General features: G+C 72.7%; 46 protein-coding genes (1 of these 46 only partly in view). 21 read left to right on the top strand and 25 right to left on the bottom strand.

All coding sequences use genetic code 11. The features are described from left to right. Window positions 1-134 precede the first annotated feature (134 nt). Window positions 135-1,217, bottom strand: coding sequence for a C45 family autoproteolytic acyltransferase/hydolase (locus tag ACWEVS_RS34580; RefSeq protein WP_452554871.1), 1,083 nt, complete (start codon window positions 1,215-1,217; stop codon window positions 135-137). Window positions 1,218-1,403: 186 nt separating this feature from the next. Continuing rightward, window positions 1,404-2,324 (bottom strand): hypothetical protein, encoded by a 921-nt coding sequence (locus tag ACWEVS_RS34575; RefSeq protein WP_452554869.1) that lies wholly within the window; start codon window positions 2,322-2,324, stop codon window positions 1,404-1,406. Window positions 2,325-2,500: 176 nt separating this feature from the next. Here ACWEVS_RS34575 and ACWEVS_RS34570 point away from each other — a divergent pair, with 176 nt between their 5' ends. After that, the gene (locus tag ACWEVS_RS34570; RefSeq protein WP_452417422.1) at window positions 2,501-3,595 is read left to right on the top strand and encodes a WD40/YVTN/BNR-like repeat-containing protein; all 1,095 of its coding nucleotides are present in this window, start codon (window positions 2,501-2,503) and stop codon (window positions 3,593-3,595) included. A gap of 112 nt (window positions 3,596-3,707) precedes the next feature. On the opposite strand, the gene galE is transcribed toward ACWEVS_RS34570, so the two are convergent. From galE to ACWEVS_RS34550, 4 genes are all read right to left on the bottom strand, one after another. Then, on the bottom strand, window positions 3,708-4,685 hold the full coding sequence (gene galE, locus ACWEVS_RS34565; protein ID WP_449925169.1) for a UDP-glucose 4-epimerase GalE: 978 nt from the start codon (window positions 4,683-4,685) through the stop codon (window positions 3,708-3,710). Beyond that, window positions 4,682-5,404, bottom strand: a complete 723-nt coding sequence (thyX, locus tag ACWEVS_RS34560; protein ID WP_452417418.1) for an FAD-dependent thymidylate synthase — start codon at window positions 5,402-5,404, stop codon at window positions 4,682-4,684. The genes galE and thyX overlap by 4 nt, the downstream gene beginning before the upstream one ends. A gap of 94 nt (window positions 5,405-5,498) precedes the next feature. Further along, a complete protein-coding gene (locus tag ACWEVS_RS34555; RefSeq protein ID WP_452554867.1) occupies window positions 5,499-6,479 on the bottom strand; it encodes an asparaginase in 981 nt (326 codons plus the stop codon). Further along, a complete protein-coding gene (locus ACWEVS_RS34550) occupies window positions 6,476-7,912 on the bottom strand; it encodes a purine-cytosine permease family protein (RefSeq protein ID WP_452554865.1) in 1,437 nt (478 codons plus the stop codon). Before ACWEVS_RS34550 ends, ACWEVS_RS34555 begins: the two co-directional genes overlap by 4 nt. A gap of 103 nt (window positions 7,913-8,015) precedes the next feature. Between ACWEVS_RS34550 and ACWEVS_RS34545 the strand changes: the two genes are divergently transcribed. Then, a complete protein-coding gene (locus ACWEVS_RS34545) occupies window positions 8,016-9,575 on the top strand; it encodes a PucR family transcriptional regulator (protein ID WP_452554863.1) in 1,560 nt (519 codons plus the stop codon). 5 nt (window positions 9,576-9,580) lie between these two features. Here ACWEVS_RS34545 and ACWEVS_RS34540 read toward each other — a convergent pair whose 3' ends face one another. From ACWEVS_RS34540 to ACWEVS_RS34515, 6 genes are all read right to left on the bottom strand, one after another. Further along, window positions 9,581-10,453, bottom strand: a complete 873-nt coding sequence (locus ACWEVS_RS34540; protein ID WP_452554861.1) for a polysaccharide deacetylase family protein — start codon at window positions 10,451-10,453, stop codon at window positions 9,581-9,583. A 22-nt stretch (window positions 10,454-10,475) separates the two neighbouring features. Continuing rightward, window positions 10,476-11,594 carry an oxidoreductase gene (locus tag ACWEVS_RS34535; protein WP_452554859.1) on the bottom strand — a complete coding sequence of 373 codons (1,119 nt, stop codon included), beginning with the start codon at window positions 11,592-11,594 and terminating at the stop codon, window positions 10,476-10,478. Between the two features lie 7 nt (window positions 11,595-11,601). Further along, a complete protein-coding gene (locus ACWEVS_RS34530; protein ID WP_452417410.1) occupies window positions 11,602-12,261 on the bottom strand; it encodes a DUF1989 domain-containing protein in 660 nt (219 codons plus the stop codon). Window positions 12,262-12,348: 87 nt separating this feature from the next. After that, entirely contained in the window at window positions 12,349-13,494 is a 1,146-nt protein-coding gene (locus tag ACWEVS_RS34525; RefSeq protein ID WP_354906887.1) for an amidohydrolase family protein, read from the bottom strand. Between the two features lie 157 nt (window positions 13,495-13,651). Further along, the gene (locus ACWEVS_RS34520; RefSeq protein ID WP_452554857.1) at window positions 13,652-15,793 is read right to left on the bottom strand and encodes an anthranilate synthase component I; all 2,142 of its coding nucleotides are present in this window, start codon (window positions 15,791-15,793) and stop codon (window positions 13,652-13,654) included. 246 nt (window positions 15,794-16,039) lie between these two features. Continuing rightward, the gene (locus tag ACWEVS_RS34515) at window positions 16,040-16,807 is read right to left on the bottom strand and encodes an SGNH/GDSL hydrolase family protein (RefSeq protein ID WP_449925188.1); all 768 of its coding nucleotides are present in this window, start codon (window positions 16,805-16,807) and stop codon (window positions 16,040-16,042) included. A gap of 112 nt (window positions 16,808-16,919) precedes the next feature. Here ACWEVS_RS34515 and ACWEVS_RS34510 point away from each other — a divergent pair, with 112 nt between their 5' ends. Then, the gene (locus tag ACWEVS_RS34510; RefSeq protein WP_452554855.1) at window positions 16,920-18,491 is read left to right on the top strand and encodes a CocE/NonD family hydrolase; all 1,572 of its coding nucleotides are present in this window, start codon (window positions 16,920-16,922) and stop codon (window positions 18,489-18,491) included. A 64-nt stretch (window positions 18,492-18,555) separates the two neighbouring features. Then, window positions 18,556-19,536, top strand: a complete 981-nt coding sequence (locus ACWEVS_RS34505) for a helix-turn-helix transcriptional regulator (RefSeq protein ID WP_452417402.1) — start codon at window positions 18,556-18,558, stop codon at window positions 19,534-19,536. Window positions 19,537-19,561: 25 nt separating this feature from the next. On the opposite strand, the gene ACWEVS_RS34500 is transcribed toward ACWEVS_RS34505, so the two are convergent. Then, the gene (locus ACWEVS_RS34500; protein WP_452554853.1) at window positions 19,562-20,464 is read right to left on the bottom strand and encodes an SDR family oxidoreductase; all 903 of its coding nucleotides are present in this window, start codon (window positions 20,462-20,464) and stop codon (window positions 19,562-19,564) included. 77 nt (window positions 20,465-20,541) lie between these two features. On the opposite strand from ACWEVS_RS34500, the gene ACWEVS_RS34495 reads away from it, so the two are divergent. The 4 genes from ACWEVS_RS34495 to mctP all read left to right on the top strand — a co-directional run bounded on the left by ACWEVS_RS34495 (window position 20,542) and on the right by mctP (window position 23,808). Then, the gene (locus ACWEVS_RS34495) at window positions 20,542-21,090 is read left to right on the top strand and encodes a VOC family protein (protein WP_449925193.1); all 549 of its coding nucleotides are present in this window, start codon (window positions 20,542-20,544) and stop codon (window positions 21,088-21,090) included. After that, window positions 21,090-21,740 carry a carboxymuconolactone decarboxylase family protein gene (locus ACWEVS_RS34490; protein WP_449925195.1) on the top strand — a complete coding sequence of 217 codons (651 nt, stop codon included), beginning with the start codon at window positions 21,090-21,092 and terminating at the stop codon, window positions 21,738-21,740. The genes ACWEVS_RS34495 and ACWEVS_RS34490 overlap by 1 nt, the downstream gene beginning before the upstream one ends. A 245-nt stretch (window positions 21,741-21,985) precedes the next feature. After that, on the top strand, window positions 21,986-22,195 hold the full coding sequence (locus ACWEVS_RS34485) for a DUF3311 domain-containing protein (RefSeq protein ID WP_354906895.1): 210 nt from the start codon (window positions 21,986-21,988) through the stop codon (window positions 22,193-22,195). Then, window positions 22,192-23,808 carry a monocarboxylate uptake permease MctP gene (gene mctP, locus ACWEVS_RS34480; RefSeq protein WP_449925198.1) on the top strand — a complete coding sequence of 539 codons (1,617 nt, stop codon included), beginning with the start codon at window positions 22,192-22,194 and terminating at the stop codon, window positions 23,806-23,808. Before ACWEVS_RS34485 ends, mctP begins: the two co-directional genes overlap by 4 nt. A 114-nt stretch (window positions 23,809-23,922) precedes the next feature. Here mctP and ACWEVS_RS34475 read toward each other — a convergent pair whose 3' ends face one another. Then, a complete protein-coding gene (locus ACWEVS_RS34475) occupies window positions 23,923-24,531 on the bottom strand; it encodes a TetR/AcrR family transcriptional regulator (RefSeq protein WP_452554850.1) in 609 nt (202 codons plus the stop codon). A gap of 100 nt (window positions 24,532-24,631) precedes the next feature. Between ACWEVS_RS34475 and ACWEVS_RS34470 the strand changes: the two genes are divergently transcribed. The 6 genes from ACWEVS_RS34470 (at window position 24,632) to ACWEVS_RS34445 (ending at window position 31,699) form a co-directional block, all read left to right on the top strand. Beyond that, window positions 24,632-25,303 (top strand): class I SAM-dependent methyltransferase, encoded by a 672-nt coding sequence (locus tag ACWEVS_RS34470; RefSeq protein ID WP_452417399.1) that lies wholly within the window; start codon window positions 24,632-24,634, stop codon window positions 25,301-25,303. A gap of 240 nt (window positions 25,304-25,543) precedes the next feature. Then, complete coding sequence (locus tag ACWEVS_RS34465) at window positions 25,544-27,007, top strand: protein kinase domain-containing protein (RefSeq protein ID WP_452554848.1); 1,464 nt, start codon at window positions 25,544-25,546, stop codon at window positions 27,005-27,007. Window positions 27,008-27,010: 3 nt separating this feature from the next. After that, window positions 27,011-27,799, top strand: coding sequence for a hypothetical protein (locus tag ACWEVS_RS34460; protein ID WP_452554846.1), 789 nt, complete (start codon window positions 27,011-27,013; stop codon window positions 27,797-27,799). 77 nt (window positions 27,800-27,876) lie between these two features. Further along, window positions 27,877-28,971: a hypothetical protein gene (locus ACWEVS_RS34455; protein WP_354906901.1), complete on the top strand. Its 1,095-nt coding sequence runs from the start codon at window positions 27,877-27,879 to the stop codon at window positions 28,969-28,971. Next, on the top strand, window positions 28,968-30,416 hold the full coding sequence (locus ACWEVS_RS34450) for a hypothetical protein (protein WP_452554844.1): 1,449 nt from the start codon (window positions 28,968-28,970) through the stop codon (window positions 30,414-30,416). The genes ACWEVS_RS34455 and ACWEVS_RS34450 overlap by 4 nt, the downstream gene beginning before the upstream one ends. Beyond that, a complete protein-coding gene (locus ACWEVS_RS34445; protein ID WP_354906903.1) occupies window positions 30,413-31,699 on the top strand; it encodes an AAA family ATPase in 1,287 nt (428 codons plus the stop codon). Before ACWEVS_RS34450 ends, ACWEVS_RS34445 begins: the two co-directional genes overlap by 4 nt. A gap of 237 nt (window positions 31,700-31,936) precedes the next feature. On the opposite strand, the gene ACWEVS_RS34440 is transcribed toward ACWEVS_RS34445, so the two are convergent. Then, entirely contained in the window at window positions 31,937-32,869 is a 933-nt protein-coding gene (locus ACWEVS_RS34440; RefSeq protein WP_449925219.1) for a GNAT family N-acetyltransferase, read from the bottom strand. Window positions 32,870-33,040: 171 nt separating this feature from the next. Beyond that, on the bottom strand, window positions 33,041-34,246 hold the full coding sequence (locus ACWEVS_RS34435) for an FAD-dependent monooxygenase (RefSeq protein WP_354906905.1): 1,206 nt from the start codon (window positions 34,244-34,246) through the stop codon (window positions 33,041-33,043). An 84-nt stretch (window positions 34,247-34,330) separates the two neighbouring features. Between ACWEVS_RS34435 and ACWEVS_RS34430 the strand changes: the two genes are divergently transcribed. Continuing rightward, window positions 34,331-35,029: a TetR/AcrR family transcriptional regulator gene (locus ACWEVS_RS34430; protein WP_452554842.1), complete on the top strand. Its 699-nt coding sequence runs from the start codon at window positions 34,331-34,333 to the stop codon at window positions 35,027-35,029. Between the two features lie 280 nt (window positions 35,030-35,309). After that, entirely contained in the window at window positions 35,310-35,834 is a 525-nt protein-coding gene (locus ACWEVS_RS34425) for an N-acetyltransferase family protein (protein WP_449925228.1), read from the top strand. A 273-nt stretch (window positions 35,835-36,107) separates the two neighbouring features. Here the strand turns inward: ACWEVS_RS34425 and ACWEVS_RS34420 are convergent, their stop codons facing one another. Further along, entirely contained in the window at window positions 36,108-37,664 is a 1,557-nt protein-coding gene (locus ACWEVS_RS34420; RefSeq protein WP_449925231.1) for an MDR family MFS transporter, read from the bottom strand. A gap of 100 nt (window positions 37,665-37,764) precedes the next feature. On the opposite strand from ACWEVS_RS34420, the gene ACWEVS_RS34415 reads away from it, so the two are divergent. The 3 genes from ACWEVS_RS34415 to ACWEVS_RS34405 are packed head-to-tail and all read left to right on the top strand — an operon-like array spanning window position 37,765 to window position 39,038. Next, a complete protein-coding gene (locus ACWEVS_RS34415) occupies window positions 37,765-38,322 on the top strand; it encodes a TetR/AcrR family transcriptional regulator (protein WP_449925234.1) in 558 nt (185 codons plus the stop codon). Between the two features lie 29 nt (window positions 38,323-38,351). Further along, on the top strand, window positions 38,352-38,600 hold the full coding sequence (locus ACWEVS_RS34410) for a hypothetical protein (RefSeq protein ID WP_354906910.1): 249 nt from the start codon (window positions 38,352-38,354) through the stop codon (window positions 38,598-38,600). Between the two features lie 60 nt (window positions 38,601-38,660). Further along, on the top strand, window positions 38,661-39,038 hold the full coding sequence (locus tag ACWEVS_RS34405) for an ATP-binding protein (protein WP_452554839.1): 378 nt from the start codon (window positions 38,661-38,663) through the stop codon (window positions 39,036-39,038). On the opposite strand, the gene ACWEVS_RS34400 is transcribed toward ACWEVS_RS34405, so the two are convergent. The 3 genes from ACWEVS_RS34400 to ACWEVS_RS34390 all read right to left on the bottom strand — a co-directional run bounded on the left by ACWEVS_RS34400 (window position 38,977) and on the right by ACWEVS_RS34390 (window position 41,770). Next, the gene (locus tag ACWEVS_RS34400) at window positions 38,977-39,177 is read right to left on the bottom strand and encodes a hypothetical protein (protein ID WP_449925242.1); all 201 of its coding nucleotides are present in this window, start codon (window positions 39,175-39,177) and stop codon (window positions 38,977-38,979) included. The genes ACWEVS_RS34405 and ACWEVS_RS34400 overlap by 62 nt on opposite strands. Before the next feature lie 88 nt (window positions 39,178-39,265). Further along, window positions 39,266-40,204, bottom strand: a complete 939-nt coding sequence (locus ACWEVS_RS34395) for a Ppx/GppA phosphatase family protein (RefSeq protein ID WP_452417387.1) — start codon at window positions 40,202-40,204, stop codon at window positions 39,266-39,268. A gap of 9 nt (window positions 40,205-40,213) precedes the next feature. After that, window positions 40,214-41,770 carry a hypothetical protein gene (locus ACWEVS_RS34390; protein ID WP_452554837.1) on the bottom strand — a complete coding sequence of 519 codons (1,557 nt, stop codon included), beginning with the start codon at window positions 41,768-41,770 and terminating at the stop codon, window positions 40,214-40,216. A gap of 100 nt (window positions 41,771-41,870) precedes the next feature. Here ACWEVS_RS34390 and murG point away from each other — a divergent pair, with 100 nt between their 5' ends. Further along, window positions 41,871-43,004 carry an undecaprenyldiphospho-muramoylpentapeptide beta-N-acetylglucosaminyltransferase gene (gene murG, locus ACWEVS_RS34385; RefSeq protein ID WP_354906915.1) on the top strand — a complete coding sequence of 378 codons (1,134 nt, stop codon included), beginning with the start codon at window positions 41,871-41,873 and terminating at the stop codon, window positions 43,002-43,004. Here the strand turns inward: murG and ACWEVS_RS34380 are convergent. From ACWEVS_RS34380 to ACWEVS_RS34370, 3 genes are read right to left on the bottom strand one after another with little or no spacing between them, the layout of a single operon-like run. Then, window positions 42,989-43,888, bottom strand: a complete 900-nt coding sequence (locus ACWEVS_RS34380) for a hypothetical protein (protein WP_452417383.1) — start codon at window positions 43,886-43,888, stop codon at window positions 42,989-42,991. The two genes, murG and ACWEVS_RS34380, sit on opposite strands and share 16 nt — an antisense overlap. A 53-nt stretch (window positions 43,889-43,941) precedes the next feature. Then, on the bottom strand, window positions 43,942-44,895 hold the full coding sequence (locus tag ACWEVS_RS34375) for an inositol-3-phosphate synthase (protein ID WP_452554835.1): 954 nt from the start codon (window positions 44,893-44,895) through the stop codon (window positions 43,942-43,944). Beyond that, window positions 44,892-45,848, bottom strand: a complete 957-nt coding sequence (locus ACWEVS_RS34370; protein ID WP_354906918.1) for a helix-turn-helix transcriptional regulator — start codon at window positions 45,846-45,848, stop codon at window positions 44,892-44,894. Before ACWEVS_RS34370 ends, ACWEVS_RS34375 begins: the two co-directional genes overlap by 4 nt. 80 nt (window positions 45,849-45,928) lie before the next feature. Here ACWEVS_RS34370 and ACWEVS_RS34365 point away from each other — a divergent pair, with 80 nt between their 5' ends. Further along, window positions 45,929-46,783 (top strand): DUF2268 domain-containing protein, encoded by an 855-nt coding sequence (locus tag ACWEVS_RS34365; protein WP_449925259.1) that lies wholly within the window; start codon window positions 45,929-45,931, stop codon window positions 46,781-46,783. Here the strand turns inward: ACWEVS_RS34365 and ACWEVS_RS34360 are convergent. Both ACWEVS_RS34360 and ACWEVS_RS34355 read right to left on the bottom strand, forming a co-directional pair. Next, a complete protein-coding gene (locus tag ACWEVS_RS34360; RefSeq protein ID WP_354906920.1) occupies window positions 46,760-47,401 on the bottom strand; it encodes a response regulator transcription factor in 642 nt (213 codons plus the stop codon). The two genes, ACWEVS_RS34365 and ACWEVS_RS34360, sit on opposite strands and share 24 nt — an antisense overlap. Continuing rightward, on the bottom strand, window positions 47,398-47,572 hold the 3' portion of the coding sequence (locus ACWEVS_RS34355; RefSeq protein WP_452554833.1) for a sensor histidine kinase. Its footprint extends 1,016 nt past the window's final position; the window shows 175 of its 1,191 coding nt (coding positions 1,017-1,191); its start codon lies beyond the right edge, outside the window; the stop codon is at window positions 47,398-47,400. The genes ACWEVS_RS34360 and ACWEVS_RS34355 overlap by 4 nt, the downstream gene beginning before the upstream one ends.

Here is a 47,572-nt window from a genome sequence, read left to right as displayed (position 1 = left end):
CAGCACGTCAGGGCGGGGCCGCCGGGGCAGCACGTCAGGGCGGGGCCGCCGGGGCAGCACGTCAGGGCGGGGCCGCCGGGGCGGCACGTCAGGGCGGGGCCGCCGGGTGGCGGTCCTGGCGGCGCGGCGCGGTGTCAGAGCGGGGTCGCGGTGAGTGCCGTCCACGCCGGTGGCCGTGCCGTGCACGGGCCGCCGTCGTGCACCAGGATCCGCCGGTCCGCCGGTTCGATCGCCACCGTGGCCAGCGTCGCCCACCGGGTGCCGAGCGCGCCCCCGGCCGGCGCGTGGCAGCACACCTCCGCGCCGTCGCCGGGATGGGCGGTGAGCAGGGTGGCCAGGTCACCGGGGCCGTCCAGGCCGGGACGGCCCCGCACCCGGGCGCCGAGCAGGCGCAGCCGGTCGTGGGTGTCCGGGTCCAGCCGCCCGCGCAACTCCCCCGCGGCGAGCGCGGGATCCAGGAAGTGGTTGGTGCGCACCAGCCAGCCGTCGCCGTCCGGCTCGACCACCCTGGCGCCGGCCGGGCTCAGCTCGACGGAGGCCGCACGGCCGGCGGTCACGACGGTCATCACGGTGGAGGCGGAGACCGGGGCGTCGCGCAGCATGGCGACCGCCTCCTCGAACGAGCCGGCGCCGCCGAGCACCCGGCGGGCGGCCAGGTGGACGGGCACGCCGCCCGCCCCGTCGTCGGTGTGGCCGAGGATGTTGAACAGCAGCCCCACGCCGGCCTCGTTGACGCCGATCTTCGCCAGGATGCCGTGCTCGGTGATCCCGGCGAACGCCCACGTGTCGCCGCGCACCCACTGGATGTGCCACATGGCGGCCAGTTCCTCGTGCCAGTCCCAGCACTGGCCGCCGGCCGTCCGGGAGGCGGCGTGGACCACCGTGGAACACTCTCCCGCGCGCGGCCCGCCCGCCGCGGCGAGGATCTCGGTGCGCGCGTTGAGCGCGGCGACGGTCCAGAGCGGCACGCCCGCGCCCTCGGCCACGCCCTCCATCTCCTCGACGAGCTCCGGCGCCCAGGCGCGGGTCGCGGCGACCGTCCCCAGGGCGAGCGCGGGGACGTCGAGCGGCACGCCGCCGGCCGCGGCGGTGGCCGCGAAGAGCTCCTCGTAGGCGCGCCACGCCCGCGCGATCTCGTCGCGGGTGCGGCGGCCCCGGTCGTGGCCGCGCTGCCGGGGACGGGTTCCCGTCACCTGGATCTCCATGCGCCTGCTCAAAGCCCGCACCTCCGTACCGATCGCGACCTGGCGCCGCGTCAGGAAAGCGTAGACCGCCCCTCCCCCGGCGGATCCGGCGGGCGGACCGCTCAGGAACCGGTCAGGGCCGGTCTGGAGCGGGCGGGCCGACCAGGCAGGCGCGGGCCGACCTGGCGGGCGCGGGCCGGTCAGGTGAGGGCGGGCCGGTCAGGTGAGGGCGGCGTGCAGCTGTTCGTAGGTGGGCGCCAGCTCGCGCAGTCCGGCCGCGAGCGCAGCGTCGTCGCCCGCCACGAGGGGCCGTTGCAGGCCGCCCACGATGCGCGCCTGCCGCGCGGCGACGGCGGCGCCGTCCGGCAGGTCCAGGACGCGCAGACAGTGCGCCAGGTCGTTGAGCCGGCGGGCGCCCACCCGGACGGCGAACGCCTCGAGCAGGTCCCTGACCTGCGGGTCGAGCCCCTCCTCCACCAGCTCAGCGGCGCGTTCGGCGGCGGCGGCCTGCCCCAGCGTGCCGGGTTCGACGGCCACGTCCGACCGGCCCGCCAGCCAGGCCAGCGACACCGGCAGCGAGCGCCGCAACGCCTGCTCCGGCTCCACCCGTGCCCGCCGGACGAACCCGGACCGCATCGCGAACGGCCGCGGCAGATAGCTGACGAGCTCGCCGCGCCAGGCGGCCACGAAGTCCTGGGTCGGCAGCGTGGCGTAGGGGTATCCCTGGGGATCGTGCAGCAGCACGGAGTCGTCGTCCGCCTCCAGCACGACCACGTAGTGGTCGGCCGCGACCGCCTCGCCGGAGCCGGGCTGGTACAGCAGCAGCCCCAGCTCCAGCGGGCCCGCCAGGACCGGGCCGTGCTCGCAGCCGGCCCGCAGGCGCGCCACGGCCTCGGCGGCCGTGCCGCCGTCGCCGCGCTCGCACGTCCAACCCAGCAGTTCGATCGCGGTGTCGAGGCCCTGGTCGGGATCCCAGCCGAAGGGGTCGAACAGCGGCAGGCGGCCGCCGATCAGCTGCATGCCGTACGGCGAGCCGGTCAGGACCTCGATGACCGAGGCGGGTGGCGCCTTGGCGCCCAGGATCATGGCCAGCGAGTTGGCGTAGCAGTACGGCCCGGAGCCCACGTAGGTGATCGACATGGCCGGGAGCCTGTGGCCTGACATCGTGTGAGGGTCAACCGGGCTCTCCCCTTGCCGGGACATATCCCCCCGACCCGGGACACAGGCTCCGCACGCCCGGCCGTGCATGCGGCGCTGCCCGGAGATTGTCGGCGCCACGTGGCACGATGGCCAGCAAGCCAACATGGGAGACCATCATGAGCGACGCACTACTCGCCGTCGGCACCCGCAAGGGGCTCTTCCTCGCCCGGTCCCGCGGCGGCGGCCCCTTCGAGGTCGAACCGATCCAGTTCTCCACGGTCGGGGTCCACGCGGTCGCGATCGACACCAGGGGTGAGCGGCCGAGGCTGCTGGCCGGCATCGAGTACGGCCACTTCGGCCCTTCGGTGATGTACTCCGATGATCTCGGCGCGAGCTGGCAGGAGGCGGACAAGCCGCCCATCGCCTTCCCCGAGAGCACGGGCGCCACCCTGGAGCGGGTCTGGCAGTTGCTGCCCTCGCCGTCCGAGCCCGGCGTGGTCTGGGCGGGGGTCGAGCCAGGGGCGCTGTTCCGCTCCGAGGACGGCGGCATCACCTACTCCCTGGTCGAGGGGCTGTGGGAGCATCCGCACCGGGCACGCTGGCAGCCGGGGGGCGGCGGCCTGTGCCTGCACACCATCCTCAGCCACCCCACCGACCCGAAGATCATGGGCGTGGCGATCTCGAGCGGCGGTTTCTACCGCACGAGCGACGGCGGCCAGTCGTGGGAGGCGGCCAACCGGGGGATCAGGGCGCCGTTCCTGCCCGAGGGGCAGCAGTATCCCGAGTTCGGGCAGTGCGTGCACAAGGTGGGCTTCCACCCGGCCCGGCCCGAGCGGCTGTTCCTGCAGCACCACTTCGGCGTCTACCGCAGCGACGACTTCGGCGGGTCGTGGACCGACATCGGCTCCTCGCTGCCCTCCGACTTCGGCTTCCCCGTCGTCGTGCACCCGGGCAGGCCCGACACGCTCTACGTCCTTCCGCTGCACGCCGATCTCGACCGCACCCCGGTCGGCCACCGCTACCAGGTCTTCCGCAGCGACGACGCGGGGGCCAGCTGGCAGGCCCACGGCAAGGGCCTGCCCGAGGGCCCGGTCTACGCCTCGGTCCTGCGCGACGCCATGACGGCCGCCGCGCTCGACGGCGGCAGGGCGGGCATCTTCTTCGGCACCCGCGACGGCTCTGTCTACGCCTCGCGCGACGACGGCGACACCTGGGAGGAGGTGGCCGCCCACCTGCCCGACGTGCTGACCGTGCGGGCGGCCGTGCTGTAGCTGGGCGGGAGCCGGCGGCCGTGCTGTAGCTGCGCCGGAGCCGGCGGCCGGGCTCCAGCCGTCCGGAACCGCCTCCAGCCGTACGTGGCCGGGCCCGCCGGCTGGAGCCGTACTAGCCCAGGATCTCCTCGCGGATCCGCGCCCACTCGAGCGAGTGCGCGATGCCCTCGGCGACGGTGTGCCTGGCCTGCCAGCCGAGCAGCCGCCCGGCCAGGTCGGTACGGGTGTAGGCGCCCGCCACGTCGCCGGGGCGCGGGCCGGTCTCCACGACCTCGATGGGCCTGTCCACCACCTGGTTGAAGGCGGCGGCCAGCTCGCGCACGGTCGTGCCGGTGCCGGTGCCGAGGTTGATGACGTCGTCGGTGAAAGTGTCGAAGCGCTCGAGGGCGGCGACGTGCGCGGTGGCCAGGTCCCACACGTGGATGTAGTCGCGGATGCCGGAGCCGTCACGGGTGGGCCACGAGGTGCCGGTGATCTGGAACGGCGTGCCCTCCTCCCACGCCTCGATCATCTTGCCGAGCGCGTGGCTGGGCCGGCGCAGCTGCAGGCCGGTGCGCATCTTCGGGTCGGCCCCGATCGGGTTGAAGTAGCGCAGCGACAGGATCCTGATCGGCTGGGTGGCCGAGATGTCGGCGAACATCGCCTCGCACACGGCCTTGGTGCGGGCGTAGGGGCTCTGCGGCGCCAGCGGCGAGCTCTCGTCGACGGTGAAGTCGGCGCCCGCCGCGTAGATCGACGCGGACGAGCTGAAGATCAGCTTTTCGCAGCCGTTGCGCAGCAGGTGGGAGACGAAGTCGAGGCTCTTGGCGACGTTGGCCTGGTAGTAGCCGACCGGGTCGGCCACCGAGTCGGGCACCACGATGAGCGCCGCGCAGTGGACGACCGCCTCGATGTCGGGGTGCTCGGCGAAGACGCGGTCCACGAGGGCGGCGTCGGCGATGTCGCCCTCGTAGAAGGCGCGCCCCCGCGCGAACTCGGCGCGCCCGGTGACCAGGTTGTCGAGGATGACCGGGGTGATGCCTGCGTCGAGGCAGGCCGAGGCGACGGTGCTGCCGATGTATCCGGCCCCGCCGGAGATGAGGACCTTCACGGGGCGATCCGCCCGTTGGCCACGAACGCGGCGTGGGTGAGCGGCATCAGTTCGGCCCAGGCCGCCTCCATCTTCTCGGCGACCATCTCGATCTCCCGCTGCGGGAAAGAGGGCACCTTGGCCTGCTCGTTCTTGGTGCGCAGCGACAGGAAGTGCATGAGCGAGCGGGCGTTGCAGGTGGCGTACATCGTGGAGAACAGGCCCACGGGCAGCACGGCGCGGGCGACCTCGCGGGCGACGCCGGCCCCCAGCATCTCCTGGTAGGCGGCGTAGGACTGCCGGTAGGCGCTCTCCATGGCCTCGCTGACCAGCTTGTGCTGCTCGGGGGTGCCCTCGACGAAGACGTAGCGGCCCGGCTTGCCCTCCTGGACCAGCTTGCGCTGCTCGCCGGGCACGTAGAAGACGGGCTGCAGCTCGCGGTAGCGGCCGCTCTCCTCGTTGTAGGACCAGCCGACCCGGTGCCGCATGAACTCGCGGAAGACCAGGATCGGGGCGCTGATGAAGAAGGTCATCGAGTTGTGCTCGAACGGGCTGCCGTGGCGGTCGCGCATCAGGTAGTTGATCAGGCCCTTGGACCGCTCGGGATCCTTGTTGATCTCGTCGAGTGACTGCTCCCCCGCCGTCGACACCCTGGCCGCCCACAGCACGTCGGTGTCCGACGCGCTGTGCTTGACGAGTTCGACCGTCACGTCGTTCAGGAAACGTGGCTCGTCGCTCACTGGGTGGATCCCCCTTGCTCTCACCGTTCTGGCCGCCCGCCATCGTACGCCTCTCCTCCCGTGCCGGGCGGCACGCGTCCGGCGGGCGGCCGGATCAGGCGCCCAGGTAGGCGGCCAGGCGGGCCGCGGCCTGACGGGGGTCGCGTTCGGCCGACAGGGCGGCGGCCAGCAGGAGCCTGGCTTTGGGGGCGGTGAGCGTGCCCGCGAAGATCGCGCCGGCCCGCTCGAGCGCGACGCCGCCGCTCTCGTAGATCGGCGTGGCGGGCCCCTGCCGGCAGCGCGAGGACACCAGGACGAGCATGCCCTCGGCCAGGCAGGTCCGGATCTCGGCGAGCAGCCCGGGCGTCGCGTTGCCGGCGCCCATCGCCTCCAGGACGATGCCGCGGGCGCCCGCCTGCCGGGAGGCGGCCACGTGGACGCCGTCCGCGCCCAGGTAGGCGGGCACGATATCGACGCGGGCCTCCAGGGAGACCCGCTCGCCGGGGGTGAGCCAGGGCGAGCGGACCGGGCGCGAGGTCAGGTGGAGGCGGTCGCCGTGCACGTGGCCGACGGGCCCGGCCCCGGGAGAGGAGTAAGCGTCCGGCGCCAGCGTGTGGGACTTGGTGGCGTGGCGGGCGGCGTGCACGAGCTGCGCCATGACGATGACCGCGCCGAGCCCCGTGGCCTCGGCGGCGACGCGGACGGCGTCGGCGATGTTGCGCGGCCCGTCGCTGTCGGGCAGGCCCGCGTGCCGCTGCGCTCCGGTGAAGACCACGGTGTGGCCGGGTTCCAGCAGCAGGTCGGTCAGGTACGCCGTCTCCTCCATGGTGTCGGTGCCGTGGGTGACGACGACTCCGGCCACTTCGGGGTCGCCGGCCACGGCGCGGGCCCGCTCGGCGATCCGCAGGGACTCGGCCACCGTGAGGTCGAAGCTGTGGGCGAGCATGAGCTCCTCCACCGTGACCCGCACGCCGGCCGCGGAGACCAGATCGTGTCCCTGCACGGCCACCCGCACCGCGCCGTCGCGGCCCGGCCTGGAGGCGATCGTGCCTCCGGTGGTGATGACGTGCACGCGCGCGCCGGTCGGCCCGGTCATCGGCGCGCCGCCTCTGCCTGGATCGTGACGCGGTTCCGGACGAGCAGGTAGTAGAGCCCGCCGGCCACCAGGCCGCCCGACAGCCAGGAGAAGTCGGTGTCGTTCAGCGCCCGCGCGATGGGGCCCTGGGTGAGCGGGACCATGCCGTACTGCCAGCTCCAGGCCGCCACGAGCCCCAGCACAAGGCTGGCCAGCGCCCTCCAGTTCACCGGCCCGTAGGGCGAGGCCGCGTCGGTGTACAGCGTCTCGACGTCCATGCGGCCGCGCCGTATCACGAAGTAGTCGACCATCAGGATGCTCGCCCACGGGCTGATCCACACCAAGATGGAGACCATCCAGTGGTCGAAGGCCTGGGCGAAGTCGTCGGCCTGCACGAAGACGACCAGCACGGCGGAGGCCACGAGGCCGGCGATCAGGGTCAGCTTCCAGCGGGCGACGCGGATGCCGATCGACAGCGCCGCCAGCGAACAGGAGTACAGGTTGAGGATGTTGGTGGCGACGGGCCCGTGCATGACCAGCAGCAGGACCGGGACGGCCAGCGCGCCGAAGGTGTTGGTCACCAGGGTCGACGGGTCGCTGCCGCCGCTGCCGCTGCTCAGGTAGGCGCCGAGGCCGGCCAGCCATACCGTGGGCACGTACATGCCGAGCGCCGTCGACCAGAACACCGAGGCGCCGGAGGCGCCGGGGCGGACGAAGCGGCTGTAGTCGGCCGAGTAGGGCAGCCAGCTGATGCCCCAGCCGATGCCGATGGCGGTCAGCAGCTGGGTGACGGCGGTCAGCTTGGCGCCGGGTTCGGCGGCGGTCGCGGCCGTCCACTGCGGGTCGACCTGGACGGCGGCCAGCACCGTCATGACCGCCATGATCAGTACGGTGACCGGCACCGTGTACTTCTCGAAGGTGCGGATGGCGTAGAAGCCGTAGAGCGCCAGGCCCAGCTGCACGACCATGATGATCGCGGCGACCAGGTACTTCAGCCCGAGGCCGCCCTCGACGCCCATGCGGGCGAGGATGGCGAGCACCAGGTCGAGCACGACCCAGGTGTTGACGCCGACCCAGCCCATGGTCAGCAGCCCCTGGACGACGCCGGGCACGACCGCTCCGGCGCGGCCGAAGGCGCCGCGGCCGATCACCATCTGATTGACGCCCGTGCGGTGCCCCATCAGGTTGAACAGACCGAAGATCGCGCAGCCGGCGAGGTTGCCGATCGCGATGACGGCGATGGTCTCCAGGAGGCTGAGGCCCAGGGTCACGCCCAGCGAGCCGAGGACCCAGTTGATCGGGGCGATGTTGGCACCGGTCCAGATCCAGAACTGCTGCCAGGGGGTGGAGTCGCGGGCGGAGGGCGGAATGGGCTCGACGCCGTGGGCGTCGAAGCGGACGCCGTCGCTCTCGGCGGCCGGAGCGGCCGTGTTGGACCGTGTGGTGGATCGCATGGTGTCCTCCTTGGTGATGTGCCCCACACAAGCACGCCGATCCCGGGCACAGGGAGTGGAGGAACCTCTAGAGAACGACGTGTTGGCTGTATAGAGTTCTAGCGTGTTCACGCTCGGGACCCTGCTGCACCATGACGAGCTCGAGCTGCGCCTGCTGGTGCCGGGCCCGGCCGGCGCGCTGGAGCGGCCCCTCGCGTGGGTGCACAACACCGAACTTCCCGACCCCTCGCGCTACGTGCGCGAGGGCGAGCTGGTGATGACGAACGGCCTGTGGGCCGAGCAGGTGCCCGCGGCGCGGTTCGTGGCCAGCGTCAAGGCGGCCAGGGCGGCCGGGATCATGTTCGGGCTGCGGGCCGAGACGCCGCACACGCCCGAGGATCTCGTCGCCGCCTGCCGCGAGGCGGAGCTGCCGCTGCTGGAGATCTCCATCGCCGTCCCGTTCACGGAGGTCTCCCGGGTCGTCGCCGCGATGTCGACCGACGACCGCAAGCAGGCGCTGGTCAGCATGGTACGGCGGGGCGACGCCCTGGCCACCGCGATCTCCCGGGGCGCGGGCGCCTCCGGCGTGCTCGACGTGCTCAGGGGCGATCACGACCTGCCCCTGGCGGTGGTCGACAGGATGGGCCGCTCGCTCGCCGTGGCCGGCGCCGCGCTCGACGCCGACCAGCTGCGGGCCGTGGCCGAAGGGCTGGCCAGGCGCCCGCCCGCGCTGGAGGTCGACCTCGGGTCCGCCGGGCGGGCGGCGCTGTTCCCCGTCGGGGCGGTCGGCGACATCGACGCCGCCCTCATCTGCCTGCGCCCGCTGCGCGAGCTCGGCGCGGCCGAGCGGGAGGCCCTGGAGCAGACGGCGCGCTTCCTGAGCCTGGAGGTCGCCAAGCAGCAGGCGGTCCAGGCGATCGAGATGCGCTTCGCCAGCGAACTGCTGGAGATGGTGCTGTCAGGAGGCAGGCGGGCGGCCGAGGTGCCGGGGCGGTTGCGCGCCTTCGGCGTGGACCCCAGCGGGCCGCTGGCCGTGTGCGCGGTGGCCTTCGCCGGCGAGGAGGCCGCCACCGTCCACGGGCTGGCCGAGGTGATCGGCGAGCTGTTCGCGCTGGAGGGGGTGCCGGCCGTGGTGGCCGGCGGTACCCAGGACGTCGTCGCGGTGCTGCCCTGGCGGCAGCCGGAGGGCCGGCTGCCGGAGCTGGCCCGGCGCCTGGTGAGCGGCATCGAGCGGCGCTTCCCCCGCCTGCGGCCCGTGGTGGGGCTGAGCGGGCTGGCCCCGCACGCGGCGGAGCTGCGCCCGCGGCTGCTGCAGTCGCGTGAGGCCTGCCGGGTGCTGCGCCGCACCCGCACCGGGCCCGCGGTGCGGGGGTTCGCCGAGCTCGGCACCCACCGGCTGCTGCTCGGCCTGCTGGATGAGGAGACGCTGCGCCAGTTCTCCGACGATCTGCTCGGGCCGCTGCGGGCGCACGACGCGCGGCGCGGCGGCGAGCTGGAGCTGACCCTGCGCGCCTTCCTCGACCACGACGGGCAGTGGGCGGCCACGGCGGGAGCGTTGCACGTGCACGTCAACACGCTGCGCAACCGCCTGGCCAAGATCGTGGAACTGACCGGCAGGGACGTGGGCCGTACCGAGGACCGGGTGGACCTGTTCCTGGCGCTGGCCGCCGACGCCGTCGACTGACGACGTCAGAGCGGGTAGACCTCGGGGTCCACCTCCGGGGGCCGCGGCCGCCGGACCGTCAGGTCGACGTCGGCTGCGGCGATCTTCGCCAGGTCGCCGCAGCGGGCGAAGGCCACGTCCGAGCAGCCGCGCGCGTACTCGATGAAGCGGCGCAACGCCATGGCGCGGCCCGGCCGTCCTGACAGGAACGGGTGCACGCACAGGTTGAACAGGCCCCCGTAGTGGCGCATGCCGTCCAGCTCGGCCCGCCACAGCTCGAGCACCTTGACCGGCGACTCGATGACCGAGCCGATGTGCGGGGCGGGCAGGAACGCGTACTGCTCCCAGTCGTCGAGCGACCAGTGGACGGGCAGTTCGACGATCCGTCCGGCGGCCGTCTCCACCTGGTACGGCCGGTCGTCCCCCATCAGGGAGGAGTCGTAGCGCAGGCCGTACTCGGCGACCAGGTCGGCCGTCTGCCACGACGCCTCCCACAGCGCGGCCCGGTGGCCCAGGATCTCGATGCCCTGTTTGTCGAAGACCGCCAGCGCCCGCTCGAAGTCGGCCCGCTCCTCCTGGGCGGTCATCGACGTGGGCGGCCGGTGGCTGTAGGAGTGGTGGGCCACCTCGTGCCCGCGCTCGGCGATCGAGGAGGCCAGGCCCGGCCGGTGCTCGGCCACCCAGCCGGGCACGAAGAACGTGGCGGGGACGGCCAGCTCGTCCAGCAGCGCCAGGATGCGGGGCAGGCCGACCTCGGGACCGTAGGCCTGGTGCGACATCGTCATGGCGTGGTCCGCGTAGCCGCGGCCCTGGGCGAGTATCGGCGTCTCCGCGTCCACGTCGAAGGTCAGTGTCACGACCGCGCTGGCCGCGCCGTGCCACGATTGAGTGCTGCCCATCCGTCCTCCTGTCGTACCCGGCTCAGGCCGACGCCTCGGCGGCCTGCCGCCACAGACGAGCATGGCTCAGCGTCGCCATCGGCTGCAGCATCTCGTGGTCGAAGGCCGCCAGCGGCAGCCCCTCGGCCAGGCGCCGCGGGAAGTCGGGGTTGGCCAGCGCGCCCCTGCCGATGGACAGCACGTCGGCGTGCCCGTCCTCGAGGACGGTGGCCGCCTGGCGCGGATCGTGCATGCCGCCGTTGGCGATCACCGGCAGCCCGGTCACCTTGCGGGCCAGCCCGGTGATGGTGATGCCGCCCTCCAGGGTGGCGGTCTCGATCCAGTCCCGGCCCTCGCTGGCGATGTGCAGGTAGTCCGGGCCCACCTCGGCCAGGGTGGAGAAGATGGTCTCCGCCTCGCGGGCGCCGCCCGCCCACCGGTGCCGGAAGTCGTTGACCTTGGTCTGCGACAGCCGTACACCCACGCAGAAGTCGGGGCCGGTCCGCTCGCGGATGGCCGACACCACCTCGGCCGTCAGGCTCGCCCGGTTGGCGGCCGAACCTCCGTAGCGGTCGTCGCGCAGGTTGGTGTAGTCGGTCAGGAACTGGTCGAGCAGGTAGCCGTTGGCGGCGTGCACCTCGACGCCGTCGAAGCCGGCCTGCCTGGCGCGGGCCGCCGACTCCGCGAAACCGCGCACCGCCGCGTCGATGTCGTCCTGGCTCATCGCGATCGGCTTCGGCCAGGGGCCGTGCCCGCCGTACTCGGGCATCTTCTGCCCGCGCGGGGTGACGGCCGACGGCCCCGCCGTGACGTCGGTGTGGCGGTTGGCCTGCGACAGCGCGCCGGCGTGCATGAGCTGGAGCACGATGGGCGAGCCGGCGGCGTGCACCGCGTCGGTGATCTCCCGCCAGGCGGCCACGTGCCGGTCGGAGACGATGCCGGGCTGGTTGGGGTATCCCTGGCTGTAGCGCGTGTCGGTGTAGGTCCCCTCGGTGATGACGAGGGAGAAGCCGCCCTGGGCGTAGGCGCGGTAGTAGTCGGTCATCTCGGCCGTCGGCGTGCCGTCGGGGGCGGCCGACACTCTGCTCATGGGCGAGACGGCGAGCCGGTTGGTCAGCTCGAGCCCGCCGAGCCGTTCGGGTCGCAGCGCGGGATGGGTCATCGTTCGTTCACTCCTCGGTGTCGGTGAGGTCGTCGTGGGGGTCGCCGTGGGGGTCGCCGTGGGTGTGGCCGTGGGGGTCGAGCACCTCGATGGCCAGCGGGGTCGGCCGGTGCCCGTTGATCTCCACCAGGTCCTGCGGGCAGGCCGAGACCACGACCACGCAGTCCATGGCGGCCTCGAAGGTGATCGCGTCGCCGGGGCGGCTGATCGCGCTCAGCCAGCTCAGCCCGCCGTCGTCGGCCACGGGGATCCGCATGAACACGTTGACGGGCTGGGGGGTGCCGGGAAACGACAGGCCCAGCCGGTCGAGGCTGTGGCGCAGGTTGTCGGCGCAGGAGGCGTGGAACCCGCGCACGCCCAGCGCGGCGTACCGGGCGGGGTCGCACGCGGCGATGAGCATGTCGTGCCAGCCCGGCGAGGTGTCCTCCGCCATGGTGAGGATGGGCCTGCGCCGGTCGGTGACGAAGTGCTCGCCCGGCGCGGGGAACAGGCGGCTGGTGAAGGCGCGGGTGTGGGCGGCGCTGAGATGTTCGGTCACGTCGTCGGCGGCGAAGGCGAACAGGTCGCCGACCTGGCCGCCGTCGACGTCGACCACTCGCACCCGCTGCCCGGCTGTGACCTTCACGGCCCGGCCTTGGCTGGCGGGCACGATCACTCTCGATTGCATGCGCCTAGAAAAACACGATCAACCGACCCTCCGACATGGAGATCAGTCCAGCGTTCGACGCATTCGCTGGAGAAAGCTCCAGAGATCTCACAGGCGGTAGACGCGGCGGGCGTTGCCCGAGCCGATCATGTGGGCGGCACGGGCGGCGTCGGCGGCGGTCCACTCCCCCGACTCGATCCTGGCCGCCAGCACGCTCGCCAGGCCGCGCCTGAAGTACAGCGCGCCGATGTGGCAGGTCTCGGCCGCGCCGTAGCAGTCGGAGCTGAACAGCTGCTTGTGGAACGGCACCAGCTCCAGCACTTCCTCGAGCACCCTGGCCGAGCCCGCGGCGGTGTGGGTGAGCGCGAGGCCGACGTCGGCGTAGACGTGCGGGAACACCCCCGCGAGGTAGGCGGCCTGCCGGTGGAAGGGGTAGCAGTGGAGCAGGACGACGGGCACGCCGAGGGGCTGCAGCGCCCTGATGAAGCCGGTCATCCGCGCCGGGTCGGCGCGCGACAGGTCGAGGTCGGCGTCGCCGTAGCCGGTGTGGAACTGGATCGGCAGCCCGCGCTCGCGGGCGACGTCGACGGCCGTCCACAGCAGGTGGCGCAGCAGGATCGGGTCGGCCAGGCGCTCCTTGGGATCGGAGAGCCTGCGGTTGGCCGCGGCGATCACCGAGCCCCTGCTGGGCCGTGAGGGGTCGAAGTCGAGGCCGCACCGGTAGGCGATGATCGACTTGAACCCGACGGCGCGGGCCGCCCTGGCGGTGAGCTCCTCGGTGAGGCTGTCCATGTAGTCGACCGCGACGGCCGCGGTCTCGGCGATGTCCTGCTCGATCTGCTCCAGGCGGACGATCTCGTCGGCCGCCGCGCCGCCCTGCCGGCCCATCTCCGCCGCCGTCAGCAGCTCGGGCGCCTCGAGGCCGGTGTCGACGAGGAAGGCGACCACGCCCGCGGCCCGCAGCAGCCGGCTGTTGACCTCCTCCGCGCCGAGCTCGGCGCGCCTGGCGAGATAGACGGCCGGAGGGGCGTGGGGATCGAGGTCGAGCACGGGCGCGCACCAGCGGCGGATGGCCGCGCCGAACGGCGTGTCGAAGTGGGTGGTGCCGGGCGGGGCGGGCAGGCGGGACTCGCTGATCAGCAGCTCGAACTGGGCGCGGCTGAGATCGTCGCGGCGCACCCCGTGGCAGTGGTGGTCGACGAGCGGGGCGAGCAGGGCATCGCGCACGGCGTCCGGGAGGGTGACGGGGAGCATGCGCCCGACTCTAGAGCGTGATCACAGCCGGTCACGGAAATTTTGCCGACCGCGTACATCGAAGACCCCCGCAGCGGGAACCGCCGCCGCGCGACCGCCGCGCGGCGGGGACGGGGCTCCCTCCGGACGGGAGGGGGCCCTCGCCCCGGTGTTCCGGTCAGGACCTGCGCGCCAGGCGCAGGACGTTCGCGATGATCTTCGCGCCGGCCCCGCCCTCCACGGTCAGGATCGACTCGGGGTGGAACTGGACGGCGAAACGCCGGTTGGCCGTGTCCTCGATCGCCATCACGTTGCCGTCGGGCGTGAGCGCGGTGACGGTGAACCCGACCACGCCCGGCCGCTTGGCGTGCAGCGAGTGGTAGCGGGCGGCGACGAACTCGGCGGGCAGGCCCTCGAGCAGGGCGCTGTCGCCGACCCTGGAGACGCGGCCGCGCTTGCCGTGCTCGGGGTAACCGAGCAGGTCCAGGCTGCCGCCCGCCTGCTCGACCATGGCCTGCAGGCCGAGGCAGACGCCGAAGACCGGCAGGCCCCTGCCGTACACCTCGTCGATGAGGGCCGACATGCCGAAGTCGGACGGCCAGCCGGGCCCCGGCGACAGGACCACCAGGTCGGGGGCGATCGTGTCGATCATCTCCGCCGGGAAGCCGTGGCGCAGGGTGACGACGTCGGCGCCCTCCTGACGGAAGTAGTCGGCCAGGGTGTTGACGAAGGAGTCCTCGTGGTCGACCAGCAGGACCTTCATCCCCTGGCCCGGCTGCTCCCGCACCGGCGCCTGCGCGACCGAGGCAGGCTGGTTGACGGCGGCCAGGGCGCCGAGCAGAGCGCTGGCCTTGAGCTCGGTCTCGCGCTCCTCGGCCTCGGGGTCGGAGTCGAACAGCAGCGTCGCCCCCGCCCTGACGGTGGCCACGCCGTGCCTGATCTGCGCGGTGCGCAGGGTCAGGCCGGTGTTCATCGAGCCGTCGAAGCCGATGTAGCCGATCGCTCCGCCGTACCACCTGCGGGTGGTGGCCTCGTGGTCCTCGATGAACTGCATCGCCCACGCCTTGGGGGCGCCGGTGACGGTGACGGCCCACATGTGGGTCAGGAAGGCGTCGAGGGCGTCGAACTCGGGGCGCAGGCGGCCCTCGATGTGGTCGACGGTGTGGATCAGGCGGGAGTAGAGCTCGATCTGGCGGCGCCCGATGACCTGGACGCTGCCGGGCACGCAGATGCGCGACTTGTCGTTGCGGTCGACATCGGTGCACATCGTCAGCTCCGACTCCTCCTTCACGCTGGACAGGAGGGTGCGGATGGCCTCGGCGTCCTCGACGGGGTTGGCGCCGCGGGCGATGGTGCCGGAGATGGGGCAGGTCTCGACCCGGTCGCCGGTGACGCGGACGTACATCTCGGGCGAGGCGCCGACCAGGTGCTCGCCGTCGCCGAGGTTGATGATGAACTCGTAGGGGGCCGGGTTGGACTGGCGCAGGCCGCGGTAGAAGGACGCCGGGTCGGCGCAGGGGGCGTGGAAGACCTGGCCGGGCACGACCTCGAACAGGTCGCCGCGCTTGAAGCGCTCCTTGGCCGCCGCGACGACGCTCGCGTAGGCGCCCTTCTCCGGGTTCTTCGGGATCTCGTCCGGGGCCACCTGCGGGAAGGTCTCGCCGGTGCGCTCCAGGCCCTTGGTGGAGACGCCGTCCACGGCGAACTCGTAGCGGTGCTCCACGCACGTCTCGCGCTGCCGGTCGATGACGACGATCCTGTCGGGCAGGTGGAGGACCAGGTCGCGCTGGTCGGCCGGCCGTTCCAGCTCGTGGCGGATCGGCTCGAACTGGAAGGCCAGGTCGTAGCCGAACGCGCCGTACAGGCCGAGGTGCGGGTCGGCGCCCTTGAAGGCGGCGATCACCTCGCGGATGGCGGTGAACACCGTCGGGCGGCGGCTGCGCATCTCCTCCGGCAGCACCTCGCCCGGCTCGGTGCCGGGCTCGGCGATGTGGACCTCCACGTGGACGTCCGTCGGCTCGGAGACGGGCTTGCCCGCCGCCAGCAGGCAGGACGCCAGCACGGGCAGCACCACCTTGCCGCGCTCGTTGAGCGCGCGCGCCGCGATGGTGCGCCCCCTGGCGACCAGCTCGACGCAGGGGTCCACGTAGCCGAACGCCCATCGGCTGTAGCGGCCCGGGTAGTCCATGCCGGAGGAGAACGCGCCGCCGCGTCGCTCGCCCAGCGCGGTCACGATCTCCTCGAGGGCCGCCTCCGGCACCTCACGTATCTCACGCTCGACGCTGACGCCCCCAGCGGTGGTATATCCGCTCGTCTCCACTCAAAGCCCCTTGCTAGCTCATGAGCCCCGGGGCGGAGACAGGAATGGCCGCCTTCCGGGGCGGCCGTCCGTTTGAGGAATGCGAATCTCGCGCCGCCTAGAAGCGGCGCCACCATTGAAGCTGCAAGCGGATTCGCATGTGGCAAGCCTAGCCGCCGCATCGGAGATCACGCAACGCGACACACGGGCGCGCCACTGCAGGACAGCGGGCCGATCGGGGCGGCGGACGGTCAGCGCGGCGGCCGGTCAGGACACCGTGTCCAGCGGGGCCAGCTCGGGACGCTTCGGGGGAACGCCGTCGCCCGAGGAGCGTCCGTGAATGCGCCGGTTGATCCACGGGCCGAGGTACTGCCTGGCCCATCGCAGGTCCGCACGGCGGGCGTCGGTCCACTGCGGCGGCACCTGCGGCGGGTACGGCTCGCGCCAGTCCTCCTCGACGGCCACGCCCAGCACCTCGGCCGCGCGCAACGCCACCCGGCGGTGGCCGTCGGACGACAGGTGCAGCCGGTCCTCGTTCCAGGCCCGCCTGTCGCGCAGCACGGCCATCGGCCACAGGTCCACCAGGAAGGTGTCGTAGCGGCGGGCGATGTCGTGGATGTGCAGGTTGAAGACCTCGATCTTGCTGTGCGCCAGCCGCATCACCGGCACCTCGCGCAGGTCGAACCCGGTGAACAGCATCACCTTGGCCCCCGCCGCGTTCAGCGCCGCCACGCCCTCCTCCAGCCGGGCCGCGACCACCTCGGGGCCGCTTCCCGGGCGCAGGATGTCGTTGCCTCCCGCGCACAGCGAGACGAGGTCGGGGCGCAGCGCGACGGCCTGCGGCACCTGCTCGCCGACGATCTCGTCGATCAGGCGTCCCCGCACCGCCAGGTTGGCGTAGCGCGACCCCGGCCGCTCGGCCGCGATGTGCTCGGCCAGCCGGTCGGCCCAGCCCCGGTATCCGACGTCGGCGGGGTCCTCGAGACCTTCGGTGAAGCTGTCCCCCAAAGCGACAAATGAAGCAATTCGTCCCATGACCGGATAGTTTGCCAAGTGGAGATCGCCTTACGCGACCGTAATAAGCGGCACGGGCCGCGTGATGGTCGTCATATTGTCCGGTCCTGGGCGATTATGTTACTCATTGGTAATGCGTGTGCGTGTCTACCGGGATCTTCCCGTCCCGATGCCGGACGGCGTGACACTGCTGGCCGACCGCTACGAGCCGGTCGGGGCCGAGCGGGCCCCGGTGATCCTGATCCGCTCGCCGTACGGCAGGCGCGGCCTGTTCGGGCTGGCCTACGGGCGCGGGTTCGCCCGCCACGGCTTCCAGGTCGTGATCCAGAGCTGCCGGGGCGGCTTCGGTTCGGGAGGGCTGCTCGACCCGCTCGGCGACGAGCACGACGACGGCATGGCGACCCTCGAGTGGATGCGCCGCCAGGCGTGGTACCCGGGCACGTTCGCGATGCACGGCCCCTCCTACCTCGGCTACACACAGTGGGCGATCGCCCCCTACGCCGGACCCGAGCTGAAGGCGATGGCCACCCAGATCACCGCCTCCCAGTTCAGGGACGCCGCCTACGTGGGCGGGGCGTTCGCACTGGAGTCGGCGCTCAGCTGGACCACGCTGACCAACGGCATGGCGCGCCGGTTCGGCGGCACGGCGGTGTGGCGGGCGCCGCGGATGACGCGGCGGGCCGTGCTGTCGGGGCGGCCGGTGGCCGAGCTCGACCTGGTCTCGGCGGGACAGGCGCTGCCGTTCTACCGCGACCTGCTGACCCACCACGCCGATCCGGCCGTGCCGTACTGGGACAGGCGGGACTTCTCATCGGCGGTCGGGCAGGTCGAGGCGGCGGTCACCATGCTGGGCGGCTGGTACGACGTGTTCCTGCCGTGGCAGCTGCGCGACTACGAGGCGATGCGGGCGGCGGGGCGGCAGCCGTACCTGACGATCGGCCCCTGGTGGCACATCGACCTCAGGCACGGCCCGGTGACCAGGGCGGAGGCCCTGGCATGGTTCAGGGCGCACCTGCTGGGCGATGTCTCGGGCCTGCGGTCCTCCCCGGTGCGGCTGTACGTGACGGGCGCCGGCGAGTGGCGCGACTACCCCGACTGGCCGGTGCCGGGCACGCGCGGCGTGCGCTGGCACCTGCAGCGCGCCTTCGGGCTCGGCCCCGAAGGGCCGCTGGAGTCGGCGCCGGACCGCTACCGCTACCACCCCGCCCATCCGACGCCCGTGCTGGGCGGCCCGGTGCTGCTGGCCGACTCCCGGCCGCGCGACCAGCGCAGGCTGGAGGCGCGCAGGGACGTGCTCGTCTACACCTCGCCCGTGCTGCGGGAGGACACCGAGGCGATCGGCCCGGTCTCGGCCGAGCTGTACGTCAGGACGAGCACGCCGTACGTCGACGTCGTCGTGCGGGTGTGCGACGTGCACCCGGACGGGCGCTCGATGAACGTCTGCGAGGGCGTGCGCCGGCTGGTGACCGGCGAGAACGGCGAGGTGCGCCGGGTGCGGGTGGACCTGTGGCCGATCGCGCACCGGTTCGCCAGGGGCCACCGGATCAGGGTGCACGTGGCCGGCGGCGCCTATCCCACGATCGCCCGCAACCCGGGCACCGGCGAGCCGCTGGAGCTGGACGGCCCCATGGTGCCGGCCGACGTGGAGGTCTTCCACGATCCCGACCGGCCTTCCGCGCTGGTGCTGCCCCTGCCGGGCGCCTGAACGACGCCCGGCCCCGCCCGGCAGGCCGCCGCTCGCGGGTCCGCGGGATCGGTAGAGTCGGGGCGTGCGGGCCGCCCGGTTGATGTCGTTGGTGCTCCTGCTCCAGGGACGGGGCGGGATGACGGCCGCCGAACTGGCCCAGGAGCTCGAGGTCTCCGAGCGCACCATCCACCGCGACGTGCTGGCCCTGTCCGAGGCCGGCATCCCGGTCTACGCCGACCGGGGCAGGACGGGCGGCTACCGCCTGGTCGACGGCTACCGCACCAGGCTGACCGGGCTGGACCGGGCCGAGGCCGAGGCGCTGTTCCTGTCCGGGGTGCCCGGCGCGCTGCGCGACATGGGGCTGCGCGACGTCGCGGCCGCCGCCAGGCTGAAGGCGGCCGCCGCCCTCGCGCCCGGCCTGCGCGACGCGCCCGCCACCGCCGCCCAGCGCTTCCACCTCGACGCGCCCGGCTGGTTCGCCAGCGACAGCCCGCCGCCGGAGGCGCTGGCGCCGCTGGCCAGGGCGGTGTGGGGCGACCATCCCGTGACCGCCAGGTACAAGGCCGCCGAGCGCACCGTCGAGCCGTACGGGCTGGTGCTGAAGGCGGGCGTCTGGTACCTGGCCGGCCGGGCGGGCGAGCGCCTGCTGGTCTACCGGGTCGACCGCTTCACCGACGTGACCGTGCTGACGGGCCGGCGCTTCGACCGCGACCCCGCCTTCGAGCTGGCCGCCTTCTGGGCCGAACGGTCGGAGCAGTTCGCCCGCTCGCTGCTCAGGACCAGGATCACGCTGCGCCTGACCCCGGCGGGGCTGCGGAAGCTGCGGCACGTGGCCGACCCGGCCGCGCTGGCCGACGCGCTGGCCTCGGCGACCGACGACGGCACGGTGGTGCTGGCGGTGGAGTCTCTGGAGATCGCCTACACGCAGGTGCTGGCCTTCGGCCCCGAGGCCGAGGTGCTCGAGCCCGCCGAGTTGCGCGCGCTCATGACCGAGGCGGCCGGCCGGCTGTCGGCCCTGTACGGGGCCCGTGCGGCCGCGCGGCCGCACGGCTCGCCTCGATGATCGGCGAGTTCCTCGACACCCGGCGCTATCGGTAGTCGGCGGGGTCGGCGGTGATGCCGGCCTCGCGGACCTCCACGATCCAGCGCCACACGTCGGGCCTGCTGCCGTCCACGTCGGTGAAGCCGTAGGCCTTGGCCAGCTCGCCGCTGGAGAGCGAGGAGCCCGACCAGCGCATCCGGTCCGGGTCCTTGGCCAGCGCGGCCACGGCCCTGCCGGTGTAGGCCGGGGTTTCGGACAGGATGAAATCCTCGTGCACTCGGGCCCCTTCACGCCAGTTCTCCTCGGTGACGCCGAAGTTCTCCAGCATCACCTCCGAGCGCAGGAAACCGGGCGTGATCGCCACCGCGGCGCAGCCGTGCGGGCGCAGCTCGTGCGACTGGGCGAAGGCCAGCCGGTTCACCGCGACCTTGGCCAGGTCGTAGAACATCGAGTTGCGGTAGCGCGTGCCGTTGAATTCGGCCGTGCCGTCGGTGACCTCGACGACGAGCCCGCCGGGCCGGCGGATGAGCAGCGGCAGCGCGTGGTGGCTGGTGATGAGGTGGGTGTCGATCGCCAGCCGCAGCAACCGCAGGCCCTTGTCCAGGTCGTGCTCCCACACCATCGCGTCGAACGTCCACAGCCGGTCGGCGCCCCAGACGTCGTTGACCAGCACGTCCAGCCTGCCCTGTTCGGCGTCGATGCGCTCGATCAGCCGCTTGACCTGCGCGGGGTCCAGATGGTCGGTGCGTACGGCGATGCCCTTGCCGCCGGCCTTGGTGACCAGTTCGGCGGTCTCCTCGATCGTCTCGTCCCTGTTCATCTCCGAACGCTGCTCGCGGGTGCTGCGTCCGGTGCAGTAGACCGTGGCCCCGATGGCGCCCAGCTCGACGGCGATGCCCCTGCCCGTTCCCCTGGTGGCGCCGGCGACCAGCGCGACTGTTTCACTCATGGGACGATCGTCGCGGCGAACCCCGACATCCTCTGTCATGTTTTCGGGAAGACCGCTGTGATAAGTAGTTGATTACCATGAACGGCGAATTCGAGCTGCGCGGCGTCAACCACATCGCTCTGGTCTGCTCGGACATGAAGCGGACCGTCGACTTCTACTCGGGCGTCCTCGGCATGCCCCTGATCAAGACGATCGAGCTGCCCCTGGGGTGGGGCCAGCACTTCTTCTTCGACTGCGGCGGCGGCAACGCGCTGGCCTTCTTCTGGTTCCCCGACGCGCCGGACGGGGTCCCCGGCGTCTCGGCGCCGAAGAACCTGCCCGACCGGGGCGAACTGCTGTCGGCCGTCGGGTCGATGAACCACCTGGCCTTCGACGTCCCGCCGGAGCGGATCGAGGAGTACCGCGACCGGCTGGTCGCCAAGGGCATCGACGTCGGCGTGCTGCTCAACCACGACGACAGCGAGTTCGGGGTCGCGCCCGAGCCGCACGAGGGCGTGTTCGTCAGGTCCATCTACTTCAAGGACCCCGACGGGATCCTGATCGAGTTCGCCTGCTGGCAGCGCGAGCTCGGCCGTCCCGGCGACGTGCGGCACGAGCCCAGGACCGCCGCCGACAGGACGGTGTGATGCCGCGCCTGCGCCAGGTGCCCCGCGAGGAGGTGACCGACGAGGTCGTGGCCTTCTTCTACGACCGGCTGCTGACCCCGGAGGGCACCGCGACGGGATCGCCGGGCACGTGGTGGACGGTGTTCGCGCAGGATCCGGCGATCTTCCGGCACTGCGTGAAGGGCTTCCGGCTCTACCGCGAGTCGACGCTGGACCCCGTGCTGCGGGAGCTGGGGCAGACCAGGGCGGGCTGGGCGCGCCAGTCGCAGTTCGTCTACTCCCAGCACTGCAAGCAGATGCGCGCGCTCGGGGTGCCGGAGGAGAAGGTGAGCGCGGTCGCGCACTGGCAGGTCAGCGGGGTGTTCGACGAGCTGGAGCGGGCCGTGCTGGCCTACACCGACGGGCTGGTGCTCGACGGCGGCCGCGTGCACGACGAGGTCTTCGCGGTGCTGAAGCGGCACCTGCCCGACGAGCAGATCCTCGAGCTGACGTACTTCACGTGCCTGTACGAGATGCACGCGACCATGTCCAGGGCGCTGCGCCTGGAGTTCGACGACCGCCCCGACCCGATCACCGAGGTCGCCGCCCCCGAGGGGTACGGCACGCGGGACATCGCCGACGAGCTGACCGTTCGGCGCGAGGAGGCTACCGTTCGGCGATCGGAGACCTGACCCCGATCGGTCACGTCTCTACAGTGCCGGGCAACGGAAGGGAGAAGCCTTGCCCGGTGACGTCCGCGATCGCAGCCTGTGGGACCTGCCGCCTCACCCCCGACGAGGGGCTGCGAGGGTCACGGTCATCCCGTCCACATGATGAGACACCCGAGTTTAGGCCAAACCGTAATGTCTCAGTAATCGGGATTAATAGCGCCGGAACGTTAGTGTTCCGGACAAATACTCACGTTCCGGAGGATGCCGTGTCCACCCCCGAATCCGGGCAGGAGCGCAGCGACCGCAGTCCATGGAACTGGCTGCTGTTCGTGCCGATCGTGCTCCCTCTTCTGACCTTCCTCTTCAACGCCGACGAGCCGAGAGTGGCGGGCTTCCCGCTGTTCTACTGGCTCCAGCTGGCCTTCATCGTGGTCGGCGTGGCCTGCACGTCGATCGTGTACAGGATGACCAAGTGACCGGGCAGCACACGACCGAGCTGGTCGTCTTCATCCTGCTGTTCCTGGTCGTCAGCGGCATGGGCTTCGTGGCCGCCAGATGGCGCAGGCCCGAATCCATCGAGAGCCTGCACGAGTGGGGCCTGGGCGGGCGCAACTTCGGCACCTGGATCACCTGGTTCCTGGTCGGCGGCGACCTCTACACCGCCTACACCTTCGTGGCCGTCCCCGCCCTCGTCTTCGGCGCGGGCGCGCTGGGCTTCTACGCCCTGCCGTACACGGTGGTGGTCTACCCGCTGGTCTTCCTCGTGCTGGCGCGCATGTGGTCGGTCTCGCACGTGCACGGGTTCGTCACGCCCGCGGACTTCGTCAGGGCGCGGTTCGGCTCCCCCACGCTGGCGCTGCTGATCGCCATCACCGGCCTGATCGCCACCATGCCGTACATCGCGCTGCAGCTGGTCGGCATCGAGGCGGTGCTGAAGGCCATGGGCATCACCGGCCACCTGCCGATCATCATCGCGTTCGCGATCCTGGCCGCCTACACCTACCAGTCGGGCCTGCGCGCGCCCGCGCTGATCGCCTTCGTCAAGGACACCCTGATCTACATCGTGATCCTCGCGGCGGTCATCTACATCCCGGCCAGGCTGGGCGGCTGGGGGAGCATCTTCGACGCGGCGGCGGCCAAGTTCGCCAAGTCCCCGGCGCCCGCCGACGGCATCCTGCTCACCGGCGCCAACCAGCTGCAGTACATCACGCTGGCCTTCGGCTCGGCGCTGGCGCTGTTCCTCTACCCGCACAGCCTCACCGGCGTGCTGGCCTCCAAGAACCGCGGTGTGATCAAGCGGAACATGTCGGCGCTGCCCGCCTACAGCTTCCTGCTGGGCCTGATCGCCCTGCTCGGCTTCATGGCCATCGCGGCGGGCACCAAGCCCGTCGTCAACCCGGCCACCGGCAAGCCGGACACCAACACGATCGTGCCGGTGCTGTTCGACCAGATGTTCCCCGACTGGTTCACCGGCGTGGCCTACGCGGCGATCGGCATCGGCGCCCTGGTGCCCGCGGCCATCATGTCGATCGCGGCGGCGAACCTGTTCACCCGCAACATCTACAAGGAGTACATCAACAAGCAGGCGAGCGACGCGCAGGAGGCCAGGGTCTCCAAGCTGGTCTCGCTGGTCGTCAAGGTCGGCGCGGTGCTGTGCATCCTCCTGCTCGACCCGCAGTTCTCCATCGACCTGCAGCTCATCGGCGGCGTGATCATCCTGCAGACGCTGCCCTCCGTGGGTCTCGGCCTCTACACCCGCTGGTTCCACAAGGGCGGGCTCATCGCCGGCTGGGCGACCGGCCTGGCGGCGGGCATGTGGATGCTCTACCTCATCCCCAACCCCGCCAACGGCAAGCTGCACTTCGGCGGGTCGGCCTTCCCACTGAAGAACTTCGGCTTCGACACCCCCATGACCATCTACGCGGGCGCGATCGCGCTGACGGTCAACCTCGTCGTGGCCGCGGTGGTCACGCTGGCGCTGCGCGCGGCCAAGGTGGCCGACGGCGAGGACGCCACCCGCCCGTCGGAGTACTTCGCCGACGAGGGCGACCCGCGGGTCAAGGACCTGGACCTGTCCGGCTCCCACTGACCCCCTCTCCGGTACGGCACGCGGGCCCGCCCCCTCTCCTGGGGCGGGCCCGCGCCATGCCCGGCCCCCGCCCGCCCCCTACGAGCAGGCGTCGGACGAGCGGGTGTCGGCCGCTCAGGCGCCCCGCCAGGCCCGGGGCGCGGTCGCCCTCCGCGGGGTGAAGGCCGCCACGATCACGTCGACCAGCCCCTCCACCACCTGCGCGCGCTCGACCTCCGGGTGCTCGAGCCACCAGTCGCCCGTCGTCTGCACCATGCCGACGAAGGCGTGCCCGAGGATCTGCGCGCGCACGGGGTCGGCCACGACCTCGTCGGCCGCCAGCACCGCGCCCAGCTCCTCCCCCAGGCCGCGCACCAGGGCCGTCATGTGGGACCGGACGCTGGTGTCCTCGGCGCTGGCGCGGTGGAACAGGAAGCGGTAGAGGTTGAGGTTGACCGAGATGAGGTCGAGGTAGATCTCGATGGCGGCGCGGGCGCGGCGGCGCGGATCGGTCCTGGCCCTGGCGAACTCCGGACGCAGCTGCGAGATGACCCGGCGCACGTGGCGGTCGGCCAGCGCCTGGTAGAGACCGCTCTTGTCGCCGAAGTGGCGGTAGAGGATCGGCTTGGTGATCCCCGCCTCGGCCGCGATGGCCGCCATCGACACCTCGGGCCCGTCCCGCAGGATCGCCCGGTCGGCCGCGTCGAGCAGCGCCCTGCGCCGATCGGGATCCCTGCCGTTCACGGGGCCAGGATAGCCGCGCCCGCCTGGGCGCCCACGGCCGACCGCCGCCAGGCGGGCCGCTCCCGCCGCACGAGGCGCCCTCCGCGGTTAGGGTCGGATCATGAACAGCGGAACCGGGCCAGGAGCCATCACCCCCGACGGATCGCCGGTCGACTTCTACACCCTGCTGCCGCCGGGCGACGAGGCCGACATCATCGGCGCGGCGGTGCCCGCCGGTGGCAGCATCCTCGAACTCGGCTCGGGCACCGGCCGGGTGACCCACCCGCTCGTCGCCGCGGGCTTCCAGGTGGTCGCCGTCGACGAGTCGGCCGAGATGCTCGCGCACGTGCGGGGGGCGCAGACCGTCCACGCCAGGGCGCAGGAGCTGGCGCTCGACCGGCGCTTCGACGCCGTGCTCCTGGCCTCCTACCTGATCAACATCCCCGACCGGGAACTGCGCCGCGACCTGCTGGCCGCCTGCGCGCGGCACGTCGCCGCGAACGGGTCCGTGCTCATCCAGTGGCAGCCGCCAGAGGCGCACGACCGGTGGGCGGTGGGCAGGGGCCGCGAGGCCGACGGCATCGGGATCATGATGACGCGGGTGGACGAGGTCGCGCCGGGCACGTTCGCGGCCACCATGCGCTACACCGCCGGGGAACGGGTGTGGACCCAGTCGTTCCTGTCGCAGCGGCTCACCGTCGAGGACCTGGCCGACGAGCTGGAGCGCGAACGGCTCACGCTGGACGGCTTCCTCACCGAGGACCGCACGTGGGCGCGGGCCGTACCGGCATGACCGGGCTGTGCGCGCAGGCCACCGCCGGCCTCACCCCGAACACCCGCACCACCCCCGGCTGACCCCGTATCCCGCGCGGGGGACGCCGCTTGGAGTCATCCCGTGCGGGACAGGCCGCCTGGAGTCATCCCGTGCGGGGGACGCCGCCTGGAGCCGCCTGACACCGTGCGACCAGGCCCGTTCGATCTGTCGGCCGCGGGCGATAGTCTGCCGCCCCAGGACCGCGATCGGAGGTGGGCTGTGGCGCCCGAGGTGCCAGGCTACGAGGTGCTCGGCCTGCTCGGCCAAGGCGGCTTCGGCGTCGTCTACCAGGCCAGGCAGCTGGCGGTGGGCCGGGAGGTGGCGCTCAAGGTCGACAGCAGGGTGCTCGTCTCCGAGCGGGACCAGCGGCGGTTCATGCGCGAGGTGACCTCGGCGGGCGCGCTGTCGGGGCATCCCCACGTGGCGGCCGTCTACGACGCTGGGGTGCTGCGCGACGGCAGGCCGTACATGGTGCTGGAGCTGTGCCCCGGCGGGTCGCTGGCCGACCGGTTGCGGGCGGGCCTGCTGCCCGTGGCCGAGGTGCGCGACGTGGGCGTCAAGATCGCCGACGCGCTGGCGGCGGCGCACGCGGCCGGGGTGCTGCACCGCGACGTCAAGCCGGCCAACATCCTGATCAACCGTTACGGCAGCGTGGTGCTGTCCGACTTCGGGCTGGCGACCATGCCGGAGCCGGGGGCCGAGGTGTCGGTGACGCGGGAGTCGCTGACGCCCGCCTACGCTCCGCCGGAGGCGTTCGAGCTGACCGAGCCGAGCGCGATGGGTGACGTGTACTCCCTGTCGGCCACGCTCTACGCGCTGCTGTCGGGGCGGCCGCCGCGCTTCCCCGAGTCCGGGGTGGCGAACCTGGCCGTGATCATGGCGCTGCACCGGCAGCCCGTGCCCGAGATCCCGGGGGTGCCGCCGGCTTTGACCGAGGTGTTGCGGCGGGCGCTGGCCACCGATCCGGCGCAGCGCACCCCGTCGGCCGCGGCCTTCCGTGACGCTCTCGCGGCCCTGCCGGGAGAGGTGCTCTTCGGGGACGGGCCGGAGGCGGCGGGCTGGAGCGGCGGTGACGGCGCGGCCGCTTGGGGCGGCTCGGGCGCCGCCGCTTCAGGGCCGAGCGGGCCGCAGGCCGGATGGTCCGCCGCTCCCTCGGGACCGCAGGCCGGATGGTCCGCCGCATCCCCTGAGGCGGGGCCGAGCGGACCGCAGGCCGGATGGTCCGCCGCGCCCTCGGGACCGCAGGCCGGATGGTCCGCCGCATCCCCTGAGGCGGGGTCGAGCGGGCCGCAGGCCGGATGGCCGGGCGCGCCCGCGGGGGCAGGGCCGCCGCCCGGCTGGCAGCAGACACCCACCGGGGCCGGACAGGCGGCGGGCTGGCAGCAGACACCCACGGGCGCGGGACAGGCGGCGGGCTGGGCGGCCGCGCACACCGGGCCGGGCCAGGGTGGCCCCGGCGCGGGAGCCAAGCAGCCGGTCGGTGGATGGGCCGGGGCGCACACCGGGCCCGGGCAGGGGTTAGGGCATCCGGCGGGTTGGGGCGGGGTGGCCGCGGGTGACCTGCACGGGTCCCCCACCGCCCTGTCGAGGAAGCCGGCCACGCGCGGCTACGCCGCCGCCTCGGCGCTGTTCGCCGTGATGATCGCCGTCGGGCTGGTGCTGATGATCCTTGAAGGCCGGTGAGCGGTGCCCGACGACCTCGACACCCTGGAGCGCCGCATCGACCTGCTGCGTACCCGGGTCCGCGCCGCCGTACGGGACAGGGATCTCGCCCTGGCCCGCGAGCTGCGCGGCGAGCTGCGCAAGTCGGAGCGGGCGTGGGACCTGCGGGTGAGCAGCCCGCCCGAGCCTGAGACGGCCGGTCAGCGGGGCAGGACGGGCCCGCCGGTGCGGGAGCGGGTGCACGCGGCGCTGACACTGCTCCAGGTGCCGGCCGCCGGGCGGCTGGTGGTGGGCGTCCACGAGGCGTTCTTCGCCGAGCCGCTGAAAAGCTCCCAGCTCAGCACGCTCAGGCGGGACGAGGAGCGCACCTTCCGCCGCTCGCCGTACGGCAGGCCCCACTACGTGTGCGCGGCGCTGACCGACCGGCTCACCCCGGCCCGCGGGCTGCTGGCGGTCAGCACCTGGCCGCAGGAGCGCAGGGTCGTGGGCCCGCTCAGCCCGCGGGTCGACTTCCTGCGGTCCACCATGCGGGTGGCCACGCGGGTCGGCGAGCTGGACGAGCCGTCGGAGAAGGCGTGGCGGCTGCTGGCCAGGATGGCGCGCAACGTGCCGGGCGCGGGCGGCGGGTTCGAGCGGCCCGAGCCCGCGGTGGTGGTCCGGGCGGCGGAGGCGGAGCTGGCCGTCCACCTGGCGGCCGACACGCGTGACCGCGCCGAGCTGGCCGGACGCGCCGGACGGCAGCTGGATGAGGCCGCGAAACTGTTCGGCGCCACTACGCTGAGCGAGATCGCGAGGAAGGCGGCGTGCGCGTGAGACAGGCGCGGCCGCGGAGGAGGACGGCGTGCGCGTGAGACGGGCACGACCGGGGACGAGAGCGGAGGCATGAGCGGGTGAACGGGCTCGACGCGCTGAGAGGCACCACCCCCGCCAAACCCCACGACGCCAGGGCGATCGCCGCGCTGGCCGCCAATCCGGGCTGCGCGCGCAGGGCGCTGATGGACGGCGCGGGCGTCGACAAGGACCGGGCGGCGCGGCATCTGGGGTTCCCCGCTCCGTTCGGGCAGTCGCCGTTCGCGATCACCAGGGGCAACGCCTTCGAGGCGCTGGTGAAGGCCGACGGCTGCGCGGAGCTGCTGCGGCTGCTGCGCGGGCTGCTGAGCCTGCCGATCGAGGAGGTCGCCTACCAGGACGTGCACAACGTCGGCGCCCACCTGCGCCACTCCCACACCAGGGCGCTGTTCGACCGGGCGGCCAGGCAGGAGCAGGGCACGCTGTACGACCATCCGCTGCTCAGCCTGGACATCGCGGGCCACGCCGCCTACCTCGAGCCCGACGTGGTGGCCTTCCAGCAGGGCGGGCAGTTCCACATCGTGGAGATCAAGTCGTTCGCGGTGATCGACGGCCAGGCCGACCCCGCGGCGGTCGCGGCGGCGGCCCGGCAGGCGGCGGTCTACGTGCTGGCGCTGCGCACCCTGTTGGAGGAGCTGGGCCACGATCCGCTGCGGGTCGCGCACGACGTGGTGCTCGTCTGCCCGGAGAACTTCGCCAACCGGCCGATGGCCACGCTCGTCGACGTGCGCAGGCAGCTGGCGGTGCTGAAGCGGCAGCTGGCCAGGATGACCTCGATCGACCGGCTGCTGGCGGAGCTCCCCGACGGCCTCACCTTCGACCTGCGGCCAGGCGACGACGGGGTGCCGACCAGGCCCGCGGCCGAGCTGGCGGAGGCGCTGCACCAGGTGGCCGCCCGCTACGCGCCCGACTGCCTGTCCACCTGCGATCTGTGTTTCTTCTGCCGTGACGAGGCCCGCCTCGAGGGTGCGTCGGACCTGCTCGGCCGGCAGGTGCGCGACGAGCTCGGCGGCGTGGCGACGGTCGAGGAGGCGCTGGCCCTGGCCGACGGCCGCCGCGAGCCCGCGCCAGGCCAGGAGGAGATCGCCCGGCTGCTGCGGGACGCCGAACGGCTGCGCAGGGAGTGCCTGGCGTGAGCATCCTCACCTCGCTGGCCCGGCTGAGGGCGGTCAAGGAGGGCGTGGCGCAGCCGACGGCCACCGTGCGCCACTGCCATGTGAGCGACCGGCCGATGGTGTTCGTCCCGCTCAAGCTGTCGGGTGAGGCGGCGGCGCCGCTGGCGGCCCTGGTCGGCACCGACCGCGACGCCCCCGAGCTGCTGGTGGTCTCCCAGCCGCGCAACCGGGATCTGCGCTTCGCCTTCATGGCCGAGCTGGCGGGGGTGCTGCTGCCGTACGTCGAGAGCTTCGCGGCCCACACCGAGACGGTCGAGAAGAGGAACGCCGACCCCTACGAGCGGGCGCTCGACGCGCCCCAGCTGCTGCTGCCGAACCCGGCGGGGGTGGGGTTCACCAGGCTGCTCGGCCGCTCGACCAGGTTCCGCAGGACCGACGGGCCCTATCCGGTGCCGGAGGAGGTGCCGCTGCTGGGCAGGTGGCTGACCTACTTCGCCGAGCGGGCCGCGCACCCGGGCTCGTCGCTGACGCTGGCCGCCACCGAGGAGCTCGGCCGCCACTGGGCCACCGGGCAGAGCGGGCTGGAGGACGCCAACCTGGCCGCCCTGATCGGCTGGATCGCTCCGCCGCCGGGACTGACCGGGCCGCAGGCCGCCGAGGAGGCGGAGGACCCGCTGATCTGGCCGCCCGCCGGGCCGGCCACCGACCCCGGCTTCGACGCCGAGGTTCTCGCGCCCGCGATCGACGAAGGCACCGTCGAGCGCGTCACCGAGGCGCTGCGCACCCAGCTGGCCCCGACGTGGCGGCTGCTGTGGCAGGCCGTCGACCTGCTGCGGGCGCTGCCCGCGGGGGCGAGCGTGGCGACCAGGTGGGAGGCCGACAGGGGCTCCTACAGCGTCATGGCCCAGCAGGTCGCCGAGGGCGCGCCGCCGCAGGCCCGCCGCGACGGCGCCGTCTCCGCCGCGGCCCGCCTGTCCAGGATGGAACGGGCGCAGGCCGCCTTCGAGGTGCAGCGCGCCTACGACGATCCGCTGATCATGGCCGAGTACCGCCTGACCGGCGAGGCGTTCGCCGGCGAGGTGATCGAGACCGATCCCGGGCACACCGAGGGCGAGGGCCGCTCCCGCAAGCTGCGGCCCGTCGTCCTGATCAAGACCGACGACCCCGTACGGCTGCCGCCCGGCGCCACGCTCGGCACGCCCGATCGCCGCGGCCAGGCCGCCGAGCTGGTCGACGTCCACGAGGGCCTGGTCACCCTGAAGATCACCAAAGGCATGGGCAGGGGGAAGACCCCGGCCCCCGGCTCCGTGCCCGAGCCGGGCGAGCGGGTCTGCTACACCTCGCTGACCGACGACTTCCAGGGCTCGGCGGCGCTGCCCGACAGGGAGGCCACCCCGTGGACCCACGGCGGGCCGCCCGAGGAGTACGTCCCGAGCGACGAGGACGCCCAGGAGGAGTGGGCATGAGCCCCGAAGAGGTCATCCAGGCCGTGCTGGCCGACCTGCCCAGACACCGGGGCGTGGTCGTCGACTCCCCGCCAGGCGCGGGCAAGTCGACGCTGGTCGTGCGGGCCGCGGCGCACCTGGCGGAGACCGGCGAGCCGCTGATGATCGTCGCGCAGACCAACGAGCAGGTCGACGACCTGATCGAGCGCATCGCCGACAAGCATCCCGAGCTCTCGGTCGGCCGGCTGTCCGCCTCCGGCTACGTGCCGCCGCTGCGGCTGCTGGAGATCCCGAGCGTCACGGTCGGCACCAGGATCCAGGACCTCAACGATCCGGCCGTCGTGATCGCCACCGCCGACAAGTGGGCCTGGATCAGCGGCCGTACCTGGCCGTGGGCGATCGTCGACGAGGCCTACCAGATGCGCTCCGACAAGTTGCTGCGCATCGCCGGGCTGTTCGAGCGGGCGCTGTTCGTGGGCGACCCCGGCCAGCTCGACCCGTTCTCGATCGTGGAGGCCGACAGGTGGGCGGGCCTGTCCTGGGATCCGCTGCAGAGCGCCGTGTCGGTGCTGCTGCGCCACAACCCCGACCTGCCCGTGCACCGGCTGCCGGTGTCGTGGCGGCTGCCCGCCTCGGCGGCGCCCGTGGTGTCGCAGGCGTTCTACCCGTTCACCGGGTTCCGGTCGGGCACCGGGCCCGGCGAGCGGGCGATGGAGCTGACCACCGGCGGCATGGGCACCGTGCACGACCGCGCGCTGGAGGAGGCGGCGCGCTCGGGCTGGTCGCTGCTCGAACTGCCCAGCCGCCACACGGTCCGCACCGACGGCGAGGCCGTGCAGGCGGTGGCGCGGCTGGCCACCAGGCTGCTGGAGCGCGGCGGAGTGACGTTCTCGGAGAAGGGCGAGCGGCCGGTGACGGCCGACCGGGTCGCGATCGGTGCCGCGCACCGCGACCAGGTGGCGGCCATCAGGAGCGCCGGCGTGCCGCCCGAGATCACCGTCGACACCGCCAACCGGCTGCAGGGCAGGGAGTACGACGTGACGGTGGTGCTGCACCCGCTGTCGGGACGCAGGGACGCCACCGCCTTCCACCTGGAGTCCGGACGGCTGTGCGTGCTGACCTCCCGGCACCGGCACGCGTGCGTGGTGGTGGCGAGAGCGGGCATCTCCGAGCTGCTCGACGCCCATCCGTCGGCCGAGTCGGTGCAGCTCGGCGTGCCGGTCAAGTTTCCCGACGGCTGGGAGGCGAACCAGTCGGTTCTGGAGCACCTGGCACGGCACCGGATCCGCGCCCTGGGCGGCTGAGGCCGGGCCCGCTCGTGCGGGCGGCGGCTGAGGCCGGGCCGCCCGTGCGGGCGGCGACTGAGGCCATGCCCGCTCGTGCGGGCGGCGGCTGAGGCCGGGCCGCCCGTGCGGGCGGCGACTGAGGCCATGCCCGCTCGTGCGGGGGCCGTTCCCGCGAGCAGGCCGGGGCCGGGGCCCGGGGGGCACGTTGGGCGGGTGTGCCGGTCACCCGCGTGGCCGCGCCCCGGCGGGGCGTCGCTAGAGGCGGCGGCGCCAGACGTCGATGACGAGCACCGGGCGCATGCCCGCGGAGGTGTAGAGGCCCAGCGCGGGCGTGGTGTTGTTGGCGTCGACCTGCAACAGCGTGCCCCTCCGGCCGCGGGCGGCGTCGGCGGCGAAAGCCGTACGCAGCAGGAAGCGGCCGAGGCCGCGCCCGCGGAAGGCGGGCAGCGTGGCGAGGGTGAAGACGTAGCCGCGGTTCTCGTCCTCGGCGAAGTGGTTGGTGCCCACCAGCAGCGCGGCGGGCTCGCCGTCGACGCGGGCGACGAGCACCTGCGACCAGTCGGTGGCCGCCGAGGCCTGCCTGCGGCCCAGCCACTCCTCGTACGGCAGCGGCACGAACCCGAAGTGGTCGGCGAAGCCCTCCTGGTGGATGCGGTGCGCCTCGCGCCTGAGCTCGTCGGTGAGCGCGGGGTGAAGGGTGACGCCGTCGGGCGGCTCGGGAGCCTCGACAGGTCCGTCGAAGTCGATGCCGAGCCGGTGGAAGCTGGTGGCGGGCGCGAAGCCGAGCCCCTTCACCAGCGCCTGCTTGTCCTCGTCGGCGCGGTAGACGCCGATGTCGAGGGTGAGGCCTTCGTGGCCGCGCTCGGCGGCCAGCTGCCGGGAGCGTTCCATGACGGCCGACCAGAGCCCGTCCGTCACGCCGTCGCCGGTTCCCGGCCTGACGACCACCTCGACGTCGGCCTCGTCGCTGTCGCCCTTGGGGATGATCCACGCCCAGCCGTTCAGCGTGCCCGCGTCGTCCTCGGCCAGCCAGGCGTCCCGCTCGGTGTCGAGCTCGCCGAGTTCGTCGGCGATGTCGTCGAGTGTGACGTCGGGGAGGCCGATGACCGAGATGTCGTAGGTGGAGACGAGCTCGTGCACGGCGGGGGCATCGGCCGTGCGGGGTCGGCGGACGGTGTGGCGATCCATGGCGACGATTGTCCACATTCGCCGGGTCGGTCGCCTCTGGTTTTCCGCCCCGCGGATCAGGGCGCCGACCGGGGGCGGTGGGAGACCCCTGCCAGGTCCGCACCGTCCGCGGGCTCGCGCCGTCGAGCCGCTGCCGCGAACCGGGTTCCGGGCAGGGCGGAAGCCGTACCGTTACGCACGGCCACCGACAAGAGAGTCGTAGTCAGGCAGGTCGGCGCTGGTCGCCAGCGACTTGGTACTGCTGATCATGAGCTTCTGGGCCAGGCTGGTGCTGAACAGGGCGTTGCGGAACCACAGCCCGAAGGCGCCGGCCGGGGCGAGGAACTTTCCGGGGTTGGCGCCCCGCTGCCATCGGGCGGCGTATGGTCGCATGCGGTTCTCGTAGGCGGCGAAGCCGGCACGGTGATCGCCTCCTGCGGCGGCCAGCTCGCCGGCCAGCACGTAGGCGCCCACGACGGCGGTGCCCACGCCCATCCCGCCGAGCGTCACTCCCCAGGCGGCGTCGCCGAGCAGCGCGGCACGTCCTGATGACCAGGCCGGGACGCGGACCGTGCTGATCGAGTCGAAATACAGCTCCGGTGCGTCGCGCAGCCCGGCGAGCAGGCGGGGCACATGCCAGCGCATGCCGGTGAACGCGTCGGCGACGAGCTTCTTCTGCTGTTCGACGTCGCGCCAGTCGTGGTCGAGCTGCGGCGAGGCGAACACCGCGAAGACCCCCGCCCGATCCGGGTCGCGCTGGTCGGCGGAGACGCCGATCATCCGGCCTGGCACGTTGTACTGCTGGGGCGTGGCATCCGCGCCGAACGCGTTGGGCAGCTGCCAGCCGGCCAGGTAGTAGCCGAGGTGCCGTACGTAGCTCTGCTCGGGCCCGAACGCGATGCGGCGTACACCGGAGTGCAGCCCGTCAGCGCCGATCATCATGTCGAACGTGCGCGAGCCGTTCCGGCCGAACTCGACCCGGATGCCGTCGGCGGTCTCCACCGCGCCGGCGATCGCGTCGCCGAACAGGTACTCGGTGCGCTCGACGCCGCGCTCGTAGAACACCCGCGACAGATCACGGCGGAGTACCTCGATGTCACCTCCGGCGAACTCGGCGGGCAGCTCGAACAGCCGGCGGCCGTGCTCGTCCACCCAGCGCATCGCGCCCGCGTGGGTCTGCAGCGCCCGGAGTTCGTCCAGGACACCCATCTTCGACAGCACGCCCAGGTGGGTGGGCCCGCGGAAGTCGACCGCGAAGCCGGAGGTGCGCAGCGTGGGCGCGATCTCGACGACGGTGGTGTCGGCCCCGTACCGGGACAGCCAGTACGCCAGGGCGGGGCCGGCGACTCCGGCGCCGGAGATCAGGACTCGCAGGCCGCGCAGCGCGGAAGTGATCACAGCACTCTCCTGTACACAAAAACTGTATCCGTTGGACACAGTGTACGATAGACACAGTTGAGCGCATGGTGCAAGGGAGTGCCGATGGCAACCGAGACGACGGCGATCACGCTGCTGTGGGAACAGCCGGCCGCACCGAAACGCGGGCCGAAACCGACGCTGAGCCTGGACACGATCGCGACCGCCGGCATCGAGATCGCCGACGCCGACGGACTCGCGGCCCTGACGATGCAACGGGTCGCCGAGCGGCTCGGCGTCACGAAGATGGCCCTGTACCGCTACGTGCCGGGCAAGGTGGAACTGGTCGCGCTGATGGTCGATCTGGCGATCGGTGAACCACCGCCGCCGGCCGCGGTCGGCGGCGGCTGGCGGCCGACGCTCGACTCGTGGGCGCGGCAGATGTACGACCGGTTCCGGGCGCATCCGTGGGCATTGGAGGCCACCGTCGGGGCACGCGCTTTCGGGCCCAACGAACTCGGCTGGCTGGAACAGGCCACCGCCGCGCTGGCCGGTACCGGGCTGGCCGGCTCGGAGATCCTCGACACGGCCGCCACCCTCGCCGGGCACGCGCGGATGATCGCGCAGCAGGCCGCGGGGACCCCGGCCGGCGCCCCCGAGCAGGCGATGGGTGATGCCATGGGCGCGATGCTGACCGGGCGCGAAGAACGCTTCCCCACGTTGTCCGCGGCCCTGGCCGACCCGGCGGGCAAGGACCAGGCGCTCGACTTCGGCCTGCGGTGCATCCTCGACGGCGTGGAGTTGCTGATCAGCCGCCTGAACTGACGTATCGGCCCTGGCGGCGGGCCCTGCGGCTACGTTGTGCGGCCACGGCGCAGGCCGGTGATCCCCGGCGACGGGACCGGGCGCTCGGGCCGCTCACATGGCGAGGGGACGCCAGTGGCGAAGGATCCCTGGGAAGGGGGTCGCGGTGAAGCGGGCCCGGGGCGGGGCAGGCCCAGGTGCCGGGCCACGGGGTGAAGCGGCCGGGGTGAAGCGGCCGGGGTGAAGCGGCCGGGTGAAGGGTGAGGCGGGCCCGGGGCGGGGCGGTCAGTAGGCTGGGCTCGTGTTGATCCGCCCCGCCACCGCAGGTGACCTGCCGTCGGTGGCCGCCGTCTACGCCCACTACGTGGCCACGAGCGTCGTCACCTTCGACGAGATCTCGCCCGAGCCGGCCTTCTGGGAGAGCAGGCTCGGCGATCTCGACGCGCGGGGCCTGCCGTTCCTGGTGGCCGACGTGGACGGCGAGGTGGCGGGATACGCCCTGGCGAGCCAGTGGCGGCCCAAGCCCGCCTACCGGCACACCGCGGAGGACTCGATCTACCTGGCGCCGGGCCGTACCGGGCAGGGGCTGGGCCGGGCGCTGCTCGGCCAGTTGCTGGAGCGCTGCGCGAAGGCGGGGGTGCGGCAGGTGGTGGCGGTGATCGCCGACACCGGTGACGCGGCTTCGGTGGCGTTGCACCGCGCGTTCGGGTTCGTCTCCGCCGGGCGGCTGACCGGGGTCGGCTTCAAGCTCGGCCGCTGGGTCGACACCGAGCTGCTGCAACTCGACCTCACCCGCCACCGGCAGGCCGACGACCGGCGCCGGTAGCCGCGGCCCGCCCGGCAGGCCCCGGCCGGCGTCCGCGGCCTGGGACTGAACCGCACCATTCGGGCGCAGGCCGACCGCGCTCTCTCGTGCGGGCCGAGGACCCGGCGCTCGCGGCCGGGCCCCGCGGACCGACCGCGCTCTCTCATGCGGGCCCAGGACCCGGCGCTCGCGGCCGGGCCCCGCGGACCGACCGCGCTCTCTCGTGCGGGCCCAGGACCCGGCGCTCGTGGCCGGGCTCCGGCCGTCAGCCGGCCGCGCGGCGCCGACCGGGTGCTACTCGACGACGGCGGCCTGGAGTTTGGCTTCTTCCGTGGCGGCGGGACCGCCGCGCAGCGGGATCTCCTTGATGAAGACCGCCAGCACCGGCACCACGACCGCGAACAGGATCGCCCACCAGAAGATGCCCGAGATGGCGCCCGCCAGCGTCTCGAGGAAGCCGGTGCGCACCTGCGGCGGCAGCGCGCCGAGGGCGGCGGCGTCCATCCGGCCGCCACCGCCGACCATCCGCTCGGCCGTCTGGGCGCCGAACCTGTCGGTCAGCCCGGACAGCAGCTGGTTGTTGAAGATGGCGCCGAACAGGGAGACGCCGAACGAGCCGCCGATGGAGCGGAAGAAGGTGGAGGCGCTGCTGGAGACGCCGAGGTCCTTCTGCTCGACGCTGTTCTGGGCGATGAGCATCGTGGTCTGCATGAGGAAGCCCATGCCGACGCCGAGGACGGCGATGTAGACGCCGGTCTGCCAGGAGGGGGTGTCGACGCCCATCAGCGACAGCAGGAACATGCCGAGCGCCATCACCACCCCGCCGAGCACGGGGTAGGCCTTGTACCGGCCGGTCTTGGTGATCGCCTTGCCGACGAACAGGGACACGACCATCGCCGCTCCCATCATCGGCAGCAGCAGCAGGCCCGAGTTGGTGGCCGAGGCGCCCTGGACGGTCTGCTGGTAGAGCGGCAGGAAGTTGATCGCGCCGAACATCGCGAAGCCGAGCAGGAAGCCGACCGCCGAGATGAGCGTGAAGTTGCGGTTGCGGAACAGCTGCAGCGGCATGATCGGCTCGGCGGCGCGCCGCTCGACGGGGATGAAGAGCGCCAGCGAGACGACGGCGAGCGCGGCGAGGCCGAGGATCTGCGGAGAGCCCCAGGTGTACTCGTTGCCGCCCCAGGTGGTGATGAGCACGAGGGCGGTGATGCCGATGGACAGCAGGACCGCGCCGAGCCAGTCGATGCGCGCCTCGGTGCGGTGCCTGGGCAGCTTGAGCTTCACGGCCAGCAGGACCAGGGCGACGGCGCCGACGGGCAGGTTGACGTAGAAGGCCCAGCGCCAGTCGAGGTGGTCGGTGATGAAGCCGCCGACGAGCGGGCCCGCGATCATGGCGAGGGACATGACGCCCGCCATGATGCCCTGGTACTGGCCGCGCTCCCGGGGCGGGACCAGGTCACCGATGATGGCCATCGCGTTGACCATGAGGCCGCCCGCGCCCAGGCCCTGGATCGCGCGGAAGGCGATCAGCTCGGCCATGCCGTCGGCCGGTCCGCCCAGCATCGACGATCCGGCCATGCCGCACAGCACCGAGCCGATCATGAAGATCACGATCGAGGCCATGAAGATGCTCTTGCGGCCGTAGAGGTCGCCGACCTTGCCCCAGATGGGCGTCGAAACAGTCGTGCCGAGCACGTACGCTGTCACCACCCAGGACAGGTGTGTCAGGCCGCCCAGCTCCTCGACGATGCGGGGCATCGCCGTGCCCACGATCATGTTGTCCAGCATCGCGAGGACCATCGCGAGCATCAGGCCCGGCAGTACCGCCATGACCTCCCGCCGTCGCTCCACGGAAATCTCCCCGATTGAGAACGTCCACTTACTTGCCGACCGGCAAGCAGACGCTAAGCTAAGGTCTTACTTGCCGGCCGTCAAGTGAAATTGGACCGAAATGCGAGAAGACACACGGGCGAAGATCCAGGAGATCGCGCTCAGGCTCTTCACCGAGCAGGGCTACGAAGCCACCTCCCTTCGCGAGATCGCCGAAGAGCTCGGCGTCACCAAGGCGGCCCTCTACTACCACTTCAAGACCAAGGACGACATCGTCGCCAGTCTGGCCGAGGACAGGATCGCCGAGCAGGACGAGCTGCTCGCCTGGCTGCGGACCCGGCCCAAGACGGCCGAGACGCGCAGGGAGCTCATCCTTCGCTACGCCGAGCAGCTACGGCGCACGCGCCACCAGGACCTCGGCCGTTTCCTCGAGCGCAACCAGACCTCGCTGCGCGACCATCCGACCCTCATGGCGATGCGCGAGCGGATGATCGCGGTGGCCGAGGAGCTCAGCGGCCCCGACGACCCCATCGCCGTACGGCTGCGCCGTTCGATGGCACTGTTCACCCTCCACACCGGGATGTGGCTGACCCAGCAGTACGACATCGGCGAGGACGAGCGCCGCGAGATCGCCACCAGGGTGGCCCTGGAGATCCTCGAGGGCCGCGGCGACGATTGAGACGCGGCTCTCGGGGCACGGGCCATCGCATGACAGGGAAAGAGGAGATCGCACGCGTCAAGGAGCTCATCGACGGCTTCTACACCGGCCAGGAACGCCTCAGCCACCTGGAGATCACCAAACGGATGACGGCCGCCGAGTTGCCCGCCGACCTCATGGTCTACTTCGACCTGCTGCCTGACGGCGACTACGACCAGGAGGAACTCGTCGAGACCCTGAACCAGATGATCATCGACAGGGGCCAGGAGGACGCGGTCGGTCTGATCCCCGAGGTCTGAGGAGGCGCAGTGGAGGCGACCATAGCACTTCGGCTGCCGAGAGACGCCGCGAGCGTACCGGTGATCAGACAGACGCTCGACGGCACCCTGCGTTCGCTCCATGTCGTGCGGCCGATCAGAGAAGACATCGAACTCATGCTCAGCGAGGCCTGTGCCAACGTGATCAGGCACGCGGTGCAGAGCGACGAGTACACCGTGAGCGCGGGGGTCTATCACGACCGCTGCGTCATCAGGGTCGTGGACACCGGAGCCGGGTTCGATCCGCACAGCGTCGGCGATCCGGCCCCCGGCGCCGAGCACGGCCGCGGCCTGCAGATCATGCGGGCCCTGGCCGACGACGTGCGCTTCACCCAGCGCAGGGAGCACGGCACGATCGTCAGTTTGGAGAAGAAGCTACGTTTCGAGAACGAGGCTCCCTTCCCGACACCGCGGCCATGAGGACGATGGCCAGCAGGACGACGACGGAGACGGCGAGCAGCGCGAGGGCGACCAGCCCGACGACGATCGCCAGGGTGGCGGCGAGGCTGAGCAGTGTCCACACCATGCCGGAGCGGCTGCCCGCGATCGGGTGGGTCATGCCACTATCGAGTGAAATGCCGCAATCGAGCGAGATGCCGCTTCCGGCATGACCCTCAGGCCGTCCGGTCCCGCCGCCAGGGCCTCCTTCAGCCGAAACGGCCGGGCAGCAGGTCGAGGCGGCGCAGGATGACACCCTCGCGCAGCGCCCACGGGCACACGATCAGCTTCTCGATCTCGAACAGGTCCATGGTCGCGTCGGCGACGATCGCCCCCGCGGCGAGCTGCGCGGCCCGGCCCTCGGAGACGCCCGGCAGCTCCGCTCGTGCCGAGGCGTCCATCCTGGTCAGCTTGACCGCCCACTCGGCCAGGTCGCTCCTGGTGAGCGAGCGGGAGACGTAGGGCCCCTCGCCGGAGGGCGGGGCGCCGGCGATCCTGGCCAGCTGCTTGAAGGTCTTGGACGTGGCCACGGCACAGTGCGGGCCGCCGTACCTGACGATGTCGCCGACCCGGCGGGCGATCTCGGCGCGGACGTGCCTGCGCAGCTTGCGCACCTCCTCGGCCGAGGGCGGGTCGGAGGTGAACCAGTCGCGGGTCAGCCGCCCCGCGCCCAGCGGCAGGGAGACCGCGACGTCGGGCTCCTCGTCCATGCCTCCGGCGATCTCGAGCGACCCGCCGCCGATGTCGAGGGTGAGCAGCCTGCCGGAGGACCAGCCGAACCAGCGCCGGGCGGCCAGGAAGGTCAGCATCGCCTCCTCGTTGCCCGACAGGACCTCGATGTCGACCCCGCACTCGGCGTTGATCCTGGCGACGACCTGCTCGCCGTTGGCCGCCTCCCTGACGGCCGAGGTGGCGAAGGCCATGAAGTCCTCGACGCCCTTGTCCTCGGCGATCTGCAGCGCCTCGGCCACGAACGCGCTCAGCCGCTCGATGCCGCGCCTGGACAGGCGGTCGCCGTCCTCCAGGTGCTCCGACAGGCGCAGCTCCTCCTTGTGGGAGTAGGCCGGGATGGGGCGGGCTCCCCGGTGGGCGTCCACCACGAGCAGATGGACAGTATTGGAGCCTATGTCCAGAACGCCGAGTCGCATGGGCGAACGTTATCGCCCGCGGGGCCGTACGGCGAAGCGGAGGCTGAAGTGGTCGAACAGGGCCGGCGCACCCACCACGGCGACCTCTCGCGCGCGCAGGATCTCGGCGAGCACGCGGGTCGCGGTGAGCATCACCAGCCCCTCCCCTGCGCAGCGGGCGGGCCCGTCGCTGAAGGGGACCTGGTCCATGAAGGAGGTGATGACGGCGACGGCGCTGCCCGCGGGCACGGTGATCCCGCGCCAGGTGGTCGGCGCCGTGGTGTCGCGCAGGATGGCAGGCGTCGTGGGCCAGCGCCGCAGCGACTCCAGCACGGCCGCGCGCGACCTGGCCTCCTCCCCCGCGTCTCCGGACGGGCCGTCGGGCGACGCGGGGGAGGAGGCCCGCAGGGCCAGTGCCCGCCATGCCGCGATGCCGGCCGCGTCGTAGGCGAACAACCAGTGCGGCACCTGGCCTTCGGCGTGCACGACGGGATCGGCCGGCGTGCGGGCGAGCAGCCCGGCCAGGCTGCCCTCCTCGGCCCTGCGCAGGTGTCCCTCCAGCCGCCGCTGGAAGGCGACCCGCACGTCGGTACGGCGGGCCCGCAGGGAGAACCAGTTGGCGTCGGCCCGCAGCCGGTCCAGCAGCGCGCTGAGCTCCTCGTCGTCGCGGGCCGCGTCGCCGAGCACCACGCGGCGGGCGATCCGCCGGTGCGCCGCCTGGAAGCAGGGCCAGTCGATCACTCCCCGCGTGGGCAGCGCCGCTATCTCCTCGGCCACCTTCGCCCGCACGTCGCCGGCGATCGCGCCGGGGCCGAGCACCTCCTCGTTGAACGCCCGCCGCCGGGCGCGCAGCTCGGGATCCCTGGTGACGAGCACGGCGTCGCTCTGGAAGTGGCCGAACGCGCCCTGTTTCTCCCTGTTGGCGGGGGTGAACTCGGCGCCGTGCAGCGCCCGCCGCACGTCCGCGCCGGTCAGCGGGATGACCGCCCAGCCGCGCAACGGGATCCGCACCAGCAGCGGGCCGCCGTCGTGGCGGTCGCGCAGCCGGGCCAGCAGCCGGTTGGCCCGCTCGTCGGCCCTGAGGAGGGCGGCCAGCCGCACGCCGAGCGGCCGGCGCAGGACGACACCCTGGGCGACGATCGGCAGCGCCACCTCCAGGGCGAGGCGCAGCGTCTCCCATGGCGAGGTCCGGCAGGGGGGCCGCGCCCGGCGCCGGGGCAGCGGCCTGGTCGGGCGGAGGGCGGGATGGTGGTTGCCCTCGGGGTCGAAGGCGGGCAGGCCGACGGCCCTGTCGCGCAGGCGCAGCAGCGCGATGGTGTGCTCGCCCGCGTTGATGGCGTACAGGTCGTGGTCGAGCCGCTGCGCGGTGAGCCTGAGCCTGCCGTGCCGGTGCCGGTAGCCGCCGGGCAGCACCAGGTCGAGGTCGCGCCCGTCGGCGCCGTCGAGGATGCGCACGAGCGTGGTCTGGCCCGCCAGCCGTACGACGGCCTCGCGCGGGCCCGTGTCGAGCGCGGGCACTCCGAGCGGCGGATGCTCCAGGACCTCGAAAGTCGCGGTGAACAGATCGCCCTCGGTGATTGTCGGCATATTTCCGCGCATACCCTTCCTCGTGGTCATGACACGCGTCGCGGGGGGCGGGGCCCGGTCGTGGCGCGAGTGTCCCCCCTGGCGGCAATAGTCTGACGTCGTGACACGAACCCTTCGCCTGCTGGTGACCGGTGGCGGCACCGGCGGCCACACCTATCCCGCCCTGACCACCCTTGCCGCGGTGCAGCGGCGGCGGGTGCCCCACGACGTTCTCTGGGTCGGTACGGCCAGCGGCCTGGAGGCCAGGATCACCGCCGAGCACGGCATCCCGTTCAAGGCGATCACCACGGGCAAGCTGCGCCGCCGCCCGAACCTGCGCGAGCTGGGCACCAACCTGGCCGACATGTTCCGCATCCCGCTGGGCGTCATGCAGGCGATCGGCCACGCGGCCCGCTACCAGCCCGACGTGGTGCTGTCCACGGGCGGCTACGTCGCGGTGCCCATCGGCGTGGCGGCCAGGCTGCTGCGCCGCCCGCTGGTCATGCACGAGCAGACCACGGTCGTGGGGCTGGCCAACCGCATCCTGGCCAGGATGGCCACCCGCATCGCCCTGTCGCACGAGTCGTCGATGGAGCACCTGCCCCCCTCCGCCCGCGACAAGGCGGTGGTGACCGGCAACCCGGTGCGGCCCGAGCTGCTCCACGGCGACCGGGCGGCGGCCTACGACCAGTTCGGGCTGACCTTCGAGGTGCCGCTCATCTACGTGACCGGCGGCGCCCAGGGCAGCAAGCAGATCAACACGATGCTCGCGGAGATCCTGCCGCGGCTGCTGCCGTACGCGCAGGTGATCCACCAGTGCGGGCCCGCGTGGATCGACCAGATGCGCGCCGTCGCGCTGCCGCCAGGGCTGGCCGACCGCTACCACCCCGTCCCCTACGTCGGGGCCGAGCTGCCCGACCTGTTCGCCGCCGCGGACGTGGTGATCTCGCGCAGCGGCGCCGGCACGGTCTCCGAGCTGACCGCGATCGGCAAGCCCGCGGTGCTCATCCCGCTCATCCCGACCGGCGGCGACGAGCAGCGCAAGAACGCCTCCTACCTGGCTTCCGCGGGCGCCGCCCGAGCGCTGCTGGAGCCGAACCCGCCGGCCGAGCTGCTGCTGGCCGAGCTGATGCCGCTGCTGGCCGACCCGGCGCTGCGCGCGGCGATGGCCGAGGCGGCCCAGAGGCTGGGCCGGCTCGACGCCGCCGACGCGCTGGCCGGCATGCTGCTGGAGGCCGCTCAGCCGTCCAGGTAGCGGAAGGCCTCGTGGGCTTCGCGCACGCTCCTGCGCAGCGTCTCCTCCAACTGGCCGGCGTCGTCGGCCAGCCGGGAGATCTCCGGTACGGCGAAGCCGTCCGCGCCCGACTCGGCCACCAGCTCCTCGTAGCGCGGCAGCCGGGCGCGCAGCTCCTCGATCTGGCCGCGCGCGTGGTAGGCGCGCTCGGCGTCGGCCACGTGGCTCGCGTAGCGCTCCAGCGCCTCGACCCTGGCCACGACCGCCGTCTCGCTGCCGGCCAGCGCCCGCTCCAGCGGCTGGACGGCCTGGGCCACCTCGGGCGCGACGCCGCGCGCGATGAGCGCCTTGTGCTCGGCGCGCAGGGCCGACAGCTTGGCCAGCAGGCGGGCGATCTCCCACTCCTGCTGGGGCAGGAGCACGGCGTTGCGCACCTCGTCGAGCAGCCCTTCGGCGTTGACGTGGGAGCCGAGGACGGAGTTGACCGCCCGCTGGGTGCGCGCCATCAGCGCCAGCGCATCGGGATCGAAGTCTTCGGGCAGGTGGTAGCGGCCGTCGTACCAGCGGGCCTGCTCGAAGATCTCCTGCTCCTCGGTGTGGTCGTCGCCGGGCTGCGCGCGCGGGGACAGCACCTTGGCCATGAAGAGCAGCATGACCACACCGAAGCTCAGGAAGGCCACCCTGATCGAGCCCGCGACGATGAAGATGATCGCCAGCCCGAGCAGCATGGGGGCGCCCACGAGGGCGGCGGTGTCGAAGGGAGTGCCGGACGGGCGTTCGGGCCCGGGCCGCGGCCGCCATCCGGCCTTGATGCGGGACAGCAGCGGGGCGTTCGCCTTGAACGTCCAGGCGACCTCTTCCGGCACGCCAGGATCGACCACGACCGCTATGTCCTGTCCCGACATTCCCTGGATCATAAGCTTTGCCGGGGCGGGTGTGGAAGAGCGCGACGTGGTGTTCAGGCCTTCATCAGGCCAAGGTTCAGTACACCCCCGCGGCCCTCCAGCATGGCGCGCCTGGCGTGCCGTACCGCGTCGAGGGTGTTGCCCGCGGCGCTCGGGGAGTCCTCCACGGACATGCGCAGCTCGATCTCCAGCGGGGTGCCGCCGAACGCCTCGCCGTCGATCCTGATGTAGGCGACCTTCCGGTCCCGCAGGAAGGGGACGTGCTCGGCGCCGACGTGGACCTGGCCGCCGTCCGGCATCCTTCCCGCCGCCATGCCCTGGGCCTTGGTGGCCTTCTTGCCCGCCATCCTGGCCGGGTCCTGCATCGCCTGGAAGTCCATGTTGCCGCCGGCGTTGAGCTGGTAGGTGGAGCGCAGCCGCACTCCCGCGGCGGTCAGCGCGTCCACCAGCGCGCGGTGCACGAGCGTCGAGCCGAACTGGCTCTTCAGGTCGTCGCCGACCAGCGGCAGGCTCGCCCGCTCGAACCTGTCGGCCCACTCGGGCGCGCGGGCCAGGACGGCGGGCATGCAGTTGACGAACGCGCACCCGGCCAGCAGCGCCGCCTCGGCGTACAGCTCGGTGGCCCGCTGGTGGCCGACGGGCAGGTAGCTGACCACCACGTGCGTGCCCGTGGCCCGCAGGACGCCGGCGACCTGCTCGGGTGTCCTGCCGCCCCGCGCGCCCGTGAGGTCGCCGAAGTCCTCGCCGAGGATGCCCTCCTCCACCGGCACGCCCGCGTACGGCACGCGGGCGAAGGCGGCGGCGTTGTTGGGCGCGGCCCAGACGGCCTCCGACAGGTCCTTGCCGATCTTCTCAGGGGTGACGTCGAAGGCCGCGGTGAAGGCCACCTGCCGGACGGCGAAGCCCGCGCACTCGGGGTAGTCGGTGTCGCGGTAGTACTCGACCCCCTGCACGAGCGAGGAGGCGCAGTTGCCGATGCCGACGAGGGCCACGTTCACAGTGCTCATGAACCGTACATCTTGCCCAATTCGGCCACCGTCTCCCGCATCAGGTCGCGTAGTTCGGCGGGGGCCAGCACCTCGACGCTCGCGCCCATGCGCAGCAGCAGCCAGCGGGCGTGCGGGACGGACTCGATGGGCACGGTGACGGTGCGCCACCCGTCGGGGTCGGGTTCGGGCAGCTCGACCGTGATGCTCATGGTGTAGTCGAGCAGGCTCTCGGCGCCGGGCGCGACCCTGATGACGGCCTCGGCCTTGTACATCTTCTCGCGGAACTCCTTGGCGTACAGGCGCCAGAACTCCGCCAGGTCGAACCCCTGCGGGTGCTCGAACGTGCCGTCGAGCGTCTCCAGGCTGAGGACGCGCGAGACCCGGTAGGTGCGCGGCGGGTCGCCGGGCGGCGCGGCGACCATGTACCAGGAGCCGCCCTTCAGCACCAGGCCGTAGGGGTGGACGACACGCTCGACCACCTGCCGGCCCCAGCGCTGGTAGCTCATGCGGAGCGGGCGCTGGTCCCACACCGCCTCGGCGACCTCGGTCAGGTGGGGGACGTCGTCGGCGTTGCGGTACCAGCTGGGCACGTCGAGGTGGAAGCGCTCGCGCATCCTGGCGGCCTGGGAGCGCGGCTCCGGCGGGAGGGCGGCCAGCAGCTTCAGCTCGGCGTTGGCGGCGAGCTCGGCCAGGCCCAGCTCGGCGGCGGGCCCGGGCAGTCCGGCCAGGAACAGGGAGGATGCCTCGGCGGCGGTCAGGCCGTTGAGCCTGGTGCGGTAGCCGTCCAGGAGCTGGTAGCCGCCCGCGGGGCCGCGGTCGGCGTAGACGGGCACGCCCGCCGCCGACAGGGCCTCGACGTCGCGGTAGACGGTCCTGACCGACACCTCCAGCTCCTCGGCCAGCTCGGTGGCGGTCATACGGCCACGCGTCTGCAGCAACAGGAGGAGGGAGAGCAGCCGGCTCGCGCGCATGCCCCCATTCTCGCCGCCCGCGCGCGGAGCCGGGAAAACGACTTGAGCCTCACGTCACGTGAGCCTCTACCGTCCCGGCCATGGAAATCATCGTCCACGACACCTTCACCGCCATGGCCGACCTGCTCCGCCGTCCCCTCGGCGAGCGCCGGGACCTCCTGGCCGGCATGCTCGCCCCCATCCGCGCGGCCATCCCCGTGCCGGGCGACATCGTCGACATCCACCACCAGGGCGCCGGATTCCGCGTCGACCGCGAGGACCCGCGCTACCTGCCCGCCGTCGAGAAGCTCATCGAGCAGGACGTCCCCGGGCAGATCGAGCGCGCGCTCGGCAAGGCCGCCGCCGCCCTGACCGGTCTGGCCGCGCCCGACGCCATCCAGGTGATGTTCGTCCTGGGCCACCCCGACGACGACTACCTCATGAACGTCGTGGGCGGCTACTACGGCATGGGCGGCTCCGGCGACGTGATCTACCTCCTCGCCTGGCCGGGCGACGACGTCATCGGCAGGATCGCGCACTGCGCGGTGCACGAGTTCCACCACAACATCCGCTACCGCACCGTGGAGTGGAACCCGGCCACCGTCACCGTCGGCGAGCACGTCGTCGCGGAGGGGCTGGCCGAGGCGTTCGTGCGGGAGCTGTCGGGTCCCGAGGCGATGGGCCCGTGGTCGGCGCGCCCGCTCGACGACGCGGTGTTCGCCAGGATCGTGGCCGACCTCGGCCTGCAGGGCATGCAGAACACGCCCGCCTACGTGCTCGGCGACACGGCGATGGTCAGGTTCGGCCAGGAGCCGCGCGGCATCCCCGACATGGCCGGCTACCCCGCCGGGCTGCGCCTGGTCGACGCGCACCTGCGGGCGACGGGCCGGTCGGCCGTCGAGTGCACGGGCCTGCCCGCCGCCGAGATCCTGTCAACCTGGCGAGACGAAGCCTGACTCGTAGGCGGCGATCACCGCCTGCGTGCGGTCGCGGGCGCCGAGCTTGGTGAGCACGTTGCCGACGTGCGTCTTGACCGTCTCCTGGCTGACCACCAGCTCGGCGGCGATCTCGCCGTTGGACAGCCCCCTGGTCATCAGCCGCAGCACGTCGCCTTCACGGCCGGTCAGGCGGCCGATGCCGGGCACCCCGGTGGCGGGCCTCCGGCGCGCCGCCAGGTCCCTGATCGCGGCGGGGAACAGCAGCGTGTCGCCGGCCGCGACCACCCTGATGGCCCGCACCAGGTCGCCCGGCCTGGTGCGCTTCAGCAGGAAGCCGCTCGCGCCCGCCCGCAGCGCGTCGTAGACGTAGTCGTCGTTCTCGAACGTCGTCACCACGAGCACCTTGGGCGCCTCGGGCAGCGCGACCAGGTTCGCGGTGGCCTGGATGCCGTCGAGGCGGGGCATGCGGACGTCCATGAGCACCACGTCGGGGCGTTCCCTGCGGACCACGGGCAGCACCTCGGCACCGTCGGCCGCCTCGCCGACGACGGTGAGGTCCTCCTCGGACTCGACGATGATCCGCAGTCCGGTGCGGATGAGGTCCTCGTCGTCGGCTATCACGATCTTCAGCGTCACGCCCCCGACCGTAGCGGGAGCCGTACCGACACCTGCCACTCGCCCCGCTCGCCAGGACCGGCGTGCAAGGTGCCGCGCAGCAGCCCGACCCGCTCCCGCATGCCCGCGACCCCGCGACCGCCGCCCCTTCCGCGCGTGGCGGCGGCGGCGTTGGAGATCTCGAGGCTCAGC

It is taken from the genome of Nonomuraea sp. NPDC003754 (assembly GCF_053605785.1).
This window is presented reverse-complemented; position numbering and strand designations above follow the sequence as displayed.

Excerpts from the sequence above, each read along its gene's own strand:
- ACWEVS_RS34575 (WP_452554869.1), bottom strand. The coding sequence starts at position 2,324 with ATGTCGATCACCTACGTGGGCTCCGGGCCGTACTGCTACGCCAACTCG.
- ACWEVS_RS34570 (WP_452417422.1), top strand. The coding sequence starts at position 2,501 with ATGAGCGACGCACTACTCGCCGTCGGCACCCGCAAGGGGCTCTTCCTC.
- ACWEVS_RS34555 (WP_452554867.1), bottom strand. The coding sequence starts at position 6,479 with ATGACCGGGCCGACCGGCGCGCGCGTGCACGTCATCACCACCGGAGGC.
- ACWEVS_RS34550 (WP_452554865.1), bottom strand. The coding sequence starts at position 7,912 with ATGCGATCCACCACACGGTCCAACACGGCCGCTCCGGCCGCCGAGAGC.
- ACWEVS_RS34540 (WP_452554861.1), bottom strand. The coding sequence starts at position 10,453 with ATGGGCAGCACTCAATCGTGGCACGGCGCGGCCAGCGCGGTCGTGACA.
- ACWEVS_RS34535 (WP_452554859.1), bottom strand. The coding sequence starts at position 11,594 with ATGACCCATCCCGCGCTGCGACCCGAACGGCTCGGCGGGCTCGAGCTG.
- ACWEVS_RS34530 (WP_452417410.1), bottom strand. The coding sequence starts at position 12,261 with ATGCAATCGAGAGTGATCGTGCCCGCCAGCCAAGGCCGGGCCGTGAAG.
- ACWEVS_RS34525 (WP_354906887.1), bottom strand. The coding sequence starts at position 13,494 with ATGCTCCCCGTCACCCTCCCGGACGCCGTGCGCGATGCCCTGCTCGCC.
- ACWEVS_RS34515 (WP_449925188.1), bottom strand. The coding sequence starts at position 16,807 with ATGGGACGAATTGCTTCATTTGTCGCTTTGGGGGACAGCTTCACCGAA.
- ACWEVS_RS34510 (WP_452554855.1), top strand. The coding sequence starts at position 16,920 with ATGCGTGTGCGTGTCTACCGGGATCTTCCCGTCCCGATGCCGGACGGC.
- ACWEVS_RS34500 (WP_452554853.1), bottom strand. The coding sequence starts at position 20,464 with ATGAGTGAAACAGTCGCGCTGGTCGCCGGCGCCACCAGGGGAACGGGC.
- ACWEVS_RS34495 (WP_449925193.1), top strand. The coding sequence starts at position 20,542 with ATGAACGGCGAATTCGAGCTGCGCGGCGTCAACCACATCGCTCTGGTC.
- ACWEVS_RS34490 (WP_449925195.1), top strand. The coding sequence starts at position 21,090 with ATGCCGCGCCTGCGCCAGGTGCCCCGCGAGGAGGTGACCGACGAGGTC.
- ACWEVS_RS34470 (WP_452417399.1), top strand. The coding sequence starts at position 24,632 with ATGAACAGCGGAACCGGGCCAGGAGCCATCACCCCCGACGGATCGCCG.
- ACWEVS_RS34445 (WP_354906903.1), top strand. The coding sequence starts at position 30,413 with ATGAGCCCCGAAGAGGTCATCCAGGCCGTGCTGGCCGACCTGCCCAGA.
- ACWEVS_RS34440 (WP_449925219.1), bottom strand. The coding sequence starts at position 32,869 with ATGGATCGCCACACCGTCCGCCGACCCCGCACGGCCGATGCCCCCGCC.
- ACWEVS_RS34430 (WP_452554842.1), top strand. The coding sequence starts at position 34,331 with ATGGCAACCGAGACGACGGCGATCACGCTGCTGTGGGAACAGCCGGCC.
- ACWEVS_RS34415 (WP_449925234.1), top strand. The coding sequence starts at position 37,765 with ATGCGAGAAGACACACGGGCGAAGATCCAGGAGATCGCGCTCAGGCTC.
- ACWEVS_RS34410 (WP_354906910.1), top strand. The coding sequence starts at position 38,352 with ATGACAGGGAAAGAGGAGATCGCACGCGTCAAGGAGCTCATCGACGGC.
- ACWEVS_RS34400 (WP_449925242.1), bottom strand. The coding sequence starts at position 39,177 with ATGACCCACCCGATCGCGGGCAGCCGCTCCGGCATGGTGTGGACACTG.
- ACWEVS_RS34395 (WP_452417387.1), bottom strand. The coding sequence starts at position 40,204 with ATGCGACTCGGCGTTCTGGACATAGGCTCCAATACTGTCCATCTGCTC.
- ACWEVS_RS34390 (WP_452554837.1), bottom strand. The coding sequence starts at position 41,770 with ATGCCGACAATCACCGAGGGCGATCTGTTCACCGCGACTTTCGAGGTC.
- ACWEVS_RS34380 (WP_452417383.1), bottom strand. The coding sequence starts at position 43,888 with ATGTCGGGACAGGACATAGCGGTCGTGGTCGATCCTGGCGTGCCGGAA.
- ACWEVS_RS34375 (WP_452554835.1), bottom strand. The coding sequence starts at position 44,895 with ATGAGCACTGTGAACGTGGCCCTCGTCGGCATCGGCAACTGCGCCTCC.
- ACWEVS_RS34370 (WP_354906918.1), bottom strand. The coding sequence starts at position 45,848 with ATGCGCGCGAGCCGGCTGCTCTCCCTCCTCCTGTTGCTGCAGACGCGT.
- ACWEVS_RS34365 (WP_449925259.1), top strand. The coding sequence starts at position 45,929 with ATGGAAATCATCGTCCACGACACCTTCACCGCCATGGCCGACCTGCTC.